The sequence below is a fragment of the Paraburkholderia bengalensis genome (assembly GCF_037126505.1).
Lineage (GTDB): Bacteria > Pseudomonadota > Gammaproteobacteria > Burkholderiales > Burkholderiaceae > Paraburkholderia > Paraburkholderia bengalensis.
This window is the reverse complement of the sequence record NZ_JACFYJ010000049.1, coordinates 1-57,296: the sequence shown is the minus strand read 5'-3', so window position 1 is coordinate 57,296 and position 57,296 is coordinate 1. Positions and strand designations below refer to the sequence as shown.

At 62.0% G+C, this 57,296-nt stretch carries 52 protein-coding genes and 5 pseudogenes (1 of these 57 running past the window's edge); 36 read left to right on the top strand and 21 right to left on the bottom strand.

All coding sequences use genetic code 11. The features are described from left to right. The 4 genes in view from H3V53_RS25490 to H3V53_RS25475 are tightly spaced (at most 41 nt apart) and all read left to right on the top strand, a layout consistent with a single transcriptional unit that may run on beyond the window. Positions 1-722, top strand: the 3' portion of a protein-coding gene (locus tag H3V53_RS25490; RefSeq protein ID WP_336600323.1) for an ABC transporter substrate-binding protein. Its footprint begins 88 nt before the window's first position; the window shows 722 of its 810 coding nt (coding positions 89-810); its start codon lies beyond the left edge, outside the window; the stop codon is at positions 720-722. A gap of 41 nt (positions 723-763) precedes the next feature. After that, positions 764-1,567, top strand: coding sequence for an ABC transporter permease subunit (locus H3V53_RS25485; RefSeq protein WP_054922216.1), 804 nt, complete (start codon positions 764-766; stop codon positions 1,565-1,567). Positions 1,568-1,594: 27 nt separating this feature from the next. After that, positions 1,595-2,932 carry an NAD(P)/FAD-dependent oxidoreductase gene (locus tag H3V53_RS25480; protein ID WP_336600316.1) on the top strand — a complete coding sequence of 446 codons (1,338 nt, stop codon included), beginning with the start codon at positions 1,595-1,597 and terminating at the stop codon, positions 2,930-2,932. 27 nt (positions 2,933-2,959) lie between these two features. Further along, positions 2,960-3,643 (top strand): SDR family NAD(P)-dependent oxidoreductase, encoded by a 684-nt coding sequence (locus H3V53_RS25475; protein WP_336600315.1) that lies wholly within the window; start codon positions 2,960-2,962, stop codon positions 3,641-3,643. Between the two features lie 643 nt (positions 3,644-4,286). Here H3V53_RS25475 and H3V53_RS25470 read toward each other — a convergent pair. The 6 genes and pseudogenes from H3V53_RS25470 to H3V53_RS25445 form a co-directional block, all read right to left on the bottom strand. Continuing rightward, positions 4,287-5,818: pseudogene (locus H3V53_RS25470) on the bottom strand (ATP-binding protein). A gap of 356 nt (positions 5,819-6,174) precedes the next feature. Continuing rightward, a complete protein-coding gene (locus tag H3V53_RS25465) occupies positions 6,175-6,690 on the bottom strand; it encodes a hypothetical protein (RefSeq protein WP_336600314.1) in 516 nt (171 codons plus the stop codon). A 15-nt stretch (positions 6,691-6,705) separates the two neighbouring features. Next, positions 6,706-6,960 (bottom strand): hypothetical protein, encoded by a 255-nt coding sequence (locus H3V53_RS25460; protein WP_336600313.1) that lies wholly within the window; start codon positions 6,958-6,960, stop codon positions 6,706-6,708. Between the two features lie 114 nt (positions 6,961-7,074). Next, entirely contained in the window at positions 7,075-8,697 is a 1,623-nt protein-coding gene (groL, locus tag H3V53_RS25455) for a chaperonin GroEL (protein ID WP_336600312.1), read from the bottom strand. Between the two features lie 66 nt (positions 8,698-8,763). Then, positions 8,764-9,078 (bottom strand): co-chaperone GroES, encoded by a 315-nt coding sequence (locus H3V53_RS25450; RefSeq protein WP_336600311.1) that lies wholly within the window; start codon positions 9,076-9,078, stop codon positions 8,764-8,766. 169 nt (positions 9,079-9,247) lie between these two features. Then, positions 9,248-9,886: a diguanylate cyclase gene (locus H3V53_RS25445; RefSeq protein WP_336600310.1), complete on the bottom strand. Its 639-nt coding sequence runs from the start codon at positions 9,884-9,886 to the stop codon at positions 9,248-9,250. Between the two features lie 571 nt (positions 9,887-10,457). Here H3V53_RS25445 and H3V53_RS25440 point away from each other — a divergent pair. The 3 genes from H3V53_RS25440 to H3V53_RS25430 all read left to right on the top strand — a co-directional run bounded on the left by H3V53_RS25440 (position 10,458) and on the right by H3V53_RS25430 (position 11,886). Beyond that, a complete protein-coding gene (locus tag H3V53_RS25440; RefSeq protein WP_336600309.1) occupies positions 10,458-10,763 on the top strand; it encodes a hypothetical protein in 306 nt (101 codons plus the stop codon). Positions 10,764-10,992: 229 nt separating this feature from the next. Continuing rightward, complete coding sequence (locus H3V53_RS25435) at positions 10,993-11,238, top strand: hypothetical protein (RefSeq protein ID WP_336600308.1); 246 nt, start codon at positions 10,993-10,995, stop codon at positions 11,236-11,238. A gap of 117 nt (positions 11,239-11,355) precedes the next feature. Next, positions 11,356-11,886 carry a hypothetical protein gene (locus H3V53_RS25430; protein ID WP_336600307.1) on the top strand — a complete coding sequence of 177 codons (531 nt, stop codon included), beginning with the start codon at positions 11,356-11,358 and terminating at the stop codon, positions 11,884-11,886. A gap of 45 nt (positions 11,887-11,931) precedes the next feature. Here H3V53_RS25430 and argE read toward each other — a convergent pair whose 3' ends face one another. The 4 genes from argE to H3V53_RS25410 are packed head-to-tail and all read right to left on the bottom strand — an operon-like array spanning position 11,932 to position 15,606. Further along, positions 11,932-13,101 carry an acetylornithine deacetylase gene (gene argE, locus H3V53_RS25425; RefSeq protein WP_336600306.1) on the bottom strand — a complete coding sequence of 390 codons (1,170 nt, stop codon included), beginning with the start codon at positions 13,099-13,101 and terminating at the stop codon, positions 11,932-11,934. Continuing rightward, entirely contained in the window at positions 13,094-13,771 is a 678-nt protein-coding gene (locus tag H3V53_RS25420; protein ID WP_336600305.1) for a DUF1028 domain-containing protein, read from the bottom strand. Before H3V53_RS25420 ends, argE begins: the two co-directional genes overlap by 8 nt. Before the next feature lie 9 nt (positions 13,772-13,780). Further along, positions 13,781-14,218: a Rid family hydrolase gene (locus H3V53_RS25415; RefSeq protein WP_054922243.1), complete on the bottom strand. Its 438-nt coding sequence runs from the start codon at positions 14,216-14,218 to the stop codon at positions 13,781-13,783. A 56-nt stretch (positions 14,219-14,274) separates the two neighbouring features. Further along, positions 14,275-15,606 carry a flavin-containing monooxygenase gene (locus H3V53_RS25410; protein WP_336600304.1) on the bottom strand — a complete coding sequence of 444 codons (1,332 nt, stop codon included), beginning with the start codon at positions 15,604-15,606 and terminating at the stop codon, positions 14,275-14,277. A gap of 256 nt (positions 15,607-15,862) precedes the next feature. Between H3V53_RS25410 and H3V53_RS25405 the strand changes: the two genes are divergently transcribed. The 6 genes from H3V53_RS25405 to H3V53_RS25380 all read left to right on the top strand — a co-directional run bounded on the left by H3V53_RS25405 (position 15,863) and on the right by H3V53_RS25380 (position 22,564). Then, complete coding sequence (locus H3V53_RS25405; RefSeq protein WP_336600303.1) at positions 15,863-16,789, top strand: LysR family transcriptional regulator; 927 nt, start codon at positions 15,863-15,865, stop codon at positions 16,787-16,789. Positions 16,790-16,989: 200 nt separating this feature from the next. Next, entirely contained in the window at positions 16,990-18,138 is a 1,149-nt protein-coding gene (locus H3V53_RS25400; protein WP_336600302.1) for an SRPBCC family protein, read from the top strand. 32 nt (positions 18,139-18,170) lie between these two features. Beyond that, positions 18,171-19,358: an ABC transporter ATP-binding protein gene (locus tag H3V53_RS25395; RefSeq protein ID WP_336600301.1), complete on the top strand. Its 1,188-nt coding sequence runs from the start codon at positions 18,171-18,173 to the stop codon at positions 19,356-19,358. 1 nt (position 19,359) lies between these two features. Then, positions 19,360-20,406 carry an extracellular solute-binding protein gene (locus H3V53_RS25390; protein WP_054927238.1) on the top strand — a complete coding sequence of 349 codons (1,047 nt, stop codon included), beginning with the start codon at positions 19,360-19,362 and terminating at the stop codon, positions 20,404-20,406. Between the two features lie 46 nt (positions 20,407-20,452). Next, positions 20,453-21,706, top strand: coding sequence for an ABC transporter permease (locus tag H3V53_RS25385; RefSeq protein ID WP_336600322.1), 1,254 nt, complete (start codon positions 20,453-20,455; stop codon positions 21,704-21,706). A 30-nt stretch (positions 21,707-21,736) separates the two neighbouring features. Further along, on the top strand, positions 21,737-22,564 hold the full coding sequence (locus tag H3V53_RS25380; protein ID WP_336600300.1) for an ABC transporter permease: 828 nt from the start codon (positions 21,737-21,739) through the stop codon (positions 22,562-22,564). Between the two features lie 575 nt (positions 22,565-23,139). On the opposite strand, the gene H3V53_RS25375 is transcribed toward H3V53_RS25380, so the two are convergent. Then, a complete protein-coding gene (locus H3V53_RS25375; RefSeq protein WP_336600299.1) occupies positions 23,140-24,708 on the bottom strand; it encodes a methyl-accepting chemotaxis protein in 1,569 nt (522 codons plus the stop codon). A gap of 194 nt (positions 24,709-24,902) precedes the next feature. On the opposite strand from H3V53_RS25375, the pseudogene H3V53_RS25370 reads away from it, so the two are divergent. Further along, positions 24,903-25,171, top strand: a pseudogene (locus H3V53_RS25370) (arginase family protein); the annotation flags it as partial. Positions 25,172-25,220: 49 nt separating this feature from the next. Here H3V53_RS25370 and H3V53_RS25365 read toward each other — a convergent pair. After that, positions 25,221-25,736: a hypothetical protein gene (locus H3V53_RS25365; RefSeq protein ID WP_336600298.1), complete on the bottom strand. Its 516-nt coding sequence runs from the start codon at positions 25,734-25,736 to the stop codon at positions 25,221-25,223. Between the two features lie 337 nt (positions 25,737-26,073). Between H3V53_RS25365 and H3V53_RS25360 the strand changes: the two genes are divergently transcribed. The 17 genes from H3V53_RS25360 to rbsK all read left to right on the top strand — a co-directional run bounded on the left by H3V53_RS25360 (position 26,074) and on the right by rbsK (position 44,471). Next, on the top strand, positions 26,074-28,752 hold the full coding sequence (locus tag H3V53_RS25360) for a putative bifunctional diguanylate cyclase/phosphodiesterase (RefSeq protein WP_336600297.1): 2,679 nt from the start codon (positions 26,074-26,076) through the stop codon (positions 28,750-28,752). 327 nt (positions 28,753-29,079) lie between these two features. Further along, positions 29,080-29,634 carry a hypothetical protein gene (locus H3V53_RS25355; protein WP_336600296.1) on the top strand — a complete coding sequence of 185 codons (555 nt, stop codon included), beginning with the start codon at positions 29,080-29,082 and terminating at the stop codon, positions 29,632-29,634. 32 nt (positions 29,635-29,666) lie between these two features. Next, positions 29,667-30,263 (top strand): hypothetical protein, encoded by a 597-nt coding sequence (locus H3V53_RS25350; RefSeq protein ID WP_336600295.1) that lies wholly within the window; start codon positions 29,667-29,669, stop codon positions 30,261-30,263. 591 nt (positions 30,264-30,854) lie between these two features. Continuing rightward, positions 30,855-31,127, top strand: a complete 273-nt coding sequence (locus H3V53_RS25345; RefSeq protein ID WP_336600294.1) for a hypothetical protein — start codon at positions 30,855-30,857, stop codon at positions 31,125-31,127. Positions 31,128-31,141: 14 nt separating this feature from the next. Continuing rightward, the gene (locus H3V53_RS25340; RefSeq protein WP_336600293.1) at positions 31,142-31,924 is read left to right on the top strand and encodes a 3-hydroxybutyrate dehydrogenase; all 783 of its coding nucleotides are present in this window, start codon (positions 31,142-31,144) and stop codon (positions 31,922-31,924) included. Positions 31,925-32,128: 204 nt separating this feature from the next. Continuing rightward, on the top strand, positions 32,129-32,638 hold the full coding sequence (locus tag H3V53_RS25335) for a cupin domain-containing protein (RefSeq protein WP_336600292.1): 510 nt from the start codon (positions 32,129-32,131) through the stop codon (positions 32,636-32,638). Between the two features lie 115 nt (positions 32,639-32,753). Beyond that, complete coding sequence (locus H3V53_RS25330; protein WP_336600291.1) at positions 32,754-32,933, top strand: hypothetical protein; 180 nt, start codon at positions 32,754-32,756, stop codon at positions 32,931-32,933. Between the two features lie 108 nt (positions 32,934-33,041). After that, entirely contained in the window at positions 33,042-34,121 is a 1,080-nt protein-coding gene (locus H3V53_RS25325) for a patatin-like phospholipase family protein (protein WP_336600321.1), read from the top strand. A gap of 360 nt (positions 34,122-34,481) precedes the next feature. After that, on the top strand, positions 34,482-35,498 hold the full coding sequence (locus tag H3V53_RS25320) for a YeeE/YedE thiosulfate transporter family protein (protein WP_336600290.1): 1,017 nt from the start codon (positions 34,482-34,484) through the stop codon (positions 35,496-35,498). A 330-nt stretch (positions 35,499-35,828) separates the two neighbouring features. Next, positions 35,829-36,770 carry an ABC transporter substrate-binding protein gene (locus H3V53_RS25315; protein ID WP_336600289.1) on the top strand — a complete coding sequence of 314 codons (942 nt, stop codon included), beginning with the start codon at positions 35,829-35,831 and terminating at the stop codon, positions 36,768-36,770. A 70-nt stretch (positions 36,771-36,840) separates the two neighbouring features. Continuing rightward, positions 36,841-38,385: a sugar ABC transporter ATP-binding protein gene (locus tag H3V53_RS25310; protein ID WP_419539572.1), complete on the top strand. Its 1,545-nt coding sequence runs from the start codon at positions 36,841-36,843 to the stop codon at positions 38,383-38,385. Then, on the top strand, positions 38,378-39,418 hold the full coding sequence (locus H3V53_RS25305) for an ABC transporter permease subunit (RefSeq protein ID WP_336600287.1): 1,041 nt from the start codon (positions 38,378-38,380) through the stop codon (positions 39,416-39,418). Before H3V53_RS25310 ends, H3V53_RS25305 begins: the two co-directional genes overlap by 8 nt. Position 39,419: 1 nt before the next feature. After that, a complete protein-coding gene (locus H3V53_RS25300) occupies positions 39,420-41,147 on the top strand; it encodes a ribulokinase (RefSeq protein ID WP_336600286.1) in 1,728 nt (575 codons plus the stop codon). Next, positions 41,132-41,851, top strand: a complete 720-nt coding sequence (gene araD, locus H3V53_RS25295) for an L-ribulose-5-phosphate 4-epimerase AraD (RefSeq protein WP_336600285.1) — start codon at positions 41,132-41,134, stop codon at positions 41,849-41,851. Before H3V53_RS25300 ends, araD begins: the two co-directional genes overlap by 16 nt. Continuing rightward, entirely contained in the window at positions 41,852-42,709 is an 858-nt protein-coding gene (locus H3V53_RS25290) for a DeoR/GlpR family DNA-binding transcription regulator (protein WP_336600284.1), read from the top strand. It begins immediately after the preceding gene. A 35-nt stretch (positions 42,710-42,744) separates the two neighbouring features. Further along, positions 42,745-43,395 (top strand): HAD-IA family hydrolase, encoded by a 651-nt coding sequence (locus H3V53_RS25285; protein WP_336600283.1) that lies wholly within the window; start codon positions 42,745-42,747, stop codon positions 43,393-43,395. A gap of 116 nt (positions 43,396-43,511) precedes the next feature. Further along, complete coding sequence (rbsK, locus tag H3V53_RS25280) at positions 43,512-44,471, top strand: ribokinase (RefSeq protein ID WP_336600282.1); 960 nt, start codon at positions 43,512-43,514, stop codon at positions 44,469-44,471. 168 nt (positions 44,472-44,639) lie between these two features. Here rbsK and H3V53_RS25275 read toward each other — a convergent pair whose 3' ends face one another. The 3 genes from H3V53_RS25275 to H3V53_RS25265 form a co-directional block, all read right to left on the bottom strand. Next, positions 44,640-46,013, bottom strand: a complete 1,374-nt coding sequence (locus H3V53_RS25275) for an alkaline phosphatase family protein (protein WP_336600281.1) — start codon at positions 46,011-46,013, stop codon at positions 44,640-44,642. An 84-nt stretch (positions 46,014-46,097) separates the two neighbouring features. Next, positions 46,098-46,640, bottom strand: coding sequence for an ureidoglycolate lyase (locus H3V53_RS25270; RefSeq protein ID WP_336600280.1), 543 nt, complete (start codon positions 46,638-46,640; stop codon positions 46,098-46,100). Positions 46,641-46,671: 31 nt separating this feature from the next. After that, positions 46,672-47,616, bottom strand: a complete 945-nt coding sequence (locus H3V53_RS25265; RefSeq protein ID WP_336600279.1) for a LysR family transcriptional regulator — start codon at positions 47,614-47,616, stop codon at positions 46,672-46,674. Positions 47,617-47,802: 186 nt separating this feature from the next. Between H3V53_RS25265 and H3V53_RS25260 the strand changes: the two genes are divergently transcribed. From H3V53_RS25260 to H3V53_RS25250, 3 genes are all read left to right on the top strand, one after another. Next, complete coding sequence (locus tag H3V53_RS25260; RefSeq protein WP_336600278.1) at positions 47,803-48,486, top strand: DUF2848 domain-containing protein; 684 nt, start codon at positions 47,803-47,805, stop codon at positions 48,484-48,486. Between the two features lie 5 nt (positions 48,487-48,491). Further along, positions 48,492-49,847: an amidase gene (locus H3V53_RS25255; RefSeq protein WP_336600277.1), complete on the top strand. Its 1,356-nt coding sequence runs from the start codon at positions 48,492-48,494 to the stop codon at positions 49,845-49,847. 174 nt (positions 49,848-50,021) lie between these two features. Continuing rightward, positions 50,022-51,119: a branched-chain amino acid ABC transporter substrate-binding protein gene (locus H3V53_RS25250; RefSeq protein ID WP_336600320.1), complete on the top strand. Its 1,098-nt coding sequence runs from the start codon at positions 50,022-50,024 to the stop codon at positions 51,117-51,119. 90 nt (positions 51,120-51,209) lie between these two features. Here H3V53_RS25250 and H3V53_RS25245 read toward each other — a convergent pair whose 3' ends face one another. From H3V53_RS25245 to H3V53_RS43990, 4 genes and pseudogenes are all read right to left on the bottom strand, one after another. Next, positions 51,210-52,439 carry a porin gene (locus H3V53_RS25245; RefSeq protein ID WP_336600276.1) on the bottom strand — a complete coding sequence of 410 codons (1,230 nt, stop codon included), beginning with the start codon at positions 52,437-52,439 and terminating at the stop codon, positions 51,210-51,212. Positions 52,440-52,508: 69 nt separating this feature from the next. Next, the gene (locus tag H3V53_RS25240) at positions 52,509-53,861 is read right to left on the bottom strand and encodes an MFS transporter (RefSeq protein WP_336600275.1); all 1,353 of its coding nucleotides are present in this window, start codon (positions 53,859-53,861) and stop codon (positions 52,509-52,511) included. Between the two features lie 70 nt (positions 53,862-53,931). Beyond that, positions 53,932-54,234 (bottom strand): hypothetical protein, encoded by a 303-nt coding sequence (locus H3V53_RS43995; RefSeq protein WP_336600324.1) that lies wholly within the window; start codon positions 54,232-54,234, stop codon positions 53,932-53,934. A gap of 1 nt (position 54,235) precedes the next feature. Then, positions 54,236-54,445: pseudogene (locus tag H3V53_RS43990) on the bottom strand (AAA family ATPase); the annotation flags it as partial. 176 nt (positions 54,446-54,621) lie between these two features. Between H3V53_RS43990 and gntR the strand changes: the two are divergent. Continuing rightward, positions 54,622-55,650: an HTH-type transcriptional regulator GntR gene (gene gntR, locus H3V53_RS25225; RefSeq protein WP_336600274.1), complete on the top strand. Its 1,029-nt coding sequence runs from the start codon at positions 54,622-54,624 to the stop codon at positions 55,648-55,650. Between the two features lie 661 nt (positions 55,651-56,311). On the opposite strand, the gene H3V53_RS25220 is transcribed toward gntR, so the two are convergent. After that, entirely contained in the window at positions 56,312-56,524 is a 213-nt protein-coding gene (locus tag H3V53_RS25220) for a hypothetical protein (RefSeq protein ID WP_336600273.1), read from the bottom strand. Positions 56,525-56,769: 245 nt separating this feature from the next. On the opposite strand from H3V53_RS25220, the pseudogene H3V53_RS25215 reads away from it, so the two are divergent. Continuing rightward, positions 56,770-56,937: pseudogene (locus H3V53_RS25215) on the top strand (amino acid ABC transporter permease); the annotation flags it as partial. Positions 56,938-57,142: 205 nt separating this feature from the next. On the opposite strand, the pseudogene H3V53_RS25210 reads toward H3V53_RS25215, so the two are convergent. Then, positions 57,143-57,296, bottom strand: a pseudogene (locus H3V53_RS25210) (ABC transporter ATP-binding protein); the annotation flags it as partial.

Below are 57,296 nucleotides of genomic sequence, written 5' to 3'. Positions count from 1 at the left end.
GCACGCTCACGCCGGGCAAGATTGTCGTGGGCGTCGACGCGAACAACAAACCGTATTCGTACATCGACAACGGCAAGATGACGGGCTTCGACGTCGAACTGATCCGCGCCATCGCCGCGAAGCTCGGGTTGTCGGCTGATTTCCGCGCGCAGGATTTTGCCGGCCTCTTGCCGAGCGTCGCCAACCAGCAGATCGATCTCGCAGCCGGCTCCATTTCGATTACGAAAGACCGGCTCAAGATGGTCGATTTTTCCGACGGCTATCTGACAGGCCTGCTGAGCGTCGCGACGCTGCCGGGCAGTCCCATTTCCGCCGACGTCGGCTCCGTCAACGGCAAGCGGATCGGCGTCGTGCAAGGCACGATCGAAGACACGTATTCCGCCAGCTACCTGCCCGGCGCGCAGATCGTGCGCTTTCCGAATCTGAACGCGGGCTTCCTCGCGCTGCGCAATAAATACATCGACGGTTACTTCGTCGACAAGACGCTGGTGGAAGGTCTGCAAGGCAAATACCCGCAGATGAACATCGCCGACAAGCTCGATATTTCCGCCGTCAATCTGCCTGCAGGTTTCCCGGTTCACAAGGGCAACGCGAAGCTCGAAGCCGCGTTGAACAAGACGATCGGTGAACTGGTCGCCGACGGCACGTGGATGAAGCTCTATCTGCAGTTCCATCCGGGTTATCCGCAACCGACCAGCCTGCCGCCGTATGCAATGAAATAGCCGGACAGCACCTGATCGATCTCGTCTCCTGGAGAGCGCACATGGACGCCTTTTTGCAGAACTTCCTCGATTGGCCGCTTTTGCTCGAATCGTTGCCTTCGCTGCTCGGCACGGGCCTCGCGAACACGCTGATCCTGTCGCTGTTCTCGACGGTGCTCGGCATCGTCGCGGGCATGGTGCTCGCATTGATGGCCGTATCGAACACTCGCTGGCTGACGTGGCCGGCGCAGATGTTTATCGACGTGTTTCGCGGCCTGCCTGCCGCGCTCGTGATACTCGTGGTCGGTCAGGGGCTCGCGCCCATCGGGCTGTCGGTCTTCGGGCCGAATCCGTATCCGCTCGCGATCGTCGCGCTCGCGCTGATCTCGTCGGCGTATATCGCGGAGATTTTCCGCTCGGGTATCCAGAGCGTCGGGCGCGGCCAGATGTATGCGTGTCAGGCGCTCGGCATGACTTACTGGAGCGGCATGCGCCATGTGATCGTGCCGCAAGGCGTGCGGCGCATCCTGCCCGCGCTCGCCAACCAGTTCATCTCCATCGTCAAGGATTCGAGTCTCGTCTATTTTCTGGGTCTTCTCACGTCGCAACGCGATCTCTTCACGATCGGGCAGAACACGGCTGTCAACACCGCGAATCTTTCGCCGCTCGTGGCGGCAGGCGTCGTGTATCTGCTGATTACCGTGCCGCTCACGCACGCGATCAATCATATCGACCGCTGGACGAACCGCTTTTCGAATCCCGGTCAGCGCGGCGGCAGAAAAAACGTGCGCAGTGTGCGCGCGGCGCGTCGTGCAGAAGCGCTGCAATCGGCGGCCGCGGCCGGCATCGCCGAACGCCATCATTGAATCCATCCAACCCGATATAAAACGAACATGGGACCCAAAGTCGATACTGTTGCCGCCGATACCCAGTTGCCCGAGCGCGTCGATGTGGTCGTGATCGGCGGCGGGATCATCGGCGTGTCGACTGCGTTGTATCTGAGCGAAAAAGGCTTGCAGGTCGCGCTGTGCGAAAAAGGACATATCGCCGGTGAGCAATCGAGCCGTAACTGGGGATGGGTGCGCGTCACGCGGCGCGATCCGCGCGAGCTGCTGCTGAGCATCGAAAGCCTGAAGCTGTGGCGCACGCTGGACCGCACGCTCGGCATCGAGACGGGCTTCAACCAATGCGGCATCCTGTATGTATCGAACGATGACGCTACGCTCGCGAAGCACCGCGACTGGCTCGCGCGCGCCCGCCAGATTGCCGGCGATGCGTTCGACACCCGCGAAATCGACACGAATGACATTGCGAAGCTGCTGCCCGGTTCGACGCAACGCTTCAAAGGCGGCATCTTCACACCAGGCGATGCACGCGCCGAACCGCAAAAGGCCGCGCCCGCCATGGCCAACGCGCTGCGCAAGCGCGGCGTGAAGATCCTCACGCCTTGCGCGGTGCGCGGCATCGAAACGGGTGGCGGACGCGTGAGCGCCGTCGTCACCGAACACGGCACGATCCGCTGCAATGCGGCGGTGGTCGCGGGCGGCGCATGGACGCGCTACTTCTGCGGCAACCTCGGCGTCGAACTGCCGCAACTGCTGACGCGCGCTTCCGTGCTGCGCACCGAGCCGCTCGAAGGCGGCCCGACGTGCAGCGCCAACAACGAAGAGTTCGCGTTCCGCAAGCGCGCCGACGGCGGCTATACCGTTGCTTATGGATTGCGCACGCACGCGGACCTCACGCCCGACGCGTTTCGCCTGTTCTTCAAGTACATCGAGGCGCTGAAGAGTCAGATGGGCGCACTGCAGATCCGCGTCGGCAAGCGCTTTCTCGACGAACTGAAGCGCCCGCGCCACTGGCCGCTCGACCAGCCGACCGTGTTCGAAGCCATCCGCACGCTCGATCCCGATCCTGTGGTGCCGTATGTCGATAACGGGTTGCGCGAATTCGTGAAGGCGTTTCCTCAACTCGCCAACGCGAAGATCGCGCAGCGCTGGGCCGGCTATATCGACGTGACGCCCGATGCGATTCCTGTTATCTCGGGCGCCGCGCGTGTGCCGGGCCTGTTCATCGGCACGGGCTTTTCGGGGCATGGTTTCGGCATCGGCCCGGCGGCAGGCAAGCTGATGGCCGATATCGTCAACAACGATGCGCCGCTCGTCGATCCGTACGCGTTTCGGCTGTCGCGTTTCAGCGATGGCTCGAAGATCACCATCGACGCCGGCTTCTGAGCGTCACATCGTCATCGGAAACAGCATATGGACAAGGTAGCGATGGTGTCGGGCGCGAATCGCGGCATCGGCCGCGAGATTGCGCTGGAGTTGCACAGCAGGGGGTATAGGCTGTCGCTCGGCATGCGCGATCCGTCATCGTTCGATAACGATCTCGACGCGTTTGTGTTCGCGTACGAAGCGCGCGACGACCATGCGGCGCGCGACTGGGTCGATGCGACCGTCGACCGTTTCGGACGTCTGGACGTGCTGGTGAGCAATGCGGGCATCTGCAAGATGATCACTTTCGAGAACGGCACCACCGAACTGCTCGACGAAACGCTCGACATCAATGTGAAAGCGCCGTTCAGGCTCGCGCAGGCCGCGTTGCCGCATCTCAGACGTGCTGGCAACGGGCGCTTCGTGCAACTCGCGTCGCTGTCAGGCAAGCGCGTGAAAAACCAGAACGTCGCCTACCCGATGTCGAAGTATGCAGTGCTCGCGTTGACGCACGCAATACGGCGCGCGGGCTGGGACGATGGCGTGCGCGCGACGGCCGTCTGTCCCGGCTTCGTCAATACCGACATGGCGGCCGGTCTCGCCGACCTGCCGCCCGATGCGATGACGCAGCCGGGCGACATCGCCGCCATCGTCGTCAACACACTCGAATTGCCGAACACCGCGAGCATCGCGGAATTGCTGATCAATTGCCGCCTCGAAGACATGCTTTGACGACAACGACCTGCACCACGCGGCGATCGTCCCGCGATCGGTTTTCGCCTCGCGCTTCGGCATGACGACACGGCGGGCGTCGCCGTCGGCCAAAGCCGGTGTTGAAGTTCGTAGATCCTGCTATTGGTGTCCGACCATGAATTTCATGTCATGCGCGGGCGAATGCACCCTTCTGTCCCGCTGATCCGCTCCGTGAAGGTGCCAATCAAGCGGACACATGTCCGTCGACCCGACATTCAAGTTTCACAGCAGTTGGCAGATGTGATTCGCTCGACCGACATTCGCATTTCCACCGCGACAAACGCCAACTGCACGCAATCGAACGCGTCCTTGCGACCGATTTCACCCGCTCGGCGACGACGCCAAAAAAGCCGCCGATCGGGAGCGGACCAATGATTATGAATGTCAGCAAGCGTCGGGAACTCATCGCGGCTGCGGGAGCGCTTCGGCAACCGTCCGTCTCGCGAGCCAGATACGGCGGCATGAACTGCTGGCGCCCTCTGCGCGCCTGGCACCCGCGGGCGTCCAGGACTGACTGCACAAACTGCTTCTTGCAAAGCTACGCGAAGCTAACCGCACAGACGGGTCGCCAGGCTCTGCCGCAACAGCTGCGACAACGCCGATCCCTGCAGCGCACAGACGCTCATGCGCGCAGCGCCTTCGCAAGATCCGCAAGCCGATATGGCTTGTGCACAAAGATAAAGTCGCTGAGGATCGCGTGTTCGTTGCGCAATGCGGCCTGTGGATAGCCCGACGTCAGCACGATCTTGATGCCGGGGTGCGCCTCGCGGACCTGGCAGGCGAGTTCGATTCCGCTCATGCGCGCGGCATGGTGATATCGGCGAATAGCACACCGATGTCCTGTCGCTCGTTGAGAATGTCGACAGCCTCCGATGCACTGCTGGCTGGCACGACTTCATAACCGATGCTGACAAACAGCTCGGTGGCAACCGCGAGCACGTCGGGCTCATCCTCGACGAGCAACACCGTCTCGATCTTCCTTTTTGGCGCTGGTGTCTGCACAGCATCAACCGGCTGAGCGGCCGGCAGATACAGGTCAACTGTCGTGCCGTTACCGACTTTGCTTGAGATAACGACATCGCCGCCGGACTGCGTGATAAAGCCGTACACCTGGCTAAGCCCAAGACCCGTGCCCTTGCCCGCCGGCTTCGTCGTGAAGAAGGGGTCGAGCGCCTGGGCCAGCACATCTTCCGGCATGCCCGAGCCAGTGTCTGCAACCGAAATGCGAACGTAATTGCCCGCCGGCAGCGCGGCCGTCACCGGAAGGCGGGATTCGACGAACTCGGTTTTTATGGTTATTACACCGCCTTCTGGCATGGCGTCGACGGCATTGACAACGAGGTTAAGCAGCGCTGCTTCAAAACGTGCCGCATCGACGAGCGCACAAGCCTCGCGCGCGTGCAACGCGAGTTCGAAATGTATCTGCTGATTGCCGGCACGTCTTAGCATCGGCTCGAAATCGCGGATCAGCGCATTGAGGTCACAGACCTGCGCCTGCAACGGCTGTTGGCGCGCGAACGACAACAGTTGCTGCGTGAGGGAAGCGCCGCGCTCAACTGCGCGCCGCATGCCTTCGATCATCTTCATGTCGAGCGGCGTTCTTGACTGCATCGCGAGGATCTGCAAGCCGTTGGACAGTACCGATAGCAGATTGTTGAAGTCATGGGCGACACCGCCTGTCAGTCTCCCGATCGCTTCCATCTTCTGGGCCTGGAACAGCGCGGCGTTCGCCTTTTCGAGGGCCGCCGCCGCCTCCCTGCGCTCGGTGATATCGCGGGTCACTTTCGCAAAGCCGACGAGCGTCCCCGTCTCGTCCCGGATCGCATCCACCACCACATGCGCCCAGAAACGGGTGCCGTCGCTGCGAACGCGCCATCCTTCACGCTCGGCGCGACCATCCTTTGCCGCAGTAGCGAGAATCTGTGCCGGCAAGCCCGCCGCCCTGTCCTCGTCAGTGTAGAAGCGCGAGAAATGCTGCCCAATAATTTCCGCCTGGCTGTATCCCTTTATCCGCTGCGCGCCCGGGTTCCAACTGGTCACGATTCCCGTCGGAGAGAGCATGAAGATCGCGTAGTCCGTCACGCCCTGCACGAGGATGCGGAACTGCTGTTCCGTGCCATATGTCGCTGATTGAGTGGTGCCTGGATCGCTCATGCGCGCTCGCTACAAGGGTTTACGTTTCAAATTTGTTTCATCTTAACCCTTGGCGCGCCGCCCCAACGGACAAGTGCTACGCGTAAGTGGACACAGGGCCTTGAGGGAGGCTGAGACAACATGACGAGCAGGCGCTGGAGGCATTGGCCCGTCTTCTGCGTAGCGTTCAATCGGCAATCAAAGTCGACCGCTCCGCGACGTGGCCTGGGTTGGCCGGCGTTTCTGGCCGTCTTTCCGCGGGCCGCCGTGCTTCACCTGACCGCTCGAATCAACCACCGCCGAATGGAGGTCACGGATTGACGAGGCTCAGCAGGGTCGAGGTCGAGCAACGAAGTGACCTGTACGCTTCGCGCCAGTCACCGATCAGTGCGAGAGCCGTACCGCGCCGGCTCTAACTGTCGCAGTGGCGGAACCGGCGCGGTGAGAAACCGCTGCGATTGCACCCGCGGATGACCGGCCGCCCACCGAAGCGCGGCCTCCTTCGAGCCCGACTCGATGTCACACCAGAATTCCTGATGCAGCGCACCGAGACGCCGGGCTGCCTCGTAACGATGAAAGTGCCCGGCGAGCCAAAACCTGCAGCCATCAAAGAAGACCTTCATTGCTGGCCGCGCCGCCCGCATTGACCCGCATTCTATGGCCGACAAAGCTTGCTTCAGCTGCGCGTCGTCAAGAGGTTCGCCAATGGCAAGTTCATCGGCGACCGAGAGCTGTGAGAACTTCAGGTAGTCCCTTTTTAGCACGCCGGCGGGAAGCAACCTGAGAGGCGGCGCGCTAGCAGGCAAATGAGGAACGCCTGGCATGGCGGTGTTCTTCGATGGATGGAAGTCGGTGCTGTCGACACGCAGAATGTACCGCCACGACTCGCGCATGCGGCCTGCAGCAGTTCATTCTTCAGCCATGAGGTGGCGGATAACCAGCGCCGGGTCGGCAATGTCCAGAATGAGACGCCGAAGAATTCGTCTGCGCATATGCTCCTCATCGAGCATCCAGGGCGCCCCCTTCTCGCTCAGGTAGCGGGCGAGCGCATCCTGCTGATTCGCATCGGCAGGCAAATCAAGCCGTACGGCAAGCAGCCCCGCGACGACGTCGTCGATCTCGATGTCGAGCGGTTTCGAGTCTATGTAGAGGTCGAGTTTCATCTCTGTCTTCGCCAAAAAGCGGCGCCGCGAGATGCAAACGCGAGATGCAAACCGTTGCGGCGCCGAAGGGAGTGCGCTGGTCGCGAGGGCTGGCCAGCGCTTGCAGAAGGCAAATCAGTACTCCAGTTCGGGGGAAGTGGCCTGCGCCGGCTTCTCGTCCTTCGGAGCTTCGGCGATCGTCGCGTCCGTGGTCAGGATCAGACCGGCGATGGATGCCGCGTTTTGCAGCGCGGTGCGCGTGACCTTGGTCGGGTCGACCACGCCTGCCGCGACGAGATCGACGTATTCGCCGGTGGCCGCGTTGTAGCCAAAGTTGCCCTTGCCTTCGAGCACCTTCGCAATGACCACCGAGGGCTCATCGCCGGCATTCGATGCAATGACCCGCAATGGCGCTTCCAGTGCGCGCAGCACGATCTGGATGCCCGCGTCCTGATCGCTGTTGTCGCCTTGCAGGCTGCTCACTGCTGCTCTCGCGCGCAGCAGTGCCACGCCACCACCCGGCACGATGCCTTCCTCGACGGCCGCGCGCGTGGCATGCAGCGCATCGTCGACTCGGTCCTTTTTCTCCTTCATCTCGACTTCTGTCGCCGCGCCGACCTTGATAACGGCCACCCCGCCCGCTAGCTTGGCCACGCGTTCCTGCAGCTTTTCGCGGTCATAGTCGCTCGTCGCCTCGTCGATCTGCACGCGGATGGACTTCACGCGTGCGTCGATGCGCTGTGCGTCGCCCGCGCCATCGATGATGATCGTGTCGTCCTTGCGTACTTCAACGCGCTTCGCGCGGCCGAGATCTTCCAGCGTAGCCTTCTCGAGCTGCTTGCCCGTTTCTTCTGAAACGACAGTGGCGCCAGTGAGGATGGCGATATCCTCCAGCATGGCCTTGCGCCTGTCGCCGAAGCCCGGGGCCTTGACAGCCGCCACCTTGAGGATGCCGCGCATCGCGTTCACCACGAGCGTGGCCAGCGCTTCGCCGTCGATATCTTCCGCAACGATCAGCAGGGGCTTGCCCGCCTTCGAAGTCGCTTCCAGCACGGGAAGCAGATCACGGATGTTCGAGATTTTCTTGTCGTGCAGCAGGATCAGGGCGTCGTCGAGATACGCGGCCTGCCGGTCGGGATCATTGATGAAATACGGGCTGATGTAGCCACGATCGAACTGCATGCCCTCGACCACGTCGAGCTCGTTTTCAAGCGACTTGCCGTCCTCGACCGTGATGACGCCTTCCTTGCCGACCTTTTCCATCGCGTCGGCGATGATCTTGCCAATCGCCTCATCCGAGTTCGCCGAGATGGAGCCAACCTGCGCAATTTCCCGGTTGGTCGAAATCGGCTTCGACAGCTTGCGCAGTTCGTCCAGTACGGCGCTTACCGCCTTGTCGATACCGCGCTTCAGATCCATCGGATTGAGCCCAGCGGCAACATGCTTCATCCCTTCCTGCACGATCGCCTGTGCGAGCACGGTGGCCGTCGTCGTACCGTCGCCCGCCACGTCTGCGGTCTTCGATGCGACCTGCTTGACGATCTGTGCACCCATGTTCTCGAAGCGGTCCTTCAGCTCGATCTCCTTCGCAACCGAGACACCATCCTTGGTGATGGTCGGCGCGCCGAAGCTGCGCTCCAGCAGGACATTGCGGCCCTTCGGCCCGAGGGTGACTTTCACAGCGTCTGCGAGGACATTCACGCCCTTGACGATACGGGTGCGGGCGCTGTCATGAAACCTGACGTCTTTTGCACTCATTTTCCTGCTCCAGATAAAAGTCAGTGACGCGTAGCGGACATCGGGTGCCTGCTACGGGACCAAGCTTCAGGCCGCCTTGCGGGCGACGGCATCGGCTTCGAGGACGCCCATGACGTCTTCCTCGCGCATCACGAGCAGTTCTTCGCCGTCGACCTTGACGGTCTGGCCTGCGTATTTGCCGAATAAAACCTGGTCCCCGACTTTCAGCTGTAGCGCGCGCAGCGTTCCGTCCTGCAACAGGCGGCCGCTGCCAACCGCAATGACTTCACCCTGTTCGGGTTTCTCGGCGGCTGAGTCCGGAATGACGATGCCCGAGGCTGTCGTGCGCTGCGTCTCGATTCGCTTGACGATAACCCGGTCGTAGAGGGGACGAATCTGCATTTCCATCTCCTGAGCGATAAAGGATCACCAATAAGGGAATCCGGCTGCGAGGCGTGGCGGCGCGCGCAGCGCCGCCCTGCAGCCGTGCCATAACTGGCGGAAAGCGAAATAGAGGCAGCCCCGTTAGTCTTCAAGAGGGCTAAAACCCCGCGCTTTGTAACAAAATGTTTCAGTACGGCAGGATGACGCGATTCACGGCGCCGAGACGGTAAACGGTGCGACCGTGTCCGTCCGCGCGGCGTGGCTGAGGCGGCACGGGACACGGCGGCTGGCGTCCTCCGTCAGCGGCGAGCGTATCGTCCGGTTCGTCAAGGGCGCTCCACAGCCCGCCCTTGATGGGCCTGAACAGCCAGCGAAGGTAGCCTTTGCGCGCAGCAAGCCGCATCAGTTCGACGCGGTCGGTGTCGTCGGCAACAAGCTGCGGGCCGCGCGCCAGATCTTCTCCATAGTCGCCGAACGCCTGACGGCAGGCCAGCGCTTCGCTTGCACTGGCACCGATCACGTTGCAGCCACGCCGCTCGACGCGCTCAACGTCCCATGCGCCGAATTGCCATGCGGCATCGAGCAGCATCGCATCCACCGTCTCGAAGCTGCGCCACGGCGTATCAAGCCGGAGTGCGGAGCCCGGAACCGGTCTTGGTCGGATGTCCACGCCGGGCAGAACGAGCGGTGTCGCGCGCCGGAAACCGTGCCAGTGAAGTATCGCAATGAGTGGCGTATTCACCTGAGCCGCCGCCGTGACTGTGACGGCAAAGAGCGGCAGGCGCACGCTCTCCATCTGATCATGAAGGGTATCGAAAAGGTCCATGAAGCCTCCTCGGAGTCATGTTGCAGAGCCTCTTGAATTTTCCGTTCGTTGAGCTATTTTATGCATCGCTCAGGCAGTTGCGATTAGCGCTGCGTGTTTCGATTTGTTTGCCGGTGGAGTATCTCCATCGACGGACGGGCGGGAGCGCGTGGTCCGGTTCGTTCGTCGTGAGAGGCCCCGGCTTCACGTGGCTTAACGTGGCTTAACGTGGCTTAAGGGACCGGTCATGAGCAATCTTCTCTTCAGCACCGCTCTGTGTAGCGACTTCGACCGTCGGCGCCGACGAAAGCTTGGTGTCCTTGCGCGCTATCCTGGGAGCTTGCGCGCGATGCGCAGCAAAACGTCCTCTGGCCCTGACGTCGGCAGCACCGACGACAGCGTCGGAAACTTCGTGTGTGCGCCGGGGCGGTCGACCGGCCCCGATGATCGCGTGTCGCGCAGACGTGCCTGTGCGGCCTCTCGCATGACAGCACCACATTGCATCGCGCCGCGTCCCTTGTAAGCGGTGCACCGTGTATGTTTTTCTGCACCGTGGCCGCGCAGGCCAGGTCATGTTTTACGGGAGACGGAAATGCTCAGCCCACACGAGTTTGCAACGCTGATGCTGGTCCGCCAGGCGCCGGACCAGCTCGATATGGATCGCGCCGAGCTCGACGCGCTGATCGAACGCCAACTGGTCATGCTGGAACATCGCGCTTCGGGCGCACGCCGCGCTCACCTGACCGGCAAGGGTAGAACTTTTCTCGAGGCGCTTCACCCGCGCGACATACCCCGAAGCCGGAAGACCGCCGATGGCGGCAGTGGAGAATCTCCTGAAACGCCGTTACGGTTCGATGGCCGCGCGAAGGATAGCGTGGGGCCGCGACTGGCAAGCTGAATGGCAGTGACGCAACGCCTAGCTTGACGTCCCGGCGCGACGCGAGATTGCTGGCCAACACCTGCCCCCGGATCGCGGCGACGACTTCTTGTAGGCACGTGTTCGCGCATTGCCGGTTTATGTGGACCTGCGGCGCCATCTGGAATGCCGTGCGCTGCAGGGCCGACGGTCAATCTCGCGTCGCCCCGCGCGTTTCCGGCACGGCGCGATCTCTTACCGGAGGTGTCGTATGCAAACGGAAAACGTAATGGAGTATCACGGTTGCGAGGTCCGGCCGGTGGTAACCCCAACCGCGACAGGACGTTATGCAGCAGTGGCCATTGTCACCGACCGAGTCGGCGACACTCGCACGCTCGGGGTAGATGGCGACTTCCCCAATGCGCAGGACGCACGCGATGAAGCCCTCGAACTCGCCGTTGCATGGATCCAGCAACGTTCAGTCATATCGGAACGGTATGTCCGGCGTATCGAGTGATGCCCGCAGCAGACAGCGAGCGAGAAACCCGATCGAGCAGCCCGTTCTCGCGCGGCGCGATTCGACGCCCGCCGAGCGGCTATGGGTTCTGGCGCAGGTGAACAGGAAGGAAAGAAAATGTCGGACACTTTAATCATCGACCCGTTGGAAGCCGAGCTTTTCGAGCGCATCAAACTCCTGCTGTTCAGCGTCAATCTGCCGGTGCAGCGTCTCGAAGCCGATATCGACGATATTGGGCGCTTCGCTGCGCCGGATGGACGTTCGCCGCAACTACGCCTCATTGAAGCGATGCCTCCCCTTACGCCCGCCGCCGAAGCAATCGTGCGAGCCATGATCCGTGCGTACGGCATTGAGCTGTTTACAACCGGCAGTGCGAACGCGGTTTTGCGCGCGATGATCAAGGCCGGTCCCACCCGGTTTGCACAGAATGCCTTGACGTTGGACCCCGACGCGCCGGGGCCACAGCGAGCCCGTCAGCTCGTCTCAGAGTTCAACCGCATATTTGAGTGCTATCCCGAACGGGGCTTCTCCCAGGCACGACAGATTCTTTCGGCACTCGGTCTACCCGTCGACCGAAACACGCCACGGTGTCGTCGCTCTAAACGCGATGGCAACCACCCGTCCGGACAGGTCAGTTCGGGGCTCTGAACGGGCCGCACGACAACAGCCCGCTATGCCGTTCATCCGTTTGAATCACGAGCCGGACCGCGTGGAAAGATGATCGGCTAATCGCATCAACATGGCATCGCATGCTTCGAGTTGCTCGACTGTGACGAATTCGTCCGGCTTGTGTCCCTGGTCCATGCTGCCTGGTCCGCAAACGACGGCGGGTATGCCAGCCTCACTGAAGAGTCCGCCCTCGGTGCCGAATGCCACCGTGCCGAACTCGCGGGAACCGCACAGCATTGCGAGTAGCTGCGCGGCGTCACTGCCGACCGACGTTGCGAGGCCAGGGTATGAGGAAATTGACTCGATGCGAATATCTGTGTCGGCGTTCACCGCGCGCATCTTCGGCAAGAGCCGGGTCCGCGCAAAGGTCTGCAGATCGTCGGCCACGTTCGTTGCGTCATAGCCGGGCAGCGCTCGCACCTCGAAATCGAATTCGCATTCGGCCGGCACGATGTTGAGCGCGCGGCCACCTTTGATAACGCCCGTCTGCACGGTCGAATACGGCGGATCGAAGCGATCGTCATGCAATTCGGGCAACGACAACTGCTCACCAATCGCCTCCAGACGATTGATCAAACGCGCCGCATACTGAATCGCATTGACGCCATAAGGCGCGTACGCCGAATGACATGGCGCGCCCTTCACCTGACACCGCATCGCCAGCTTGCCTTTGTGACCCAGCACGGGCTTCAGTTCGGTGGGCTCACCGATCAGGCACAGCGCAGGCCTGTGCGCGCGTTGCGCCAGTTCCGCAAGCATCGGCCGCACGCCCAGGCAACCCACTTCTTCGTCGTACGAAAACGCCAGGTGCACGGGCACCCGCAAATCACGCGCGACGAACGCAGGCACGCTCGCCAGAACCGAGGCGATAAAACCTTTCATGTCAGCCGTGCCACGCCCATACAGCCGCCCGTCTTTCTCGCTCAGGCGAAACGGCTCAACCGTCCATGGCTGGCCGTCGACAGGAACCACATCCGTGTGCCCCGACAGCACGATACCGCCGCTGATGTCGGGTCCGATCGTCGCGAACAGATTCGCTTTGGTGCGCGCGTCGTTGTAGAACAGTTCGCTATGAACGCCGCAATCGTCGAGATATTGCTGGATGAACCCGATCATCTCCAGATTGGAGTTGCGGCTCACAGTGGGAAAGCCGATCAGCCTTTCGAGCAGCGCGCGGCTCGATCTGTCATTCATCGCCCGGCACTCCATAGCTTGGCGCAGCCGTCGGGTTCAAGGCGCGCGTCACATAGTCCTGCATTTGCGGCTTGTACGCCTGCCACAAGCCGTCGAGCTTGCCGAGGGGATCGTCGTCGGCCCAATCGATGCGCAGATCGACGATCGGCCAGCTCAGATCGCCGACAATTTTCAACGCCGCCGAATGCACCGGGCCTGCTTCGCCACCCGCCGCTATCGCAGCATGCATGGCGGCCAGCAAACGGTCGGCGAGCATGCCTTTCGTGTTTTCGAACGCAGGCGTCATCGCTTCGATCACGTGTACGCCCGCCAGCATGTTGCCCGCCGCGACGCATTGCGTGCCCGCTATCGCATGATGCGTGCCCAGCGCTTCCTTGCCGCTGAAAAACGCCGTGCGCCCGTGCGCGTCGATCACGGTCACCTGCCGGTACTCGCTCCCGTCGTTCGCATCGAGCGCACGATCGAGCGCCGCAGCGGGTTCGAGCAGCGTGTGCTGCAACAGATCGAGAATCTGCGGACCGAGCGCCGGCAGCGTCACGTTCTGCGTCGCAACCGCGCCCACGCCCGCGCGCAGCCACGGGCAGCGAGCACCGACCGCAATGCTCGAAGAACTGATGGCGATGCCGAGTTGCCCCGTTTCCACACATCGTCCGACGATAGAAAATGTCATCTCTGCTCCTTAAGCCTGAGCCGGCGTCCAGCCATCCGGAATCACGGCGATCACGTCGATTTCCATCAGCCACGTCGGCTGTCCCAATGCCACCACCACGAGACCTGTCGAGATCGGGAACACACCCTTGAGCCACTTGCCGACTTCCTGATACACCGGCTCGCGATAGCGCACGTCAGTCAGGAAAGTGGTTGTCTTGACGATGTGCGACAGGTCACTGCCCGCTTCTTCGAGCAGCTGCTTGACGTTTTTCATCGCCTGTTCGGCCTGCGCGCGCGGATCGCCGAGCCCCACCAGCTTGCCGTCGAAATCGGTTCCCACCTGGCCGCGCACGTAGACCGTATTGCCGGCGCGCACGGCCTGACAGAGATCGTTGTCGAGCGTCTGGTTCGGATACGTGTCCTTCGTGTTGAACATGCGGATGCGAGTGTGCGTAGGTTGGCTCATCGGTGTGCCTTGAAACGGAAGAATGGTTGATTACGAGTGTCGGGGTTGGCTGCGCTTTAACTCAGGTTCAGTTCGCTGAGCTTGCTTGCGTCTATCGCGCTTTCGCCATGCGGTGCTTCTGCATGAGGGTACGGCGCGTCGTAATACGCGAGATAGTTGCGCTGCGTCGCGATGTGATCGGCAATATGTTTTGCGTCGTGCCACACGCCCCAGATGAACGCGGAGCCACGCCGCGACAGCCACGGCAGACCCAGAAAATAGACGCCTGGCTCTTTCGATACGCCGCGTTGATGCTTCGGCTTGCCCTTTTCGTCGAACGCGTCCACTTGCAGCCAGCCGAAATCGACCGCATAGCCGGTCGCCCAGATGATCGACGTGACGCCGGCGTCGACCAGATCGAGTGAGCGAACCGGATTCGTCACGCACTCGGGGTCGGCGGGAATCACGCGCGCTTGCGGTTCGTCGGGCAGATCGAGGCCATTGCGGGCCGCGTACGCATCGGCTGCATCGAGCAGCGAGAGATAATTCTCATCGCCACGCGCGATGTTGTTGGCCAGATCGCTATCGAACGTCACGACGTTGCCGTCGAACGATTTCGTCAAGCCGACCAACGTCACGCCCTGATGCGCGAGACGGCGAAAATCCACTGTGTGGCCGCCGCGCGCGCCGCTCACCGCGATCGTCACGTGCTCCTTGCCGGGGCGCATCACTTCGGCGTCCCATTCGCCCAGCACGCCGAGCCACCAGCAGAAGTCGCGGCCACGATACCCGCGCGGCGGGCGGTCATGCGGCCCCACCGACAGATACACCTGCCTGCCCGCGCGCTGCAGCTCATCCGCGATCTGCACCCCCGACGAACCCGCGCCCACCACCAGCACGCCGCCTTCGGGCAACTGCTGCGGGTTGCGATAGTCGGCGGAATGAATCTGCGTGAGATGTTCGGATGTCGGCGCAACGGCGGGAATCAGCGGACGCTGGAACGGTCCCGTTGCCACCACGACGCGGTTCGCCTCATAGGTGCCGTCCGACGTTTCGACCGTGAAGCCCTGACGCCCCGCGTTGCGCACCACTTTCTTGACTTCGACACCTGTGCGGATCGGCGCATCGACCTTCTGCGCGTAGGCGACGAAGTAATCCGCGACCTGGTCTTTCGATGCAAAGCCATCCGGATCGACGTCGGCGAACTCCATATTAGGGAAACGATCGTGCCACGCCGGACCGTTGGCGACCAGCGAATCCCAACGTCCCGTGCGCCAGCGCTCAGCGATGCGCGCGCGTTCCAGCACCACATGCGGCACGCCGATTTTGCCCAGATGTTCGCTCATCGCGATGCCGGCCTGACCGGCGCCGACCACGAGCGTGTCGATCGACATTGTTTTCGCTGCCATGCTGATTCCTTCTCAAGGGTCCTTCTCAAAGGCGATTTGATCCAGGCCGCCACGGCTTTGCGCTCCGCGCTCGCGAAGCGAGCCTGTCGACGGGCGTACTGCGCCGTCAATCTGCTGTCTCGAAGCCGAATCTACCCGTGCATTCCGAATCCGAAAAATATATTTAAAAAATGCACTGCATCTGGTTTACCTATGCAGCGGTTTTTGACTGCATCAAAATGGTGCTCAACGAACGCCCGCACATGGAGCAATACCGATGGAAAGTCATCCTCTGCGTTACTCGCTGCGTCAGTTGCGGTATTTCGTGGTGACGGCGGAAGCGCTGTCGTTCACGGCCGCCGCGAAGCGCCTGCATATCTCGCAGCCTTCCATTTCGACGGCGCTGGCGGAACTCGAATCGTCGTTCGGCGTGCAGTTGTTCATCCGCCATCACGCAAGTGGACTGTCGCTCACCCAGGCGGGGCGCGACCTGCTCGGACAGGCGCGCAATCTGCTGAAAATTGCCGAGGAATTGCAGACCTCGGCCAAGGAGATGGACGGCGGCATGACGGGCTCGATCGCACTCGGTTGCCTCGTTTCGCTGGCGCCGCCACTGATGCCGCGCCTCATTGCCCGCTTCGCCGCCGAGCACGCGGGCATCGCGTTCCGCACGGTCGAGGCGCATCAGGATGGTTTGCTAAGAGGTCTGCACGACGGCTCGCTCGATATAGTTTTGACCTATAGCCTCGATCTGACGGAAGACATCGCCTTCACGCCGCTGCTGTCGCTGCCGCCGTATGTGATCCTGCCCGCGTCTCACAGGCTGGCCCGCGCGCGCAAGGTATCGCTCACCGACCTGCTGCACGAGCCTTATGTGATGCTGGATCTGCCGCATAGCCGCGAGTATTTCGCCGCGCTGTTCGATGCCGTGGGCAGCCGGCCCGTGCCCGCATTCCGCTCGTCGCAGCCGGAAGTCGTGCGCGGCATGGTGGCGAACGGCCTCGGCTACAGCATCCTCAACTTTCCGCTCAAATCGAACCGCACGGTGGACGGCGGCGACTTCGTCGTGAAGCGCTTCAAGGACAACGTGAACGCAACGACGCTCGGCATTGCGCAATCGCGCACGATGCGGCCACGGCAAGTGGTGCAGCGCTTTGCGTCCTATTGCGAGACCTATATCCGAAGGCTGCATCTGGACGCATGACACCTGCCTGAAACGCTGCGGACGCAGGTCGGATCTACGTTCCGGCAGCATCGCCACTGCATAGGTAAAAGCTTTGCTTTGTATCCGAAAACAATATTTTGACTGGGAATTTGGCTTGATAGATTGATGACCGTGTCGAGCGCAACACCGCGTAATCCAGCGCGAACGTGCGCTCGCAAGCTCGAAACCAGGAGGGCGGCATGGCAAACCCGGCAAGGACGATCGCAGTGCAGGCGCTGGTCGACGAACTGCAAACCGGTTGCGACAGGCCCTTCAGCGAAGCGCATTCGATGCCGCCCGGCGTCTATACGTCTGCCGATTTCCTCGCGCTGGAAGAGCGCGACATCTTCGCTCGCGAATGGCAATGCGTCGGGCGTGCAAGCGCACTGCAAGCAGCCGGCGACTATCTGACGACGCGCATCGGCGATCAGCCGATCGTCGTGTTGCGCGACGAGCAGATGCAATTGAAGGCGATGTCGAATGTATGCCTGCATCGCATGTCGGTGCTGCTGGAAGGACGCGGCAATGTGCGCAGGATCGTGTGCCCGTATCACGCCTGGAATTACTCACTGGATGGCGCGCTGAAAGGCGCGCCGCTGATGGATCGGCAGCAGGACTTCTGCAAGGAAAGCTATCGCCTGCCCGCAATCCGATGTGAAGAATGGCAGGGCTGGATCTACGTGACGCTCGATGAACAGGCGCAACCCGTGCAGCAGCGCCTCGCCGCGCTGAGCGATCTGATCGCCGCATACGGCATGGCGGACTACATCGAAACCTTCTATGAGGAGCACGTGTGGGACACGAACTGGAAGCTCCTCGCGGAAAACTTCATGGAGAGCTACCACCTGCCGATGCTGCATCGCGCGACAGTCGGTCCGCATTCGCGCCTGGAGGAAATGGAATGCCCGCCCGGTCTGCCCGCCTTCAACTATCACTGGATCACGAAGGAAGCGTCTTTGCCGATCGGCAATGCGCATCCCGACAACACGCGTCTGACGGGACACTGGCGCAAGACCACCGCGCTGCTCGCGATCTACCCGACGCATCTCGTCACGCTGACGCCCGGCTACTTCTGGTATCTGGTACTGCAACCCGAAGGCGTGGGCCGCGTGCATATCCGCTTTGGCGGCGGACTTGCGCCTGAGTTCATCGCCGATCCGCAAGCGCACGAGTACATGGCGACGCTCAAAAAGCTACTCGACGAAGTGAACGCCGAGGACAAGCGCGGCGTCGAGGCCGTGTTTCGCGGCGTGCATGCCCCGCTTGCGAAGCCCGGTCACCTGAGCCATCTCGAACGCCCCAACTATGACTTCGCGCGCTATCTCGCGGCGAAGCTCGGCACGCATTGACTACGACGCAACACCGACAGGACGCAAGCACGATGTCGAACCCTTCCTATATTTCATTTTCAGGCGTGAGCAAATCGTATGACGGCGCGCATTACGTCGTCGACGATCTGAACCTCGACGTGCGCAAGGGCGAATTCCTGTCGCTGCTCGGCCCGTCAGGCTCGGGCAAGACCACGACGCTCATGATGCTCGCCGGGTTCGAAACGCCGACCCAGGGCGAGATCCGTCTCGACGGGCGGCGGCTCGACGACAAGCCGCCGCATCAGCGCGACATCGGCATGGTGTTCCAGCACTTCGAGCTGTTTCCGCATCTGACGATCGCCGAGAACGTCGCGTTTCCGCTTTCCGTGCGGCACGTGAGCCGCGCGGAGCAGAAGACTCGCGTGATGCGCGCGCTCGAGATGATCGAGTTGCCGCATCTGGCGAACCGCCGCCCCGCGCAACTGTCGGGCGGACAGCAGCAGCGCGTCGCGCTGGCTCGCGCGCTCGTGTTCGAACCGAAGCTCGTGCTGATGGACGAACCGCTCGGCGCGCTCGATAAACGCCTGCGCGAGACGATGCAATATGAAATCATGCGGCTGCATCGCGAACTGTCGCTGACCATCGTCTACGTGACGCACGATCAGGCGGAAGCACTCACGATGTCCGATCGCGTCGCCGTGTTCTCCGACGGGCGCATTCAACAGGCGGCAACGCCGAGCGAGTTGTACGAGAACGCACAGAACGCATTCGTGGCGAACTTCGTCGGCGAGAACAATGGCCTGACGGGCCGCGTGGTCGATGTGAACGACGACGCCGCGACGCTCGCACTGGCCGACGGCAGCCTGATTCGCGGCCGGTGCGAAGCGGGCCTGCGCGAAGGCGACGACGCAATGCTCGCGCTGCGCCCTGAACGCGCGCACATTCCGGGCGCCGAAGGCACGCAAGTCGATGCACATAGCAACGTGGTACGGGCCCGCGTCGAAGAACTCGTGTATTGCGGCGACCATCATCGCGTCCATTTAAAGCTAGGCGCGCGCGACAGCATCGTCGTCAAGGTGCCCAACACGCAGCGGCATGCGCTGCCTTCGTCGGGCGACACGGTCGAAGTCGCATGGCGCCACGACGACTGCAAGATTCTCGCAATGAGCGCCAGCACGCAGCGCAACGCACCCGCCAATTACTCAACGCCGTCACCCCTACCTTCCATCATTACGACCGCACCCGCAGGAGCCAACTGACATGCGCATTCATCTGAAGGCACAACTCGCCGCACTTTCCGTCCTTGCGTTTGCCGCCACCAGTACCTGGGCAGCCGAAACGCTTTCCGTCGTCACCTTCGGCGGCGCATATGAAGCCGCTGCAAAAAAGGCCTATTTCGAGCCGTTCACGCAAGCAACGGGCGTAGGCTTCTCGACGGAATCCTATGACGGCGGCCTCGCCAAGCTGTCCGCGATGGAGCAGGCAAAGAACACCACGTGGGATCTGATCGACCTCGAAACCAACGATGCGATCACGGCCTGCGACGAAGGCCTGTTGAAGAAGTTCGACAGGAAGTCACTTGGCAAGACGAGCGACTTCATCCCCGGTTCGATCAGCGATTGCGCCGTGGCGAGCATGGTGTGGTCCACGGTGTTCGCCTACGATGCAAGCAAGCTGAAGACGGCCCCGACCACGGTCGCCGACTTCTTCGACTTGCAGAAATTCCCCGGCAAGCGTGGGCTGCGCAAGTCGCCGAAGGTGTCGATGGAATGGGCGTTGATTGCCGATGGCGTCGATCCGAAGGACGTGTACAAGATGCTGGCCACGCCTGCCGGCGTCGATCGCGCGTTCAGGAAGCTCGATACGATCAAGAAGAGCATTGTCTGGTGGGAATCGGGCGCGCAGGCGCCGCAGCTGCTCGCCGACGGCGCGGTGGTGATGACCCAGGCCTACAACGGCCGCATCGACGATGCCGCGAAGAAAGACAACAAGCCGTTCAAGGCGGTGTGGGACGCGCAGGTCTACGACTTCGACTGGTGGGGCATTCCGACGGGCGCGAAGCACGCGGACCAGGCGGCGAAGTTCATCGTCTCCGCGTCGCAGCCGAAAGCGTATGCGGATCTGTCGAAGTACATCGCTTATGCGCCGCCGCGCAAGGATGCAATCGAGCTGGTCGACAAGCAGCGCCTGTCGGATCTGCCCACCGCGCCGCAGAACTTCAAGCGCGCGCTGCAGATCAATGCGAACTTCTGGGCCGACAACGCGGACCAGATCAACAAGCGCTTCCAGACCTGGCTGACCCAGTAACTTCATTGCATCGAGTGAACAACGAGAGCCCGACGTGAACACCAGTATGCCCGTATCGGCCCACGCCGCAGCTTCGGGCTCTCCCGCGAGAGCCGGCGGCCGCGCATCGTTTCATAAGGCGCGCCGCCGCGCGTCGGTGCAGGCGCTGCTGCTCGCGCTGCCGTTGATCGTGTTTCTGCTGTCGACGTTCATCGCGCCGATCGCACTGCTGCTCACGCGCAGCGTGCAGAATCACGAAATGCCCGACAGCATGCCTGCGCTCACGCGCGCGCTCGATGCGTGGGACGGACGCGGCGTACCGGACGAACCTCTGTTCGCGCTGCTTGCGTCGGGTCTCAAACAGGCGCACGAGAGCGGACAGCTCGGCACGGTCGCGCGGCGCCTGAACTTCGCGCAGCCGGAGTTTCGCAGCCTGCTGATGCGCAGCGCCCGCAACCTGCCCGCCGACGCGCCTCCTGCATGGAAGCCCGCGCTCATCGAACTCGACGAGCGCTGGAATGCGCCTGAAACATGGCGTCTGTTGAAACGCGCTGCCGCTTCGCCGACGCCGGACTACCTGCTCGCCGCCGTCGATGCGCAAGTCACGCCGCAGGGCTCGCTTGCGTTCGTGGCGGACAACGCCTCCGTCTACCGGCAAGCGTTCCTGCGCACCGTTTCGATCAGCGCCACGGTCACGTTGCTGTGCCTGCTGCTCGGCTATCCCGTCGCGTGGATGCTCGCCAATCTGCCCGAGAAAAGCAGCAACCGGCTGATGCTGCTCGTGATCGTGCCGTTCTGGACGTCGCTGCTGGTGCGCACGACGGCATGGTACGTGCTGCTGCAGCCGGGCGGCGTCATCAACAGTCTGCTGATGGGGCTCGGTCTCGCGACGCATCCGTTGCCGCTCATCTTCAATCGCGCGGGTGTGCTGATCGGCATGACGCATGTGTTGCTGCCGTACATGATCCTCGCCATCTACTCGGTGATGAAAAGCGTATCGCCCATCTATGTGCGCGCGGCGCAATCGCTCGGCGCGCATCCGTTCACCGCGTTCGTACGCGTGTATGTGCCGCAAACACTACCGGGCGTGGGCGCGGGCTGCTTCCTCGTGTTCGTGCTTGCGCTCGGCTACTACATCACGCCTGCGCTGCTGGGCGGCGCCGGCGACGAGATGATCAGTCAGCTCATTGCGATGCAGACCAACACGCAGCTCAACTGGGGCCTCGCAGGCGCGCTGTCGGCGTATCTGGTGATCTTCACCGCGGTCTTCTACTTCCTGTTCAACCGCATCGTCGGCATCGACCGTTTGCGTTTCGGTTGAGTCACACGCGCACCACGACAAGGAACCGACATGCAGAATCAACGGAAGAAAGTGTTGACGGAGCGCATTGCGACGCATTGGGTACGCGCGCACACGGCAATCGTGCTGTTCTTTCTGATCGCACCAATTCTCGCGATCATCCCGCTCTCGTTCAATTCAGGTTCGTATTTCTCGTACCCGTTGCAAGGCTTTTCGCTGCGCTGGTACCAACAGGCCCTCACCAGCGCGGACTGGCAACGCGCGCTGCTGAACAGCCTCGGCATCGGCGCGGCCTCGACGCTGATCGCGACGTGCCTGGGCACGCTTGCGGCGCTCGGCTTGAGCCGCACGCAGTTTCCGCTGCGCTCGCTCATCATGCCTATCATCATCTCGCCGATGATCGTGCCGATCGTGGTCGTGGCGGCCGGGTTCTATCTGATCTTCGCGCCGCTCGGCCTCGTCAATTCGTATCCGGGCGTGGTGCTGGCGCACGCGGCGCTCGGTACGCCATTCGTGGTGATCACGGTGACGGCTTCGCTGCTGTCATTCGATCAAAGTCTGCTGCGTGCCGCATCGGGGCTGGGCGCGAAACCGTGGGTTGCGTTCAGGCGCGTGACCTTGCCGCTCATCGCCCCAGCCGTGGCGACGGGCAGCGTGTTCGCCTTTGCGACCTCGTTCGATGAAGTGATCGTGATTCTGTTTATCGGCGGCCCGGATCAGACTACGGTGCCGCGCCAGATGTGGAGCGGCATCCGCGATTCGATCGATCCGTCGATTCTCGCCGTCGCGACAATGCTGATCGTGTTTGCGGTGCTGCTGTTCGCCAGCATCAACTGGCTGCGCAGCCGCGCTGCGGCTGGTAGCCAGGCGCTCGTCTGACGGGCTTTAGCGTTGCTCGGGCGTGATGCAGCGCAGCCCCAACGCCCGCAGCCAATGGAACCAGCTTGAGGAGCTTTCGAGAGGCGCGCTAAGCGAGACCGATTTCAACTGTGAGCGGTCTGCGCGAGTTGTGCGATGTCGACGGGCCTGCTCGACGAGCGAATGACGCGCATCACAACCCATGCGAGGAGATAGTTCGAGCTGCAGATGACGAACAGCACGTTAAAACCAATATTGATGTGACCGAGCATCTGCTTCCGGGAACCGGTCACACGCGGTGGTGAAGAGATTTGCCGACCATGCATGGTGCGAGGCGGCTACCAGACTGAAGACCAACCATTGCCCACATGTTTTCGATGAACGGCGAGAACGCGATCGGCATCGCCAGAAGAGCATGAACCGCCAGATCGGGTCGGACAGAAGCCGCGCCATTGCGCGGACCGCACGCAATCGCGACGGCTCTCGCACCGCAGTCGTGTCGGACCAGCTCGGGTGCCTGGCCGCAATGGCGGATGGCGGTCAACATTCGCTCATCCGTTACGCGAGACAATGCAACAGATCGGCGGCACGCACGCTCACGCGGCCCGCTCGTCCGCGCGCACGCGGAATATCGCCACCGCACCGTGCAGATGCTCGCTTTGCGCCTCCAACGAAGCTGCCGTAGCCGACGCCGACTCGACCAGCGATACGTTGCTCTGCGTCATTGCTTCCATCTGCACGACGGTCGCGTTGACCAGTTCGATTCCCGCCGTCTGCTCGCGCGACGCCAGACTGATATCCGCCATGATCGCGTTCACGCTCTGCACGGCCTGCAGGATGTCGTCCATCGTCGATCCCGCGCGCAATACCAGCTCGCTGCCCGTTCGCACACTCAGCGTCGAATTGCCGATCAGTTCCTTGATTTCCTTCGCGGCGGTGGCGCTGCGCTGCGCCAGATGCCGCACCTCGCTGGCCACCACGGCGAAGCCGCGCCCTTGATCTCCGGCGCGCGCCGCCTCGACGGCTGCGTTGAGCGCAAGAATATTGGTCTGGAACGCGATGCTCTCGATCACACCGACAATGCCGACGATGCGCGCCGAACTATCCGAAATCGCATCCATCGTGTCGACAACCTGACGCACCACCTCGCCGCCGCGTGTCGCAATCTCGGACGCGCGTGTGGCAAGCGCACTCGCGTCGTGCGCATTGTCGGCGTTCTGCCGCACAGTGGCCGTCAATTCTTCCATGCTCGCGGCCGCCTGCTGAAGCGAGGCGGCCTGATCGCCCGCGCGCATCGACAGGTCGCGGTTGCCGCTGGCAATCGCCTGCGCATCGTGCATGATCGCGTCCGTCCCCGCCCTGACCTTGCGCACCACCGCCACGAGGCCTTGTTGCATGTCGTTCAACGCGTCGAGCAGGTAACCCATTTCGTTGCGGCGTTCCGTCTTGACGACGGCCGTGAGGTCGCCCGCTGCAATCTTCGCAAAGTAGTCGACGGCGGCATTGACGGGCGTGACGATCGCCCTCGTCAGCGCCCGATCCGCGAGCACGCCGACGATCAGCGCGATCAGTCCGGCCACCCCGAAGCCCCAGAGCGTCATGTGAAAGCGCCCGTTCGCATGATCGAAGCGCATACGCTGGCGTTGCACCTGAAAATCCTCCAGCGCGATGAGCGCCTTCTGGTATTCGTCGAAGAGCGCGACGGGCATTTCGCGCTGCGTGCTCAGGAAGTCGACCAGATTTTCTTCGTCAAGCTGCTTGAGCGCCTTCGAGAAAGCCTGCGCCAGCAGACGGTCGCGCTTGCCCGTCATCGCTGTGAGGAGCGTCGTTTCCTGCGCGTCGGGCGTGTGCAGCGCACGGTACGCATCGAGCTCGCGATTGCTCTCGTCGAGCAGCACATGCAGCTGCCTGATCTCAGCGGCAGCCGGCTTGCCCGCGCTGATCAGCTGCTCGACGTCGGCGAGCCCCGTGCGAAACACCAGCAGCCGCTCGGAACTGGTCTTCAGATGCACGACGGAAGCGGTGTCGTCGCGATACATCGCGTCGAGCGCGGCGTTGCTCTTGAAGAGCGCAAACACAGCCGCCGCGATGACCAGCATCAACAGCAGCGTGCAACCCGAAATGGTGGCGGCGAGCCCGCCGCGAATCGTGGTGTTTCTGAACATGAGCGCAAGCCAGCGTGCGCGCAGCAAACGCGGCGCGCGTAGCGTTTCCCCAATAGTCGGAACAAAACGGGTCGGCCATGCGCGACCGCAGGCCGTCTACAGCACTAACGGCGGCGCCGCACGGCTTCTGAGATGCCAGTGCGACACCGATACGACGAATTGCGACATCGGCGCGCAACGCAATTCCTCAGCGCGGTGCTGCGCCCGTTTATCTGTCGCTCTATGTCGACGGGCTCCACCCTGTCTTCACGCCGGGCACGGGCGCGCCGGATGTGGGCGGTCTCACGACCCACGAGACGCAGGCGCTGCTGCGCGGTCTCGACGGTCTCGACTGGTCGGCGGCGACGTGGTCGAAATCTCACCGCCTTACGATCCGAGCGGCGACACCGCGCTCGGCGCCGCGACGCTGATGTACGAAATGCTGTGCCTGATCGCGAAACGCGCGACGCAGGCAGGCCGCTAGCCCGCCGCCGGCGTGCTACCGCATCTCCTTCCACGGTACGAGCAAACGTTTATCGCTGCGCCGCAACAGACGCAAACTGCCAGTACATATCGGGAATCGCGCGGTCCTCGTCCGACAGGAACGGATTGTCCAGGCGGCGCGAACGGCTGGCACCGCCGCGTCTGCATCGAGTTCGACCGGCCGGCCGGATCGTTCTCGCTGTTCTTCTTTCGCCATGCCGACGGCCCATGGCACGTGTTTTCGCCGGACCGGCGCCGTCCGGAGATGGGCACGAGCCCCATCGCTGCCTGACCGATCCTTGCAAGCGCCTGCAGCGAGCGAACACGACGCAATCGCGGCGCGTTCCGCGGCGACGCACAGTGCTCGCGAGCACCGCTGCGACGAACCAGTCCTGCGCCTCGGTGACTGCGAGCCGCCTGCTGGCGCTCGAACTCCGACCGCGCACCGCTTCGATCAGATGATCGACAAACGAGGCAATGGGCGCCGAAATCGCCGGTTTGCGGAAGTAGACCGAGGGTCTCACCTCGGTCGGATTGACGGACACGCCCCGCTCCCAGGCATCCATGCAATGGCCATCGATGCAATGACGGATGGGCGACTGCAATGCGTTATGCATATTTTGAAGGCAAAAAGGGCGGCGCCCTAAAGTCGCAGCACAAATACCCGTTATATGGGGTGTCAGCGCTCAATCCGGCATATCGACTGGACGCACGTCGCAGACGTGCGCACTGTTGTCCCTGCCGATCCGAGACGCGGCCCGATCCTACGTGATCCGCCCGCTTCGTCCTTGCGTCCCCGACGCATTACACGTCGTCTCGACAATGACCGCACCTGCCCTTGGGCCACGGACTGCCCACAAGCCCTCGACACTCCGACACATCGCACTGGCCGCCGCATTGATAGTGCTGGCCTTGCTCGTGGTGTTCGGCGTGACTCTGCGCGCGACCTATTCGCAAGGGGCCGCGGAAGACCGACTGCGCAACGCACTTTCCGCCTCGTCAGAGCTTGAGTTACTGCTTACGCAACACGTTGCTGCAAACACGGACTTCATGAGCAGTGCCCATACGGCTGGCTTCAATTCCGGCGCCTGGCCCGTGCGACGTGCCGCGGCAGTTGCCAGCGCCTACGAACGGCTGGAAGCAGACCTGGCCGACACACCTGAATCCGTCGCAAGCGTGAAGGAGTTGCGTCGACTTAGCACCATCTGGCCCGAACAACTCGACGCGGCGGCTCGCACTATCGCCCTGGCAGGTGAGACGTCGCCAGTTGACGCAGGCCTTCTTCAGAGAGCGAACGATACGTTTAGCTCGATCATGAACATTCTGACGATGCTCAGAACCCGCGAGCGCGACGAGATTGCACAAATGCAATTCAAGTCGCAGTCTGAACTGGCGGGGCAAAAGATATTTCTCTCCGTCTTGGGGACAACCGGTGCGTTGCTGCTGGTATTGCTGCTTTACACCAGTCATCGGGCCGCCCTTGCAAGGGCGACGGCGAAGGTCGTTGCGTCGGAAGCCGAACGGCGCTTCGAGGAGTACTTCCAGAATCATCCCGTCGCAATGCTCATCTACGACGTCGACAGCTATCTGATATTGACGGCGAACGCAGCCGCGCAACGACAATATGGCGCATCGCTGCAGCAGCTTCGCGAGACGCGGATGGATCAACTTCGTCCTGCGGAGGAGGCGGAGCATTTTTGCCGGGATCTCAAGCAATATGTCGAGTCCGGTGTGCAGGGTGGTTCCGGAGGATTGCGTCGGCACAGGCGCGCCGATGGCACCACGATCTATGTAGACATTGCCTTCCATCTTCTGGACTATGCCGAGCGCAAGGCCTGCTTTATCTCTGCGCGAGATGTGACCGCGCACGAACGCGCCAAGGAAGCGTTGCGTGTCCGCAGCAGCGCACTGGAAGCATCGAGGAGCGCCGTTCTCATATCGGAAAAGTCCGCCGGCGCAAGCATCATCACGTATGCGAACGCGGCGTTCGAGAAGATCACCGGCTTTCCTGCACGGGAAGTCATCGGTCTGGAACACTGGTCGGTGCTCGGCTTCGACGTGACGTCAGAGCAGGCACGTTCGGTCCAGTTGGCTATGCAGTCAGATACCGAGGGGTCGGCGCTACTCGGATGCCACCGGCACGACGGGACGCACTATTGGAGCCAGTTGCAGGTTGCGCCGGTACTGGATGAATCGGGGCGACCCACCCATTGCGTGACTGTTTTCAATGACGTGTCGGAGCGCATCCGGGACCAGGAACGGTTGCGTGCTCTGGCCCAACAGGACCCATTGACTCAGCTTCCCAACAGGCTTGGTCTGAACGCGCAACTTAACCGGCTGTTCAGCCTGACACGACGAGATAACGAACGGATTGCCCTCGTTTTCCTGGATCTGGACAACTTCAAGGTCGTCAACGATTCGCTGGGCCACACGGCCGGGGACGCGCTGCTGCGCGAAATTGCGTATCGCCTGTCCAGCCGTACCGGCCCGCACGAGTTTGTCGCAAGGTACGCGGGCGACGAGTTCGTAGTCGTGTTGTACGGTCGCGGCGACATCGAGGGGTTCGTAACCGCCGCCCGGGAGATGCAGGCAGCTTTGAGCCGGGACGTCCGGATCGAAAACAGGCTTGTCCGTCCGCAAGCCAGTATTGGAATTGCCGTGTATCCCGACCACGCGCAAGATCCCGAAACGTTGCTACGCTGCGCGGATTCCGCAATGTACAGGGCGAAACCGGTCGGACCGAACGGCTTGCAGATATTCGACGAAGCGATCGCCCAGGAAAACAGCGAGCGCGCCGCCATGGCGCACGACCTGCGCAATGCCCTCGCCTGCGGAGCGCTTTCGCTCGCCTATCAGCCGCGACTCTCGTTGGAAACTGGGCTGGCAAACGGATTCGAAGCTCTGGTTCGCTGGGACCATCCAAAGCGCGGATCGGTTAGTCCAGCCTTGTTCGTGCCGATTGCCGAAGAGAACGGGCTCATCACGGAGATCGGCGAGTGGGTGTTCGAACAGGCTTGCCGACAGACGAAGGTATGGGCGCGCCAGCATCCGGATATCGTCGTCTCGGTCAACGTATCACCTGTTCAGTTCTTGCGCTCCGACCTGCTGTCAGTTGTAACGGAAATTATCCAGCGAACGGGGGTGAATCCCCGCAACATGGAGATCGAAATCACTGAAGGCGTCCTCATGGCAGCGCAATCGGTCGCCACGCTTCGCGGCTTTCGCAAAATGGGCCTGTCGGTCGCGATAGACGACTTCGGTTCCGGCTATTCGAGTCTGGGATACGTTCGCAGCTTCATGGCGGACCGCCTGAAACTCGACATGTCGTTCGTTAAGGGGATCGGCGTATCGACTGCAGATGAGGTGATCGTCAAGGCCGTCATTGCCATGGGGCGCACGCTAGGCATGCAAGTAGTCGCTGAAGGCGTCGAGACTCACCGGCAACTCGAATTCCTCATCGAAAACGGCTGCGAGGAGATTCAGGGCTACTGGTACGCACGTCCGACGGACGCAGCCCGCGCCGCCGCTTATCTCGACACGCCTCGTCAAGTCGCGCGGGTAGCCGGAGGCAGCAACCTGTGATTCCCCGCCGCACGTGTCAGATCGGGCTATGGCTCGTTTCAAACGAAAAAATTCCGATTTTCCAACGCGGCGCCCCACTGCCCGATTGCGCTGCGAACGCATCCCGGTGTGAGCGCGGGAGAGCCCCAAAGATAACAGCGGCCTACCGGGTCGGTCAGCCGACATAGCCCGCGAGAGAGCTGGCGCGACCGGACGGACGGCATTGCCCGAAACGTTTCGCATCGCGCCGGCAGCCTAAACAATGCTGCGCCACCGCCGATATATACATGAGGGCCGAATAACGTATCAGCCCGCACACATAATCAAACTGCATAGCGACCAGACCACATGATTCTCAGAAAACTAATATTTCTCGCCCCGCTGACCGTGCTCGCCGCATGTTCGGTTGTCGCGACGCCTTACTCGCCTTCCGTCGAAAATATCCAGACACTCAAGAATGCCGCGCCTGTGCATGCACGAATCGGGGACTTCCGTAGCCAGGATGGTGGACATAACGAGTACCCCGTTCGCGTTCGGGCGAACGTCATGCGCTCGCCCGTCGGCGATTCGTTCGCGGCCTACCTCGCGAATGCCGTCACCCAGGAACTGACGCTCGCGGGCTCGCTATCCCCGGCCGCACAGGTCGAGCTCGACGGTGTACTGCTCGAAAACAACGTCGACGTCGGTATCGGCACGGGCGTGGGCACTATCTCCGCCCGCTTCGTTGTCAAGCGCGACAACGCCGTGCGCTATGACCAGGTGAAAACGGTGCGCGGCGAGTGGGACTCGTCGTTCGCCGCGGCCATCGCGGTACCGAAAGCAACCCAGCAATACCCGCTCGTCGTCCAGAAACTGCTGGGCGAACTCTATGCTGACCCCGCATTCATCAGCGCGATTCATTAACCCCATTTCCAAACACTCCAAAGGAGACCCACATGAAAATTGGCAACATCTTGCGCACGGTATGCGCTGCAGGCGTGATCGCACTCCTCTCTGGCTGCGCTCATGACATCACGATCTCTGGCGACAACGCAGCTCTCGTTTCGAAGGCGGCCTCACCCATCAACAAGACCGTCGGCCTCGTCATTACCGACGAGGAACGCAACAAGGAAGTCGTCACGCCGGGCGGCGGTGGCGACAAGGTCGCCTACAAGCCATATCACGACCTCGAGCTACCGATCTATCTCGAACTGAGCAACGTCTTCAAGGACGTGGTCAAACTCAACACCAGGCCCGACGCCGCGACATGGCAGTCGAAGAACCTCAGCTACATCGTGACACCTTCGATCACGACGACGTCGTCGTCGCAGAGCCTGCTCACCTGGCCGCCGACGGATTTCAGCGTGACGCTGGAATGCACAATCACCGATCCCAGTGGCAAGCTTGTGACGAAGAAGTCCGTGACGGGCTCGGGCCACGCCGAATTCAGCGAATTCAAGCGTAACTTCGGCCTTGCCGCGCAGCGTGCGACGCTCGATGCCGTGCAGAAAATGCAGTCGGCCATGCAAGAGTCAGCAGAGCTTCGCCAGTAACGGCATTCCCCCCGCAATGAGGACGCCTTGTTCATCGGACGCCCTCATTCCCATCATCGCCGCAGCGCCCCAGGGTCGGTTCAATTCCCCAAGCAAAAGCGAGCGCGACGATCTAATTCGGCGCCGACGCTCAGCTACAGCTTGACCGAACCGGGGAGCGTTCGCGCGACTTCAGACGACCTGAGCGCGGCCTCGTGGCGTCCCATGCCAAACATGCTGAGTGCGTCGACAATAGTGGGAATCGCAACCAGCATGAGCATGACGGGCTGGCCCAGATGCATCGCGCCGCCGCTTTTAGCAAGCCCCGGATCACAGCGTCGTCTTCAATCACCAGCACGTTGAGCAACATGGCCGTCCATCCTCAGTGGACTGTTCGATGACTCGGCAATGCCCGGATGAAAAGAACACCCCCAACGGCAAACGCATTGCATCCAGAGCGAATTTAGATCACTAGCGTCGCCTGTCCAGCACGGCCACGCGTCGTGATGAAAAATTGATATTTGGGCGACAAAGCCGTGAGCAGCGTTGCGCACACTTCATCCCGGGACGCAGGCAATTGCGCCTGACCGCACCACGACCCGAGGTTCCAACATGAAGCTGTCATCGCCACTTTCCGCCGCACACGATGCCGAACCGTCCGGCGTGATGCCCAAGCTGCGTGTCCTTCTCGGGAGGAGCTGGGGAATGTTTTTCCCCACCGGCATCACGCGCTCGCATGAGGCCGATGGGGAGCCGCGCGAGACGCCCCACGCCACGCCCGACGAGACAGCACGGAAAAGTGCGACTTCTGATCAACGCGCGGCGCACTCGTTCCACTTGCCCCGGTTTCGCTCGGGCTGTCATCACGTCAACAGCAATTTCTAGCGGAGGTCCCCTCCATGCTTCACGCTAAATCCGCCATTGTCACCGGCTCGACCAGCGGCATCGGGCTCGGCATTGCGACCGCATTCGCCGCGCAGGGCGCCGACGTGCTGTTGAACGGCTTCGGCGACGCGCATGAGATCGAGGCAATACGCCGGAACCTGGAACGCGAGCACGGCGTGCGTGTGCGCTATTCGGCTGCCGACATGAGCAAGCCCGATGACATTCACGTGATGGCGCGCTACGCCAGTGCCGAGTTCGGCAAGGTTGACATCGTTGTCAATAACGCGGGCATCCAGCATGTCGCGCCTATCGAGGAACAGCCCGACGAAAAGTGGGACGCTATCCTCGCGATCAACCTCTCGTCCGCGTTCCATCTGATCAAGGCCGTGCTGCCCGGCATGAAGGCACGGCGCTGGGGCCGGATTATCAACATCGCGTCGGCTCACGGCCTGCTCGCTTCGCCATTCAAATCGCCGTATGTCGCGGCGAAACACGGCCTGATCGGGTTATCGAAGACGGTCGCGCTCGAGGTCGCCGAGCATGGCATTACGAGCAACACGATTTGCCCGGGTTACGTGAAGACACCCCTCGTCGAAAAGCAGATCGCCGATCAGGCGAAAGCACACGGCATCGCTCCGGAGAACGTGGTACGCGACGTGATGCTCGTGCACCAGGCGCGCAAGGAATTCGTGACGGTCGACGAGCTCGCCGCGCTTGCGGTCTTTCTGAGCTCCGATAGCGGGGCTTCGATGACGGCAGCCGCCCTCGCAATGGACGGCGGATGGTCCCAGCACTAAGCGCTGGAACATGGCTGCGACGCGCGAGAAGCGTCGCGTGAAAGGCCAGCGCAGATCGACAGCCCTTGCGGCCCAACCAGGTACGACAAAGGCCGACGCTCGAGCGTCGAGATTCACTACGGGCTTCTTTAACCGGCTGCGTCTTTCTGCCGGATTCATGCGGGCGTGTGTCCGCCATCACCCAGTTGAGGAGAGAGGTACGTCATGAGCACCAAGGGTCAGCAACGCGCGTCGATCTGGCGCCAGTGTGTCGTAGCGGGAATGATCGCCGCCGGGCTGTCGGTTGCAGCAGGGGCGGCAAGCGCCGGGGAATGCCCGCTTGACAAGCAAGTGGCGGACGGCCAGGGTCAGAAGCCCGGCCCGGGCGTCCCGACGGGCGTAACCGACACGGTGCGAGCGTCGACCGACCTGTCGAAGGAGCCGCTCGCGCTGCAGGGGCGGTTGCTGCGGCTTCGAGAACTCCGCGTGGCGCCGGGCGGCATCGTGCCCTGGCATAGCCACAAAAACCGGCCAGCGCAGATCTACATCGTTTCCGGCGAAATCGTCGAGTACGCGAGCAATTGCGCCGTGCCGATCGTGCACAAGACGGGTGAAGTGGCGCCGGAGCGCAACGGCACACAACACTGGTGGAAGAACGAAGGAACGGTACCGGCGGTGCTGATCTCGGTCGATCTCTTTCCCATCGAAACGAAGATGGACGCGCACACGATGTGAGCGTACGCGCCAAGGGGCCTATAAGCCGCAGCACGTATCGCGCGGGCGCTGGACTGCTTGCCGAGTGGGAAATCAGTCCAGCTCATCCGTTCAACGTCGGCCAGACGAACCTGTCATGTCATCCCGAATCACCCGTTCGTTGTCCGGCGTGTGCCTGGCTGTCGGGCCACTGTCGAGTGCTGCCGCCCACGCGCAAGCCTCCATCGAGAACATCGACGGTGGCATTGTCAAAGTCCGTAGTGCGCACCCGGTCGACGATGCCTCGATTTTGCATGGATTGCGCGCCGACAACTAAAGTCGCAAGGAGAATAACGTGGCAACAAGAACTGCAACCAGGCAAGGCAACGGCCGCGGGCGCACGCATGCGGACGCCGCGCCCGACCCCGATCCTGGCACGCCCGGCCTGCCGGGCCAGGTCGTGCTGGTGCTGCAAGGCGGCGGTGCGCTCGGCGCCTACCAGGTCGGCGTGTACGCAGCCCTGCACGAAGCGGGTATCGAGCCCGACTGGGTGATCGGCACGTCGATTGGCGCGATCAACGCGGCGCTGATCAGCGGCAACCGCCCCGAAGACCGGCTCGATCGCCTCAACGAATTCTGGCGCCGGGTCGAGCAGCGCTCGCCGCTAGCGGGGCTTTTCGACTGGATGGGTCTGGGCAATCTGCTGCCCAACGTGAACACGGTGACGCGCGGCATCCCGGGCTTCTTCACGCCGAATGCCCTGGTCATCGGCGGGTCCAGTGCGGAGGTGGGCGTCGAGGCTGCGTCCTACTACAGCACGGCACCGTTGCGTGAAACACTGGGCGAGCTCGTCGATTTCGAGTACCTGTGCAAGTGCAGGACGCGGCTGACCGTGGGTGCCGTGAACACCTGCAGCGGCCACATGCGCTACTTCGACAATCGCCATGAGGAACTCAGGGTCGACCAAGTAATGGCATCCGGCGCCCTGCCCCCCGCGTTTGCCGCGGTGCGCGTCGACGGCGAACCCTACTGGGACGGCGGCCTGTACTCCAACACTCCAATCGAAGCCGTGCTGGACGACAAGCCCAGGCGGGACTCCCTCATCTTCGCCGTCAACGTGTGGCACCAGGCGGCGCCGGAGCCTGCATCGATCTGGCAGGTCATGAGCCGGCAGAAAGACATCCAGTACGCGAGCCGCGCCGACAGCCACATCGCCCGGCAGAAACAGATCCATCGCCTGCGCCACGTAATCCGCGAGTTGCACAGGCAGCTGCCGGCAAGCCGCCAGAACGACCCCAAGGTCAAGGAGCTTGCCTCCTGGGGCTGCGGCACAACGATGCATGTGGCGCATCTGCTGGCACCGCGGATCGACGGCGAGGACCACACCAAGGACATCGACTTCACGAGCGCAGGCATCCAGTCTCGCCGCAGTGGGGGATACGCCGATGCGCAACGCATGATCGAGCGCTCGCCATGGAAGTCCGTCGCCGTCGACCCGATTGAAGGGGTGATCGAGCACACCTGAGGAGGACGCTGGTCATGGCCTGATCGACAACTGGCTGTGCGCCGCTAAAGACATGCAGCAATACTTCTGGGCGGAGCTGGCCGCGCTGGACGAGCGCGCCCGCTTTGACTGGCCGTATCCACACGGCTGGGGGTTCGATCTGCATTCGGATACATCACCCCTCAGACGAGCATGATCAACAGCGAGCAGGCGGTTCATACCGTCTGCAAGATTCGCAACGCCATGGCGAAGAACCCGTCATGACAGCAGCGCCCCGCTTCCGCTGTCCTCCCGCGCTCAAGCAACGTGCGCGGAACATTCCGGGTGGGACCTGCGAGCAAAACATCGCGAACAAGGCAAACCTTGACGGAGGGTCATCCAATGAACCCGATGGTAACCAGTGTCGCATTCTTGGTCGCCGCCCTATGCGCCGGCTTGATGGGCTTTGCGATTCAACGCGGGGCGACGTGCACGGTTGCCGCGGTACACGAAGTCGTCAACAAGCGCCAATGCAACCGGCTGATGGCGATCGCGGAGGCATCGGTGTGGGTCGCGGGCGGTCTGCTGATTGCGCACATGCTCCATCTGCTCGCAAGGATGCCCGCCGGCTATCCGGTGAATTACCTGACCGTACTGGGCGGCGCACTCCTCGGACTGGGTGCGTTCATCAACGGTGCCTGCGTCTTCGGCGCAATCGCGAGACTCGGCTCCGGTGAGTGGGCGTATCTGGCCACACCGCCCGGCTTTTACGTCGGATGCCTCACCCTCGGCACCTGGCTGCCGCACCCTGCACATCAGAGTCTCGATCATGGCTCGATCGTATTGCGCGCGCCCGCCTCGGTGTCGCTGCTGTTCGTGGCGTTCGTCATCTGGCGCATCGCGCGCCCGTTATTGACAGTCCGTCCCGATGGATGGGGGCCCGGTGTGTTTCACCGGATGCGCCAGAGCATCGCTACCCGAGTCTGGTCGCCGCATGCGGCCACCACGGTCATCGGCGTCACGTTCTTCTTGATGCTACTGCTCATCGGCACGTGGTCCTACACCGACGTGCTGACCGAGCTTGCCCGCGGCATGGCGAGCAGTCTCGTCACGCGAAGCTTGTTGCTGCTCGCGCTGCTGCTTGGGGCCATGCTTGGCGGCCGCACGGCGGGTCGGTTCGGCGGCGCCGTCGTCCAGCTTTCCCAGGTGTGCAAATGCTTTCTGGGCGGGGCGCTGATGGGATCGGGCAGCTTGTTGATTCCGGGCGGCAACGATGGCCTTCTGTTAGTCGGGATGCCGCTCCTGTTCCCCTATGCATGGGTTGCATTCATCGCGATGTGTGTCGCAATCGGCACGGCATCGCTCATCCAGAACGCCGTGTCCGCTCGCACGGCACAGCAGCACCTGGAACACGGCTAGTCCGTATGTCGGCGCAGGTATGCGTTCAACGCCGCAAGACCGCAAGGCTGAGGTACCCACTGTGGAGCGATGGCGGCTTCGCCGTCCTTCCTGAAAGCGCGCGCATTGCTGAACTGCGATCCCGGTTCGACGCGAGGCCGATTGCACCGCGCACCACCGCGCGTGCGCTGAAAAACTGATCTCGCATACTGTTTTTGCATCGCAGCATGATTGCCGGTTTGCATGTTCGAATCTGGGTGATATAGTTTTATTGTGTTTGATTTAGTGCGTTTTATCGCAAAATCGAACATGAAACATGATTTGCCCAAACTTCGAACAAGGAGACACGACATGAGGAAGACAGCAACCTGCTTGCTTGCGGGTGCATTTTTTGCCCTTGCCATGAGCGCGCATGCCGCAGACAAGCCGCTAAAGTCAGTGGGGGTGACCGTCGGCGATCTGGCAAATCCGTACTTCGTCGCGGTCGGGCAGAGCGTGACGCGCGAAGCAAAGAAGATCAACCCAAACGCTCAGGTAACCGTCGTTTCCGCGAAGTACGACCTCAACACCCAGGTTGGCCAGATCGACAATTTCATCGCGAACAAGGTTGATCTGATTATTCTGGGCGCCGCTGACTCGAAGGGCATCGGGCCGGAAGTAAAGAAGGCTCAGAAGGCTGGCATCGTCGTTGTGGCCGTTGATGTGAGCGCGGAGAATGCGGATGCAACGGTGATGTCCGATAACACGATGGCGGGCCAGGAATCCTGCAAATACATCGCCCAGCAACTGAACGACAAAGGCAGTATCGTCATCGTCAACGGGCCGCCCGTGTCGTCCATCATGGATCGTGTGACGGGTTGCAAGGCCGAACTGGCAAAACATCCGGCTATCAAGATTCTTTCCGACAACCAGAACGCGGGTGGTAGCCGCGACGGTGGACTGACATCGATGTCCAACCTGCTGGCGGCCTACCCGAAAATCGACGCGGTGTTTGGCGTCAATGATCCGACCGCGATCGGAGCTGAGCTTGCGATCAAGCAGGCAAAGCGGTCCGATATCAAACTGATCGGTGGCGTCGACGGGGGCCCTGACGGCGTTCAGGCGCTTAAGACACCGCAATCCCTGTTCGTTGTGTCGCCTGCGCAGGACCCCAACGGCATGGCGGCACAGGCTGTCGACGTTGGCTATGCATTGATGAATGGTCGTCCTCCGAAAAACAAGGTGGAGCTGTTGCCTACCCCGCCTATCACGCGCGCGAACGTCGCGACATATCAAGGCTGGATTCGCAATTAACGAGTAACCGTTATCCGGTAACGACGGGTCGCTTGTCACGCGCCCGTCGTCCGTGTTTTCGAGGATGACGATGACCACTCCTGTTTTGCAAATGACCGGCGTCGACAAGTCTTTCGGTGCGACGCGCGCGTTATCCGGCGTGCAGTTGACCGCGCACGCCGGGGAAATTCACGCGCTGATGGGAGAAAACGGCGCTGGCAAAAGTACTCTGATGAAGATTCTTTCCGGCGTCTATCAACCTGACGCCGGCGAGATCAGGATAGCGGGCGCTGCTGTCCGTCTCGACAATCCGGCGGCGAGCCGTGCGATGGGTATCAGTCTCATCTATCAGGAACTGGCGGTTGCCCCGCATATGTCGGTTGCTGAGAATGTATTCATGGGCAGCGAACCGCGTTCGCGGTTTGGTTTCTCTGATCGTGGCGCCATGCTTCGCCGCACAGACGAAGTCCTGCACCAGCTGGGCGCGCGCTTTCGCGCCTCGGACCGGGCGGGCGCCCTATCGATTGCCGAACAGCAACAGGTTGAGATCGCACGTGCGCTGATTCATCAGGGCCGCGTGTTGATCATGGACGAGCCGACGGCGGCGTTATCCGACCGGGAGGCCGAGCATCTGTTTTCGGTCGTGCGCAAGCTTCGCGATGAAGGCATGGCGATCATCTACATCAGCCATCGCATGAGTGAGGTGTATGCGCTTGCGGACAGGGTAACCGTTCTGCGCGACGGAAAATATGTGGGTGAAATCGAACGCGAATCAATCGATTCGAACCGCCTTGTGCAGATGATGGTTGGCCGGCCACTCGACGACTTCTATCAGCATGAGCGTCGTGAACGTGGCGGACGTGAGCCGGTACTTCGCGTCGCAGACGTGGGAGGCGGTAAGGTTCGACCCGCTTCTTTCACTGTCGCGCGCGGAGAAGTGTTGGGTCTTGCGGGGCTGGTCGGCGCGGGTCGAACGGAGCTGGCGCGTCTGATCTTCGGCGCAGACGCCAGATCGTCCGGAACGATACAGCTGGAGGGAAAAGTAATCGATATCGCGGACCCGCGTGCTGCGATGCAGGCCGGCATTGCGTACGTGCCCGAAGACCGAAAGTCGCTTGGGCTTTTCCTGCAACTCGGCGTGCGCGAAAACACCATTCTCAACGTTGTTGGGCGCCATACGCGGTTCGGCCTGGTTGACCACAGGGCACTGAAAGCGCGCGCAAAGGTTGCCGTGGCGCGGCTAGGCGTCAAGGCATCGCATCTTGAGCTCCCCGTCGGCCGTCTGTCCGGTGGAAATCAGCAAAAGGTGTTGCTCGCGCGGTGGCTCGAGATCGGGCCCAAGGTGCTCATCCTCGACGAACCAACGCGCGGCGTGGACATTGGCGCGAAGAGCGAAATTTATCAGCTTATCCATGCATTGGCCGAGTCGGGAGTCGGTGTGATCGTCATATCCAGCGAGCTGCCGGAAATCATTGGGATTTGCGATCGCGTGCTGGTCATGCGCGAGGGTGCGATTACGGGTGAGCTATCAGGCGATTCGATCACGCAGGAAAACATCATGCGTCTTGCCACCGACACGGATGGCCTGTCGGGAAGCGAACGCGGAGACGTGGAGGCAGAAATCAACCATGGCTGAGACATCAGACACGACGGTCAATCCCCGCATCGGTGCCGATGCAAACGCATCCGCAGTGCGCACACCGTTTTCAGCGCGAGCGCTTGTGCATCGCCTCGGGATGTTGCCCGTCCTCATCGTCCTGTATATCGCGTTCTACTTTCTGACGGTGCATTTCAGTGCTGACGGCACGTCCAATTTCGCGACAGCCGACAACACGATGAACGTTCTGAGGCAGGTTGCAATTAACCTGGTGCTGGCGGCAGGCATGACCTTCGTCGTATTGACGGCGGGTATCGACCTCTCGGTCGGGTCGATCCTGGCGGTCTCTGCAGTGCTCGGGATGCAACTGTCGCTCATGGGCAGCCTGGCCGCCTGGGCAATTCCCGTTTTTATCGTTTCCGGCCTTGTGATGGGCGCAGTGAACGGACTGATGGTTGCATTCCTCGATATCAATCCGTTCGTCGTCACGCTCGGAACGATGACCGCGTATCGCGGGGCTGCATATCTTCTGTCAAACGGCACCACGGTGCTGAACAACACGATTCCCAGCTTTGAGTGGATCGGTAACGATGATTTCCTGCACGTTCCCTGGTTGATCTGGATTGCCGTCATCGTTGTCCTTGTCTCGTGGGTCATCCTCAGGAAGACGGTGCTGGGCATTCACATTTACTCAGTCGGCGGCAGCCCTCAGGCAGCGCGGCTCACCGGTATCCGGGTCAGGAGCGTTCTGCTCTTCGTCTACTCCATCAGCGGCCTCTTTGCGGGATTGGCCGGCGCGATGTCCGCGAGCAAGCTTTATGCGGCGAGCGGTAACTGGGGATCGGGATACGAGCTGGATGCGATCGCAGCGGTCGTGCTCGGTGGCACAAGCCTGATGGGTGGCGTCGGGACAATCTGGGGGACGGTCATCGGCGCGCTGATCATTGGCGTGATGAACAACGGGCTGACGATTCTCGGATTGTCGTCGTTCTGGCAATACGTAGCCAAGGGTGTCGTCATTGTTCTCGCCGTGATTCTCGACAAGTGGCGACAAAAGGGAACGGCAAACTGAAATGACAAATCGCGACGAATCCAGTTTTGTTGTTGGTGTCGACTTCGGCACCGACTCCTGTCGAAGCGTAGTGGTTGACGCGGCCACGGGGGAAGAGCGCGGGAGTGCAGTCGCACTGTACTCGCGATGGGCCGAGGGGCGTTACTGTGACCCGGACCGCGAGGTCTACCGTCAACATCCGCTCGACTACATTGAGGCGCTAACGCAAGCCGTGCGGGCATCGCTGGACGCTGCCGGCGACGCGGTCAGGCAGCGCGTGAGAGGACTGTCGATTGCGACGACGGGGTCGACATCGGCCGCTGTGGATCGCGATGGCGTACCACTGGCATTGACCAAGGGGTTTGGCGAAAACCCGAACGCTATGTTTGTGCTCTGGAAAGACCATTCTGCCGTACGTGAAGCCGAGGAAATCAACAGGCTGGCGCACAGCTGGGGCGGTGTGGACTTCACCCGCTACGTGGGCGGCGTGTACTCGGCCGAGTGGTTCTGGGCGAACCTGCTTCACGTGTTTCGGGCGGACCCCGAGGTCCGTGCACGTACCTACAGCTGGGTCGAGCACTGCGACTGGATGCCGGCCTTGCTGACCGGGACGACAAGACCGGACGTGCTCCGACGCAGCCGGTGCGCGGCAGGCCACAAGGCAATGTGGCACGAGGCATTTGACGGCCTGCCCAGCGAGGCCTTCCTCACGCGTCTCGACCCGATGCTCGCGGGGATCAGGGCACGACTTTATCGCGACACTTACACAGCAGATGTAGCCGTGGGCCGACTCACGGACGAATGGAGCGAGGCCCTGGGTTTGTCTGCCGACGTCGTGGTAGGCGTCGGGGCTTTCGATGCCCATATGGGCGCCGTCGGCGCGGGAGCCCACGCGCATACGCTCGTGAAGGTGATGGGGACGTCGACTTGCGACATCGTGGTGGTTCCCACAGACGAGATCGGCGACCGCGTGGTTCGAGGTATTTGCGGGCAGGTGGATGGTTCCGTTGTGCGCGGGATGACGGGTCTTGAAGCGGGACAGTCCGCATTCGGAGACGTGTACGCATGGTTCCGCCGCCTCCTTTCGTGGCCCCTCGGTCTGCTTGCCGAGACGTCAATTTCCCAAGAGCAGCGTGATGCCATCATCGCTCGCATTCTTCCCGCGCTCGAGCACGCGGCGGCGGCCGAGGACCCACTCACGACGGGCATCGTCGCTGTCGACTGGCTGAATGGACGGCGTACGCCGTTTGCAAACCAGACGTTGCGCGGAGCGCTGTTTGGGCTATCGCTCGGCAGCGACGCACCGAAGCTCTACCGCGCGCTGATCGAGGCCACGGCCTTTGGTGCGAGAGCCATCATTGAACGCTTCCAGGAAGAAGGCGTTCGAATTGATGACGTGATCGCGGTGGGTGGTGTGGCTCGCAAGTCGCCTCTGAACATGCAGATCGCGGCGGACGTGTTCGGCAAGGAAATCCGCGTCACGGCGGCCGATCAGGCCGTCGCGCTTGGTGCCGCCATGTTCGCATCTGTTGTCGCTGGTATTCACGGATCGGCAGAAGAGGCACAGCGTCACATGGGCGCAGGCTTCGAGCACGTTTACCGGCCCAACGCGAAAGCCAGTCTCGCCTACGAGCAGCTGTATCTGAATTACCGGTCGTACGGCGAACTCGTCGAACAGGCCGGGCGCGAGATGCAACGTCACACGCACGGAACGGAAGACACCGAAGACACATCATGTTTACTGAACTGAAACGAGAAGCTTACGAGGCGAACCTCGAAATCCCGAAGCAGGGACTCGCCATCTACACGTTCGGCAACGTCAGTGCGTTCGATAGTGCGAAGGGTGTGTTCGCCATCAAGCCAAGCGGCGTTCCCTACGACGAGCTCGACCCTCAGGCCATGGTCGTGGTCGATCTGGACGGTGCGATCGTGGAAGGTCCAGGTCGTCCGTCATCGGACACGAAGACACACGCGGTGCTTTATCGCGAGTTTGCGGGCATAAAGGGTATTTGCCACACACACTCGATGTATGCCGTTGCGTGGGCGCAGGCTTGCAGGGAAATACCCGTCTTTGGCACCACGCACGCGGACCACCTGACCGAGCCGATACCCGTCACGGAGCCGATGAGCGATGACGCGATTGAACGCGACTACGAGGTGGAAACGGGACATCAGATCGTGAACCGGCTACGCGGACTGGACCCGAAGGAGGTCGAGATGGTCATCGTTGCCTGCCACGGTCCGTTCACCTGGGGCAAGACGGCCCAGAAGGCGGTGTACAACAGCCGCGTACTCGAGGAGATCGCTCACATGGCGTATCTGACGCGGACCATTAACCCGGTCGTGCCGCCAATCAAGGACGCGCTGATCCGCAAACATTATCTGCGCAAACACGGCGCCAACGCCTACTACGGTCAGGCGCAGACGTCGGATATCCTTGACGGATTAAAATAGTTGGAAGACAACCTGCCGGGCACGCGCCCCACCCCCGACCGCCCCACTGCCTCGAAACTCATGCCTACGCCCGAGAAAAACACGACCGACATGCTTGCCGACCATCGGCGGGAGCTGATTCTCGATGCGCTGAACAAGGGCGGCCAGTGCCGGGTGAGCGATCTTGCCGAGCAGTTCGCACTTTCGCCCATGACAGTGCGTCGCGACCTGCAGGCTCTTGAGGAGCAGGGTCGACTTCGGCGGGTGCATGGCGGCGCGGTGCTTATCGATTCCGAGGTCGATTACCCTTTGCGCGCGAGAGAAGGTCAAACACAGAAGCAGCGCATTGGTCGACATGCGGCGGAGTTAATCCGTGATGGCATGGTGGTGTACCTTGATTCCGGGACGACTGCGATGGAGCTGGCCCGCCGCATTCGTGAGGGACTCCCGGAAGTCAGGCAGTTGTCGATCGTCACACACGGAATCAACCTCGCGATGGAGCTGGCTGGACACCCCGCCTACGACATCCATCTGATCGGCGGTGAGATTTATCGCAACGGACTCGCGACTGTCGGACCGGTCGCTATCGCCCAGGTCGGCCAGCTGCACTTCGACCTCTTTTTCATGGGCGCTCGCGGTACCGACCTCGAAGCCGGATGGACCAACGCCAACCAGCTGGAGACGCAACTGAAGCACGCAGCGATTGCGCGTAGCCGACAGGTCTGCGCTCTTGTCGATAGTACGAAATGGGGGCAACGCGGCTTCGTTTCGATTGCCCCGTTCGAGCGTGTGTCTATGTGGGTATGTGACGACGAACTCCCGGAAGAAGCCCGTGCCGCTGCCAGAGCGGCCGGAATTGATTTGCTCATAGCGGCTTGACGATTTCTTGAGACTTGAAAGTCATGCATCGACAGATGAAGCTCCTTCGTTGTGAATGCGTGCTGTTCGACATGGACGGAACGTTGCTCGACTCCCGCGCGCCGATGCACCGGGCCTATGCCGCGTGGGCCGGTCGCTACGGACTGGATGCAGCACTCGTGATCCAGCAGGCCCACGGGCGACGCACGATTGACACGCTCCGTGCGTTGGCGCCCGCCGGTGCCGATGTCGAAGCGGACACCATGGTGTTGATGAGACAGGAGCAGGAAGACGTAGATGGCGTCATTGCGATTCCTGGGGCGGCAGAGCTGCTGGGTGCGCTGCCCCCCGACCGGTGGGCGGTCGTGACATCCGCAGATCCCGTTCTTGCGCGTAAGCGTATCGCTGCAGCCGGTTTGCCTCTGCCGAAACAGCTGGTGAGTGCTGAAGACGTTTCGCGTGGCAAACCCGCTCCAGATGGATTTCAACTGGGTGCCCAAAGGCTCGGTTTCGACGCGCGCCGTAGTGTCGTGTTCGAGGATGCGCCAGCTGGTATCGCGGCCGGGCTCGCGGCGGGTGCACAGGTGATCGCCGTCGGATGGGCCTCGACGGCAGCCGGCCTGGGCGAAAGCGTCCGGGTTCACGAATTAAGCGGAATCTCCGCAATACAGGACGGAAACGAAATCGTTCTGCAAGTGACGCTGTAAGCGGAACTGCATTTCGCCCCTCGCGACTGAATCAATTCGTCGTGAATGAGGTTATGCTCGCTGCCATACACAAACGCGCCCTGCCCCGCTTGCGAGCAACCTATGTCTGAATTGAAATGAGAGACGATCCGTTACCACGAATCGTTGTCGTCGGCAGTGTCAACATGGATATCGCCGCTTACGTGTCGCGCTTCCCGAAGCCTGGCGAGACATTGAGCGGGACGGGTACGCTGGTCGCGCCGGGAGGAAAGGGAGGCAACCAGGCGATAGCCGCTGCGCGCCTGGGCGCGCGCGTTGCGCTGATCGCGTGCGTCGGAAACGATGACTTCGGTCAGCGGCTTCGCGTCAGCCTTGAAGGCGAAGGGATCGATTGTGCCGGCGTCGTGACGAGCGAGCGCTCGGCAAGTGGCATTGCCATGGTGATGGTCGACGAGACCGGTAACAACTCGATTGTTACCGTGGAAGGCAGCAATGGCGATCTGACGCCTGACGTTGTGGCGGCGCACGAGGAAGCGCTCCGTTCGGCGGCGCTTGTTCTGTGCGAACTCACGACCCCGATGACGACAGTCGAGCGGGTGCTGTCCATTGCAAGCTCCGGTGATGTCCCCGTCCTGCTCAATGCATCGCCCGTTCAGGGGCCGATGTCAGCGTGCGCATTGAGCAGGGTCGCGTTTCTCGTGGTGAATGAAGTTGAGGCTTCCATGCTCAGCGGTCAGAAGCTGCAGACGATCGACGACGCAAAGATGATTGCCAATATTCTTCATCGCGCGGGCGCAAAACATGTGCTTATCACGCTCGGCGCAAGAGGGGTCGTCACGCTCTTTTCGGGTGAGAGCGTCGCGGTGACAGAGTTTTTCCCCGCATCATCGGTCGAGGCGCTGGACACCACTGGCGCTGGCGACACATTTGCCGGCGCATTTGCTGCCGCTGTCGTTTCAGGTGCCGAAAAAACCGAAGCCGTCACGTTTGCCCAGCAGGCCGCAGCGATATGCGTCACCCGCGCAGGTGCTGCCCCGTCGATTCCGCGTCTGCATGAGCTTCGCGAGCGCCTGCCGCATGGTCGTGGGCGCGCCTGAGTGCTTCGTCCTGAAACCGCCGCCGTGTCGCGAGTCAACAATCCGAACACCTTACTAGCGGCAGCCCGGCACTCAGCTACCGCCATTTCATCGATATCCGGCTATAGCGCCCCTTGGCCGAGAACCTGCCCGTCGACTGTTGGCGCTATCGACGCGCTGCCGACGCTTTCAATGCTTTCCATAGGTGGCGACATACTGCGCCAGATCAGCCCACTGCGGCGACATCAAAACGTGTGGGTGATCGCGAGCGACCTGTAGTGCTACCGCATGAAAACCCTGATTCGATCCGGACTCTCCCGTCTTCAAAGGACCCTTGAATGATGCATTGAACGTCGCGCCGGTAGTGCCGGCAAGGGCCGGCGGAGTTCCGGCGACTGGCGCAACGTTCAGCGCACTGCTCAGCCTGTCAAGGTGACTGTTGCGCGCCGAGACGGCAGGCGAATATGTCCCGTTCGGATCGAGCTTTTCCGCGAGAAGCTGCAATATGGCCGTATGGTCGAGCTTTCCCGAGTAAACACCGCCCGCAGTGACATAGGGCGACACAAGCACGGCGGGCACGCGCAGCCCCGTCGTTTTAAAAGGGAACCCCGCGACATTGGCCGCAATGGCAAGCGGCGAAACATGGTCAAAGAACCCGCCGTGCTCATCGTAAGTCACGATGAGGAGAGTGTTCTTCCAGCGATCCGGATTGGACGTCAGCGTCCGGTAGACATCTGCGACAAAAGCCTGCCCCGCAGCGATACCTGTCGGGCAGTGGTCGTCGTTGGCGTTGAAGTGCGGACCGTCCGTGTACTCCGGTTCGACGAATATCACCTTGGGCATGATCGCATTGCTCTGCCAGTCGGCAGCGAACCGGGCATAGCGACGGAAACTGCCACCGACATCATCATGCGGCAGAGTAAGTGAGGTGATGATCTCCGGCAGCCATTTCTTCATCAGACTGAAAAAAGGAAAGAAGCTGCCCGACTGATAGACGCACCAGGGAATACCGCGCTCGCGCAACCAGTCGTACACAAGCGGCTGATCGGGGATAAAACCGAGTCCTTGCACGTTGTCACTGAGGGTGCTCTCCCCTGCCATTGCCATCAGCCGGTTTGCCTGTGTGCCGGACGGTAGAGGCGCAAACCAGTTATCACACACTGTGTAGTGCCGCGCCAGGAAGTCAAAAGTCGGGAGCGCGGCGGCGTCGTAATAGCCCATCACGTCCGCAAGGTTAGGCGCTGGACTGGCGCGAGTTGCATAGCTTTGAACAAACCCGCCCAGCTCGGGACAGCCGCCCGGCGCGCAAGGCGTATTGATCTGCGTTGCGATGGGCGCCCGGTCATGTGGAGGATCCGGTATGGAAGTGACATCTGGGCCGAGACGGTGAATGGGATAAGACTGCCCCGCGTACACGTTTGTGAAGTTATTCAGCCATGCCGGATCGGACGAGAGACCGTTGACGTTGCCTCCTGTCAAACTGAGGTAGCCGAGCATATGGTCGAACGACCTGTTCTCCAGCATCAAAACGACGAACGTATCAATGTTATCGAGCGCTGGCATCTTCTGCTCCTTCGACGGATATGTCACATCATGCCGCAGACTGACTATGCCTCAATACGAGTTTGCATGCTTGCGCCCGATTGCTCAAGACGTACCCAATTCGAGCGTACGACATTCGATAGATTTGATGACGCTTTCGCAAGCTGGCGCGCCCGTCTTCAGATGAACGACGAGATCGTAGGTGGTCGACGGGCGCGTCAGCATCAGGCACGTGGCCTCGCTATTCATGACCCGAGTTGCATGCCAGATGTTCGGTCGCATGCACAGACCTTTGCCGACGGGAATCTCGAATGCCCGCAGCGACGAGAGGTCGGGCTCACCGTCGTCCAGCGATGTCGCGACGATATGCACCACAGGCGCCGTCAACGGCACGATTGCCTGCTGAGTCAGGCGATGCAATTCGAGCGACGTAACCTGCGCATTGCGATTGCGATACACCACCCACAGTATTTCCGTTTCTCCATCTGTGCCCGTATCGAACAGATGCTCGCGCCAGAAATCGGATGCGGGACTGGCGAACGCGGGCGCGTCGCCATCCGTGCCCACCGGCTTGCCGAGCAGCCAGCCATACGGTTCACAGCGATGCGCTTCGAGTGGTTCGATAGCAATGGAAAGTGCGGTCGGCATGTCAGCGTACTCATATCGATGAACGGATTGATCAGGCGGATGCGATCGCGTCGTCCGATGGCGGAAACAACGCGAATTCAGGCCCATGTTTCAGGCTGAAATCGAGCACGACGTTCAGCGCGAGCCGTGTGATCGACTCCGCGAGCAGACTGTCGGGCGTGCGCCGATAGGCGGCGACGAGCGACAAGGCGGGCACGCGATGCGTGACTTGCAGCAATTGCAACTGTCCCGCTTCCAGTTCGCGCATCACGAAGGCGGGCGGCAGCACGGCAATGCCGAAGCCGTCGGCCACCAGCCGGATGATCGCCGCCACCGACGAAAGGCAGTTGATCTGCACCTGCACATCGCCGCTGGCCGCGAACAGGCCCGCGAGAAATTCATGCGGCGGCGAGTGACGCGCGAAGCTGATGACGGGATACGCGGCCAGTTCGGCTTCCGTCAGCGCCTGCGCGGACAGATTGAGCGCGGGGCTCGCCATCCAGCGCATCGGCAGGCTGCCGAGCGGCACGTTGGTCATATCCGCGCCGGCAACGCTCGTCGTCTGAAACGACACATCGATATGGCCGGTTGCCAGTTGCGCAGAAAGATTCGCGGACGTATCGCTGGTCAGCTCGATCACGAGATTCGGATACTCGTCGCGGATGCGCTTGAGCAGATCCGGCAACCACGTATGCACGATCGATTCGATCGCGCCGAGCCGCAGCAGACCCGACACCTTCGAGCGATCGCCGACGCTGGCGAGCATCGCCTGATTCAGCTTCAGCATCTGCTCGGCGAACGGCAGCGCCTTGCTGCCGTCCTGTGTGAGCGTCGCTTCTTTCGGGCCGCGCTCGAACAGGCGCACCCCGAGTTCCTGTTCGAGCGCGGAAATGCGGCTCGAAATGGCCGCCTGAGTGGCGTGCAGGCGTTCGGCCGTCAGCCGGAAGCTGCGCAGCCGGGCGAGCCAGACAAACGTTTCCAGAAAGCGCAGATTCATTCACAACCCTGACGAGGCAAGCACGAATGGCTCAGTGTAGCGCCGCGTCCCGCGGCATGTGACAAGAAAAATTTCAGCCGCGCGACAACTTTAATTTGTTGGACACGTCTGCGGCGGGCGCCAACACTTCGCAACGAAGGCCCGGCGGCGAAGGGCAAACAGATGCTCAAAACAGAGGACGTTGCGATGAAAAAAGTGTCATGCAAAATCGAAGGCGGTTCACCCGTTGAAATCAGCGCGAGCCGTCTCGTGATTGCGGGCTGGGCGGGACGCGATGCGGCCGAGGTCGAGCATCATATCCGCGAACTGGAAGCGATCGGCGTGCGCAGGCCGTCGAGCGTGCCGTGCTTTTATGAAGTCGCGCCCGCGTTGCTGACGACGTCGGACAGCATCGAAGTGATCGGCGAGCATTCGTCAGGGGAAGTGGAAGTCGTGCTGTTGCAGACGGAAGCGGACGGCTTGCTGGTCGGCATCGGTTCCGATCATACCGACCGCAAGGTCGAAGGCTACGATGTTGCCGTGTCGAAGCAGATGTGCGCGAAGCCGCTCGGCAAGTCGCTGTGGCGCTATTCGGAAGTGGCCGCGCATTGGGACGCGCTGATCGCGCGCAGCTGGCGCATCGAAACGAACGGCGAGCGCATACGTTACCAGGAAGGCACGCTCGCCCGGCTGATGCATCCCGAACCGTTGATCTGGCGAGCGTTCGGCTCGACGTCGATGATTCCCGAAACGGTGCTGTTCTGCGGCACGCAGCCCGTACTCGGCGCGCTGACGCCCGCGGGTGCGTATGAGCTGGAACTGCATGATCCCGTGCTCGGGCGCAGCTTGCGGCATCGCTATAGCGTCGATGCGCTCGCGCATACGGAGTGACGGCGATGCGCACTATCCGTGAATGCGGCAAGGCGCTCGCGACGAAAAGCCTGTCGGCGGGCGAACTGCTCGACGCGAGTCTCGCGGCCATCGATGCCGATCTTGCGCGCGGCGGCGCGACCTACACGCATATCGACCGGCTGGCGGCGCGCGAAGCAGCCGACGCCAGCGACGCGTTTCGCGAGCGCGGCTATGTGCCCTCCGCACTGGCGGGCGTGCCGGTTTCGGTGAAAGACCTGTTCGACATCAAGGGACAGGTGACGACGGCCGGCTCGCGAATACTGCGCGATGCCGCGCCCGCCGTGCGCGATGCGGCGGCCGTGGCGCGACTGCGCGAAGCGGGCGCGGTGTTCGTCGGCCGCACCAATATGAGCGAGTTTGCGTTCTCGGGCCTCGGCGTGAATCCGCACTACGGCACGCCGCTCAATCCCGCGCACGCCGGGCATCTCGCGGGCGGTTCCAGTTCGGGCGCGGCGGTGTCCGTCGCGCTCGGTCATGTCGCCGCGGCGCTCGGCACCGACACGGGCGGCTCGGTCCGTATTCCGGCGGCGTTTTGCGGGCTGGCCGGATTCAAGCCGACCGCGCGGCGTGTGCCGCTCGCAGGCACTGTGCCACTGTCGTCGTCGTTCGATTCGGTCGGGCCGATTGCGCGCAGTGTCGACTGTTGTGCGCTGCTCGACAGCGTGATTTCCGGGCAAGCGCTCGATACCGCGCCGCGGCCGCTCGCGGGACTGCGGCTGGGCGTCACGTCCGACTACGTCGCCGACGATCTCGACGAAGCCGTGAGCACGGCATTCAACCGCGCCATCGGCATGTTGCGGCGCGCGGGCGCGTCAGTGGAGCGCTTCGCGCTTCCGGAACTGCACGAAGTGGCGGCCCGCTATCCGCTCGCGGGCATCACGGCTGTGCAGGCGTGGGCATGGCATCGCGAGCACGTTGCGCGTGACGCCGATGCATATGACCCGCGCGTGCTGAAGCGTTTGCGCGCAGGTGAAGGGCGCAGCGCCGCCGACTATATCGACCTGCTTGCCGCGCGAGAACGCTTTGCGCACGACGCGCGTTCGCGGCTCGCGCGCTTCGATGCCTGGTTGATGCCGACCGTCGCTGTCGTGCCGCCCGCCATCGCGCAGATCGAGAGCGACGATGAAGCGTTCTTCGCGATGAACGCAAAAGTGCTGCGCAATCCGAGCGTCGTCAACTTCATGGACGGCTGCGCGCTGACCTTGCCTTGCCATCGCGAAGGGGAATTGCCTGTGGGGCTGTCGATCTGCGGCCCCGCGCTCGCCGATGCGTCAGTTCTCGCGATCGGCCGCAGCGTCGAAGCGCTGCTGCGTCACAGCGCGGATGCCACGGCGGCATAACGTTTGTTTATCGGCGGCAAAAAGAATTTCTCGTTGGACGCGCAATTACGGCGAACGAATACTCATTTTCAGGCGCAGGCCAAACCCTGGCGCTCATTCAATTTCATAACCGATGTGAGGCAGCCCGTGAATCAAAACTTTCGCTCTCTGGCCGGTGCCGTCGCGCTGGCCGCCATGCAGGCAGCGGCGCATGCTGCCGATGCCACGCCCGCTGTCGTGCTGATCGGCCACGCAGCGCCGCTGACGGGACAACTCGCGAACATGGGCAAGGACAGCGAGAACGCCGCGCGTCTCGCCATCGACGAGATCAATAGCCAGCACCCTGTTATCGGCGGCAAAGCGGTGCGTTTGCAACTGGATTCGCAGGACGATGCCGCTGACCCGCGCACAGGCACGCAGGTCGCGCAGAAACTCGTCGACGAAGGCGTCGTCGCCGTGGTCGGCGATATCAACTCGGGCGTATCGATTCCCGCGTCGCGCATCTATAGCGAAGCACAGGTCGTGCAGATTTCGCAGGGCTCGACGAATCCCGCCTACACGCAGCAAGGCTACAAGACGACGTTCCGCGTGGTGGCGACGGATGCACTGCAGGGGCCGGCGCTCGCACGTTACGCGCTCAATTCGTTGCACGCGAAACGAATTGCCGTGATCGACGATTCGACGGCATACGGACAAGGGCTCGCCGACGAATTCACGAAGGCGGCGAAGGCCAATGGCGGCACGATCATCGCGCGCGAAGCGACCAACGACAAGGCCACCGACTTCCGCGCGATCCTCACGAAGATCAAGGGCTTGCGGCCTGACGTCATCATGTACGGCGGCTCCGACGCAACGGCCAGCCCGCTCGCGAAGCAGGCAGCGAATCTCGGCATGACGGCGAGCGTGCTGGGTGGCGACGGCGCATGCACGGAGAAGATGGTGAGCCTCGCGGGCGATGCGATCGGCAACGTGGTGTGTTCGGAAGCGGGGCTCGCGCTGTCGAAGATGCCGAAGGGGCAGGAGTTCGACCGTCGCTACACGGCGCGCTACAAGGTGCCGATCGATGCGTACGCGCCGTTTGCCTACGATGCCGTCTACGTGATCTACGACGCGATGAAGCGCGCCAATTCGACGAATCGCGAGAAGGTTCTGGCTGCGATGCCCGTCACGCAGTATGACGGCGTGATCGGCAAAATTGCATTCGATCCGCGCGGCGACCTGAAGGATGCGGCGATCACGATCTATCAGTTCAAGGACAAGAAGAAGACGGTGATGGATGTGATTCGCATGTGATCGTGCGACTAGCCGGCATGAAATCCAGCACCACAGAAAAAATGCGCCGCAATCTGCGGCGCCTTTTTGTATTGAATACTTTTGGTGACGTCAGAAACGATGCACCATACCCACACCTACACCCACCATGCTGCGCGATGACGAAGGAGTCGAGTTGAAACCATCGCCCAGCGTCGCCGTCGCGTTGATGATGTTGCCCGCACCGTTATTGCCGAGCGTCTGGCCATTCGCGCGCTGATACGCCTGCAGTGCGTACAGGCCCGTGCGCTTGGACAGAGAGTAATACTCAGACAGGTTGACCTGCTGGTACTGTGCGCTGCTCGTGATGCCGTTGGCCGTCGTCGCGCGCGTGTAGCTGTAGCCCGTCGCGAAGTCCCACGTGGCCGTCGGCTTCCAGTGCAGCACAATGCCGCCCGTGTTCCAGATCTGCTCGTTGCGGAACGCCGAGCCCGCACCCGGGATGTATTGCACGTTCGTATACGTCGCCGTGATGTCGAACTGGCTGCTGAACGTGTAGCCCGCGCCGACCGCAAAGCGCTGCTGCGCCTGCGCCGTGCGATAACCGTTCGTCACCGCCGACACGCCCGTCTGCGCCCCCGCATTGGACGTGGTCGAATCAGCACCGAATGCCCCACCGCCAGCCGTGGAATTGTTGATGCGCGAGAAGCCGACCGCCAGGCCGATCGGGCCCTGCTGATATTGAACTGCTGTGCTCCAGGTCGAACCCTGGTTCACGCTGCCCGGCACACCCGCAAACGAGTAAGAGCCGCTGAACTTGAAGCCATACAGCGACGGCGACATATAGAGCAGCGTGTTGTTCGCGCGATAAATCGTGTCGAGGCCGTCCACGTCGCCCGGGTGCGCGCCGTAGAAGCCGGTGAGCCACGTGGTCGGGCTGTACGGCGAGAGCAGTTGATAGTACGACGCGTACTGACGCCCGGCCGTCAGCGAACCGTAGACGGGGTTCGTCACGCCGACGAACGCCTGACGGCTGAACATCAGGTTGCTCGTCGACATCGCGCCACTGTTGGCGCTAAAGCCCTCTTCCAGCGTGAAGATCGCCTTCGTGCCGCCACCCAGATCTTCTGCGCCCTTCAAGCCGAAGCGGCTGCCCGCCCACACGCCCGTGATCATCTTGAAGGCCGAGTGGCCACCCGACGTCGAACCCAGCGTGGTCGAACTCGACTGATAACCGATACCGTTATCGACGATGCCGTACAGCGTCACGCTGTTTTGCGCGAATGCGGGTGCATGAGCCGCTGTCGCAACCGAGGCGACCGCTGCCAGACCGATCAGGCGCCGTTGACGGTTATTTTTCATCGTGTTCTCCAGATGCCTCTTTGAGGCTGTTATTGATTCGTTGTTCTAATGTGGCTTTTTGCGGACTGGTCAGCCCGTCGGCGTCGACGTTTTCGAAGTGGCGCGACGCGCGTCTTCGTCACGATCGGTCGGCTCGGGAATCGCCTCGATGGGCCCCATCACGAACACGAACGACACGATACCGACGGCCAGGATGACGCCTGCGACCAGGAAAGCGTTGGTGAACGAGTTCGTCGCGCCGACGATGAAGCCCGTCACGATCGGCGCCGCCACGCCCATCAGGTTGTTGGCGAAGTTCATGATGCCGCCGACGGTCCCCACGCCACCCTTGGGCGCGATCAGCGACGGCAGCGACCAGCCCACGGGTGCTGCTGCCGCGAGACCGCCAAGCGCGATCGAAATCCAGAAGATCGCCCAGACAGGATTGACCGTCTGCGTTGCGCCGAATACGGCGAGACCGAACAGCATGCCCGTCACGAGCACGGCTTTGCGCACGCGCGTCTCATCCTTGCCGCGCGCGATCAGGTGATCGATCAGCCAGCCGCCGACGACGAGATCGGTCACCGTGGCCACGGCCCAAGGAATCGCAGCAAAGCCCGCCGACTTCAGGATGCTCATGTGCATCGTCTGCACGAGATAGCCCGGCAGCCAGGTCAGAAACAGGTAGAACGAGTAGCCGTACGCGGCAAAGCCGATCGTCAGGCCCCAAACCTTGGTCTTGGTCAGCAGGTAGCCGAGCATGCCGAAGACGCTCGCGCTCGACGTGCCTTCGGGCGTCGCGCCGCCCTTCTGGATGTAGTCGAGCTCAACGGGCGAGAGCTTGATGTCCTTGCTCGGATCGCGATAGATGACGAGAAACGCGATGAAGTACGCGAAGCTCAGCAGCGCCGTGACGCCGAATCCCCAGCGCCAGCCGGCGTTCACCACGACGACCGCGATCAGCGGTACGCCGATCACATTGGAGAACTTGGCCGCGGCATCGAAGATGGCCGTCGCCAGCGCGCGCTCCTTGCGAGGGAACCAGTAGCCCGTCGCCTTCGAGCTAACGGGAAAGCCGGGCGCTTCCGCGATGCCGAGCACCGCGCGTGCAGCGAACACGCCGCCGAAGCCGCTGGCGAACACCGTGATGGCGGACGCGAGGCCCCACAGGAACGCGCCCCACCGGCCGACGCGCGTCACGCCGAAGCGGTCGAGAAAGAGACCTGCGGGCACCTGCAGCAGCGCGTACGGCCAGAAAAACGCGCTGAACAGCAGGCCCATATCGGCGGGCGACAGGTTGAACGCCTCCTTCATCTGCGGCGCCGCCACCGACAGATTGATCCGGTCGAAATAGTTGATGAGCACGCCGATGCCCAACAGCAGGCCGATCGCCCACCGCCGGTTGGGAACGCGTTGTCCTGAAACTTCTGAAGCGTGTGCCATCTTGGTCTCCATTGAAAATATCCGTGGGGCCAGTCGTTCGGCTGGCTTGATCTACTGAGACAGCGCTGTCTCAGCCGGGCTGCAAAAAGAACGGGGTCGTTTGTGCGCTGCCGCACCAGGCAGTCGCCTCCTGGACGATGCTGGCGAGCGAACGTGTGCCGTCGACAGTCAGCGTCAGCGGCTCTGCAATGGGCCGCTCCAGCGCGGCGAACTGGCTTTCGACGAGCGATGCCGGCATGAAATGGCTCTCGCGCTGTGCCACGCGACGCAGTGCTTCCGGCTGGGGTAAATCGAGAAAAACGAATCCCAGTGACGCGGTCGCGGCGCGCAGACGATCGCGATAGCGCTGTCTCAGGGCCGAGCACGCCAGCACCGCGCGCTCCCCCCCGACTGGCCACCCGTTCGATCTCGTCCGACAGCCGCGCGAGCCAACCTGCGCGATCATCGTCGGTCAGCGGGATGCCCCGCCGCATCTTGTCGACGTTCGCTTGCGGATGAAAGGCGTCGCCTTCGATCAGCACGCCGCCCAGGCTCGCGGCCAGCGCCTGGGCGACACTGCTTTTGCCGCACCCCGCGACACCCATGACGACCAGTGATGAAATGTGCCCGATCATATCGACCTCCGTTTTGCCGAGACAGCGCTGTCTCGCGCACGTAAAAATAAAGGCTGCGTGGATGAGAGCCGGATCACACCCGGTTTCGGGTGTCGCTGATCGAGCCCTGTTGCGCAAGCCTTGAGACAGCGCTATCCTAAACGATCATGGCAGCCTCCACACTCAGGAAAACCCGAAGCACCGGCCGGCCGACGCTCGATGCCGTCGCCGAACTGGCCGGCGTGAGCTCGATTACCGCATCGCGCGTGCTGCGCGGTGTGGGTTCCGTCGGGCCGGAATACGTGCAACGCGTAAAGGCCGCGGCGGCGGAACTGAACTATGTGGCCAACTCCGCGGCACGGGCGCTCGCATCATCGCGCAGCGGCACGGTCGCTGTCGTGATCCCTTCACTGTCGAATACCGTGTTCGTCGACGTGCTCGAATCGATTCACAGCGTGCTGCGCCCACGCGGCTACGAAATCCTGATCGGCAATTCGCACTATTCGCGCAATGCGGAGGAAGACCTGATCCGCCACTACCTTGCCTCTCCGCCCAGTGGGCTCATCGTGACGGGATTCGACCGGACGGAAAGCGCGCGTCGTCTGATCGAGGCGAGCAGAGTGCCCTGTGTGCACATCATGGAACTCGAAAAAGCCGAAGGCGTGCATTGTGTCGGCTTCTCGCAGGCACGGGCGGGTGAAGCCGTCGCAGATCATCTGGTAGCGCGAGGTTGCCGGCGCAATGCATTTGTGGCGGCACAGCTCGATTCGCGGATGATGCAGCGCGGGGAAGGTTTTCGTGAGGCACTGCGGCGCAAAGGACTGTACGACGCCGAACTCGAGATACTTACGCCAGCGCCGTCGTCCATCGGGCTTGGATGCGATCTGTTTCGCCAGTTACTACAGCGACGGCCGGACGTCGACGGTATCTTTTTCGGCAACGACGATCTCGCACAGGGCGCGCTCTTCGAAGCGCGCCGCCAGGGCATCGACATTCCAGGCCAGGTGGCGATAGTGGGCTTCAACGATCTGGCGGGGGCCGCGGATTGCGTGCCACGACTCACGACGGTTCGCACGCCGCGAGCGGAGGTCGGACGGGTGGCGTCGAACCTGCTGCTGTCGATGATCGACAACAAGCCGGTCCCCTCACCCGTCGTCGATCTCGGCTATGAGCTGGTCGTGCGGGAGAGCGCCTGACGCTCAGTGCCTGCGTACGTCTTGACGCCAGTGGATAGATGGCAGCGGCGTTAAAGATCATCTCGACGGCAAAGCGCAGCATTGCGGCTACGGCGACGATGACATGTGACACCCGAGCTTTTGGGGCCTTGACCCACGCATACGTTGCGAAGCGATCAACTGCGCGCGGCGGCCGCGCCCGCACACGCTGAAGGACAAGACGGGATCGCGTGCGCAGCGAAAGGACGCGCCGCCGCGGTTGCAACCGATTGCACTTACGTGATCCGCCCGGATGCGATGAACGACCGAAGCACCCGAAGCAACGGCCGACGACGCTCTGATTGCGTTTTCATCGACTTCTCGCGACGCCCGAGCAGCATGCGCTGGAAGTATCACGCGGTAGGCAACTTCTACCTTAACGACAAGCTGCCGCCGCGGCACGGGGCCTTGTGATGAAGCGAAAAGAGAATCTGTTCGACGCGTTCAACATGAATTGCGCGGGCATAGCAATCGCGACCCGTGGACGTGTTCGCGCGACCGCTCGGCTGATTATCGTCAGTTGCCGTACTTCGATATCGTCGCTGTGTACGACGGGTGCGCGGCGGCGCGGGCGCGGCACTGGTAGCCAGAACCCGGATGAGCCGGCGTCTGCAGCAGGTGTTCAGGCAGATTGAATCGGACGCTAACGGTGGCGAAGTTCATGTACGGCGTACGCCGCCGTGAGCACGCCGATCAGGATCGACGCCACTGACAACGACTCATCGAACTGTCCGGCAGCTGCCGACAGCTTCGCATCGCACCAGAGCCCTACGCCTGCTAACGTGACCAGCAGTCCGAACGCGACGCCCCACACCGGTCCCGCCTTGTTTGAATTGAGTTTGTGAGCAAGCTTCATCGTCATTCTCCCGGCAACCAGACTACGCTGGCCAAGGGGCGCTTCGCGCCTCGACGGTCAACGTAGCGCCGCACTGGACCTGCGGGCCGCGCTGGAATGTTCAAACAGCGCGCAGCCTTCATGCTCGAAGCATAATACGGTATATACCGTTTTCAAAAAAATAATCTGCTGGTTCGCGTGATGGCGACTCGTCACGCTCAAATGCCGATCGCGCCGGTGCGCGACCGTTCAAGCCCTTTTTCTGGGTCGTGATTCACGATCTGGTCGACACTGCGCAGGTCGCGAGCAGCACGGTCGCGCGATCGAGCTTTACCGTGCTGAGCTATCTAGCGACGCTGGCTATTTTCTTCGGCTACTGCTATCCGGTTTCGCTGCTCACGCGCTGGTTGGAGAAGCGGCTAATCGATCGATAGAGCGTCAGCGGCAGCATCGACGACGATTGACGCGCGTTTCATTTGGTCCGGCCATGCTCACCCATAACTGGGCAAGACGGCCGGAACGGACTGTCGGGGCGCTGCGCGACAAGCAGGTTTCGGAATCGATCCCGCCTTTGAAGTCGTGATTAGCTGGGTTGCTTTTGGTGTAGGCGAACGAACAGACACAAGCGCTGTTCCCCCACTATTCCCCCAGATAGGCCGCCCGCACCTTCGGATCATCCAGCATGTGCTTCGCGTCGCCCGACATCGTGATCATGCCCGAGTCCATCACATAGCCGCGATCCGCGGCCTGCAGCGCCAGCCGGGCATTCTGCTCGACCAGCATCACCGTGATG

Bases quoted from the DNA above. Each gene is read 5' to 3' on its own strand.
- H3V53_RS25485 (WP_054922216.1), top strand. From the start codon at position 764: ATGGACGCCTTTTTGCAGAACTTCCTCGATTGGCCGCTTTTGCTCGAA.
- H3V53_RS25480 (WP_336600316.1), top strand. From the start codon at position 1,595: ATGGGACCCAAAGTCGATACTGTTGCCGCCGATACCCAGTTGCCCGAG.
- H3V53_RS25475 (WP_336600315.1), top strand. From the start codon at position 2,960: ATGGACAAGGTAGCGATGGTGTCGGGCGCGAATCGCGGCATCGGCCGC.
- H3V53_RS25465 (WP_336600314.1), bottom strand. From the start codon at position 6,690: ATGCGCGAGTCGTGGCGGTACATTCTGCGTGTCGACAGCACCGACTTC.
- H3V53_RS25460 (WP_336600313.1), bottom strand. From the start codon at position 6,960: ATGAAACTCGACCTCTACATAGACTCGAAACCGCTCGACATCGAGATC.
- groL (WP_336600312.1), bottom strand. From the start codon at position 8,697: ATGAGTGCAAAAGACGTCAGGTTTCATGACAGCGCCCGCACCCGTATC.
- H3V53_RS25450 (WP_336600311.1), bottom strand. From the start codon at position 9,078: ATGCAGATTCGTCCCCTCTACGACCGGGTTATCGTCAAGCGAATCGAG.
- H3V53_RS25445 (WP_336600310.1), bottom strand. From the start codon at position 9,886: ATGGACCTTTTCGATACCCTTCATGATCAGATGGAGAGCGTGCGCCTG.
- H3V53_RS25440 (WP_336600309.1), top strand. From the start codon at position 10,458: ATGCTCAGCCCACACGAGTTTGCAACGCTGATGCTGGTCCGCCAGGCG.
- H3V53_RS25435 (WP_336600308.1), top strand. From the start codon at position 10,993: ATGCAAACGGAAAACGTAATGGAGTATCACGGTTGCGAGGTCCGGCCG.
- H3V53_RS25430 (WP_336600307.1), top strand. From the start codon at position 11,356: ATGTCGGACACTTTAATCATCGACCCGTTGGAAGCCGAGCTTTTCGAG.
- argE (WP_336600306.1), bottom strand. From the start codon at position 13,101: ATGAATGACAGATCGAGCCGCGCGCTGCTCGAAAGGCTGATCGGCTTT.
- H3V53_RS25420 (WP_336600305.1), bottom strand. From the start codon at position 13,771: ATGACATTTTCTATCGTCGGACGATGTGTGGAAACGGGGCAACTCGGC.
- H3V53_RS25415 (WP_054922243.1), bottom strand. From the start codon at position 14,218: ATGAGCCAACCTACGCACACTCGCATCCGCATGTTCAACACGAAGGAC.
- H3V53_RS25410 (WP_336600304.1), bottom strand. From the start codon at position 15,606: ATGGCAGCGAAAACAATGTCGATCGACACGCTCGTGGTCGGCGCCGGT.
- H3V53_RS25405 (WP_336600303.1), top strand. From the start codon at position 15,863: ATGGAAAGTCATCCTCTGCGTTACTCGCTGCGTCAGTTGCGGTATTTC.
- H3V53_RS25400 (WP_336600302.1), top strand. From the start codon at position 16,990: ATGGCAAACCCGGCAAGGACGATCGCAGTGCAGGCGCTGGTCGACGAA.
- H3V53_RS25395 (WP_336600301.1), top strand. From the start codon at position 18,171: ATGTCGAACCCTTCCTATATTTCATTTTCAGGCGTGAGCAAATCGTAT.
- H3V53_RS25390 (WP_054927238.1), top strand. From the start codon at position 19,360: ATGCGCATTCATCTGAAGGCACAACTCGCCGCACTTTCCGTCCTTGCG.
- H3V53_RS25385 (WP_336600322.1), top strand. From the start codon at position 20,453: ATGCCCGTATCGGCCCACGCCGCAGCTTCGGGCTCTCCCGCGAGAGCC.
- H3V53_RS25380 (WP_336600300.1), top strand. From the start codon at position 21,737: ATGCAGAATCAACGGAAGAAAGTGTTGACGGAGCGCATTGCGACGCAT.
- H3V53_RS25375 (WP_336600299.1), bottom strand. From the start codon at position 24,708: ATGTTCAGAAACACCACGATTCGCGGCGGGCTCGCCGCCACCATTTCG.
- H3V53_RS25365 (WP_336600298.1), bottom strand. From the start codon at position 25,736: ATGGATGCCTGGGAGCGGGGCGTGTCCGTCAATCCGACCGAGGTGAGA.
- H3V53_RS25355 (WP_336600296.1), top strand. From the start codon at position 29,080: ATGATTCTCAGAAAACTAATATTTCTCGCCCCGCTGACCGTGCTCGCC.
- H3V53_RS25350 (WP_336600295.1), top strand. From the start codon at position 29,667: ATGAAAATTGGCAACATCTTGCGCACGGTATGCGCTGCAGGCGTGATC.
- H3V53_RS25345 (WP_336600294.1), top strand. From the start codon at position 30,855: ATGAAGCTGTCATCGCCACTTTCCGCCGCACACGATGCCGAACCGTCC.
- H3V53_RS25340 (WP_336600293.1), top strand. From the start codon at position 31,142: ATGCTTCACGCTAAATCCGCCATTGTCACCGGCTCGACCAGCGGCATC.
- H3V53_RS25335 (WP_336600292.1), top strand. From the start codon at position 32,129: ATGAGCACCAAGGGTCAGCAACGCGCGTCGATCTGGCGCCAGTGTGTC.
- H3V53_RS25330 (WP_336600291.1), top strand. From the start codon at position 32,754: ATGTCATCCCGAATCACCCGTTCGTTGTCCGGCGTGTGCCTGGCTGTC.
- H3V53_RS25320 (WP_336600290.1), top strand. From the start codon at position 34,482: ATGAACCCGATGGTAACCAGTGTCGCATTCTTGGTCGCCGCCCTATGC.
- H3V53_RS25315 (WP_336600289.1), top strand. From the start codon at position 35,829: ATGAGGAAGACAGCAACCTGCTTGCTTGCGGGTGCATTTTTTGCCCTT.
- H3V53_RS25310 (WP_419539572.1), top strand. From the start codon at position 36,841: ATGACCACTCCTGTTTTGCAAATGACCGGCGTCGACAAGTCTTTCGGT.
- H3V53_RS25305 (WP_336600287.1), top strand. From the start codon at position 38,378: ATGGCTGAGACATCAGACACGACGGTCAATCCCCGCATCGGTGCCGAT.
- H3V53_RS25300 (WP_336600286.1), top strand. From the start codon at position 39,420: ATGACAAATCGCGACGAATCCAGTTTTGTTGTTGGTGTCGACTTCGGC.
- araD (WP_336600285.1), top strand. From the start codon at position 41,132: ATGTTTACTGAACTGAAACGAGAAGCTTACGAGGCGAACCTCGAAATC.
- H3V53_RS25285 (WP_336600283.1), top strand. From the start codon at position 42,745: ATGAAGCTCCTTCGTTGTGAATGCGTGCTGTTCGACATGGACGGAACG.
- rbsK (WP_336600282.1), top strand. From the start codon at position 43,512: ATGAGAGACGATCCGTTACCACGAATCGTTGTCGTCGGCAGTGTCAAC.
- H3V53_RS25275 (WP_336600281.1), bottom strand. From the start codon at position 46,013: ATGCCAGCGCTCGATAACATTGATACGTTCGTCGTTTTGATGCTGGAG.
- H3V53_RS25270 (WP_336600280.1), bottom strand. From the start codon at position 46,640: ATGCCGACCGCACTTTCCATTGCTATCGAACCACTCGAAGCGCATCGC.
- H3V53_RS25265 (WP_336600279.1), bottom strand. From the start codon at position 47,616: ATGAATCTGCGCTTTCTGGAAACGTTTGTCTGGCTCGCCCGGCTGCGC.
- H3V53_RS25260 (WP_336600278.1), top strand. From the start codon at position 47,803: ATGAAAAAAGTGTCATGCAAAATCGAAGGCGGTTCACCCGTTGAAATC.
- H3V53_RS25255 (WP_336600277.1), top strand. From the start codon at position 48,492: ATGCGCACTATCCGTGAATGCGGCAAGGCGCTCGCGACGAAAAGCCTG.
- H3V53_RS25250 (WP_336600320.1), top strand. From the start codon at position 50,022: ATGCAGGCAGCGGCGCATGCTGCCGATGCCACGCCCGCTGTCGTGCTG.
- H3V53_RS25245 (WP_336600276.1), bottom strand. From the start codon at position 52,439: ATGAAAAATAACCGTCAACGGCGCCTGATCGGTCTGGCAGCGGTCGCC.
- H3V53_RS25240 (WP_336600275.1), bottom strand. From the start codon at position 53,861: ATGGCACACGCTTCAGAAGTTTCAGGACAACGCGTTCCCAACCGGCGG.
- gntR (WP_336600274.1), top strand. From the start codon at position 54,622: ATGGCAGCCTCCACACTCAGGAAAACCCGAAGCACCGGCCGGCCGACG.
- H3V53_RS25220 (WP_336600273.1), bottom strand. From the start codon at position 56,524: ATGAAGCTTGCTCACAAACTCAATTCAAACAAGGCGGGACCGGTGTGG.